50 protein-coding genes, 1 tRNA gene and 2 pseudogenes (1 of these 53 cut by a window edge) are annotated in these 55,423 nt (G+C 63.3%); 27 read left to right on the forward strand and 26 right to left on the reverse strand.

What is annotated here, in order from left to right; all coding sequences use genetic code 11:
• The first annotated feature begins 82 nt into the window (after positions 1-82).
• On the forward strand, positions 83-442 hold the full coding sequence (locus tag LOY51_RS01590; protein ID WP_125462244.1) for an SMR family transporter: 360 nt from the start codon (positions 83-85) through the stop codon (positions 440-442).
• The gene (gene mdtI / locus LOY51_RS01595) at positions 436-753 is read left to right on the forward strand and encodes a multidrug/spermidine efflux SMR transporter subunit MdtI (protein ID WP_232883281.1); all 318 of its coding nucleotides are present in this window, start codon (positions 436-438) and stop codon (positions 751-753) included. The genes LOY51_RS01590 and mdtI overlap by 7 nt, the downstream gene beginning before the upstream one ends.
• Before the next feature lie 234 nt (positions 754-987).
• Here the strand turns inward: mdtI and LOY51_RS01600 are convergent, their stop codons facing one another.
• Genes LOY51_RS01600 through LOY51_RS01620 form a run of 5 tightly spaced genes read right to left on the reverse strand, consistent with a single transcriptional unit; the run spans position 988 to position 5,260 of the window.
• Positions 988-2,223 (reverse strand): methyltransferase, encoded by a 1,236-nt coding sequence (locus LOY51_RS01600; protein WP_258644153.1) that lies wholly within the window; start codon positions 2,221-2,223, stop codon positions 988-990.
• Between the two features lie 57 nt (positions 2,224-2,280).
• A complete protein-coding gene (locus LOY51_RS01605; RefSeq protein WP_258644154.1) occupies positions 2,281-2,970 on the reverse strand; it encodes an ABC transporter permease in 690 nt (229 codons plus the stop codon).
• Positions 2,971-3,663, reverse strand: a complete 693-nt coding sequence (locus LOY51_RS01610) for an ABC transporter permease (protein WP_125462248.1) — start codon at positions 3,661-3,663, stop codon at positions 2,971-2,973.
• A 56-nt stretch (positions 3,664-3,719) separates the two neighbouring features.
• Positions 3,720-4,475, reverse strand: a complete 756-nt coding sequence (locus LOY51_RS01615; protein WP_125462249.1) for an ABC transporter substrate-binding protein — start codon at positions 4,473-4,475, stop codon at positions 3,720-3,722.
• 11 nt (positions 4,476-4,486) lie between these two features.
• Complete coding sequence (locus LOY51_RS01620; RefSeq protein ID WP_046853793.1) at positions 4,487-5,260, reverse strand: ABC transporter ATP-binding protein; 774 nt, start codon at positions 5,258-5,260, stop codon at positions 4,487-4,489.
• 736 nt (positions 5,261-5,996) lie between these two features.
• Here LOY51_RS01620 and gabP point away from each other — a divergent pair.
• Positions 5,997-7,382, forward strand: a complete 1,386-nt coding sequence (gene gabP / locus LOY51_RS01625; RefSeq protein ID WP_258644155.1) for a GABA permease — start codon at positions 5,997-5,999, stop codon at positions 7,380-7,382.
• Between the two features lie 163 nt (positions 7,383-7,545).
• On the opposite strand, the gene LOY51_RS01630 is transcribed toward gabP, so the two are convergent.
• Positions 7,546-7,989 (reverse strand): hypothetical protein, encoded by a 444-nt coding sequence (locus LOY51_RS01630; protein ID WP_125857134.1) that lies wholly within the window; start codon positions 7,987-7,989, stop codon positions 7,546-7,548.
• Positions 7,990-8,096: 107 nt separating this feature from the next.
• Complete coding sequence (gene ppk2 / locus LOY51_RS01635; RefSeq protein WP_125857135.1) at positions 8,097-9,110, reverse strand: polyphosphate kinase 2; 1,014 nt, start codon at positions 9,108-9,110, stop codon at positions 8,097-8,099.
• 254 nt (positions 9,111-9,364) lie between these two features.
• On the opposite strand from ppk2, the gene LOY51_RS27030 reads away from it, so the two are divergent.
• On the forward strand, positions 9,365-9,856 hold the full coding sequence (locus tag LOY51_RS27030; RefSeq protein WP_374046940.1) for a sce7726 family protein: 492 nt from the start codon (positions 9,365-9,367) through the stop codon (positions 9,854-9,856).
• On the opposite strand, the gene LOY51_RS01645 is transcribed toward LOY51_RS27030, so the two are convergent.
• The 5 genes from LOY51_RS01645 to LOY51_RS01665 all read right to left on the reverse strand — a co-directional run bounded on the left by LOY51_RS01645 (position 9,853) and on the right by LOY51_RS01665 (position 15,106).
• Positions 9,853-10,932 (reverse strand): beta family protein, encoded by a 1,080-nt coding sequence (locus tag LOY51_RS01645; RefSeq protein WP_258644156.1) that lies wholly within the window; start codon positions 10,930-10,932, stop codon positions 9,853-9,855. The two genes, LOY51_RS27030 and LOY51_RS01645, sit on opposite strands and share 4 nt — an antisense overlap.
• 425 nt (positions 10,933-11,357) lie before the next feature.
• Positions 11,358-11,433: transfer RNA gene (locus LOY51_RS01650), tRNA-Phe, on the reverse strand.
• Positions 11,434-11,523: 90 nt separating this feature from the next.
• A complete protein-coding gene (locus tag LOY51_RS01655) occupies positions 11,524-11,796 on the reverse strand; it encodes an oxidative damage protection protein (protein ID WP_110992242.1) in 273 nt (90 codons plus the stop codon).
• Positions 11,793-12,860, reverse strand: a complete 1,068-nt coding sequence (gene mutY / locus LOY51_RS01660; protein ID WP_258644157.1) for an A/G-specific adenine glycosylase — start codon at positions 12,858-12,860, stop codon at positions 11,793-11,795. Before mutY ends, LOY51_RS01655 begins: the two co-directional genes overlap by 4 nt.
• A complete protein-coding gene (locus LOY51_RS01665; protein ID WP_125857140.1) occupies positions 12,857-15,106 on the reverse strand; it encodes an AsmA family protein in 2,250 nt (749 codons plus the stop codon). The genes mutY and LOY51_RS01665 overlap by 4 nt, the downstream gene beginning before the upstream one ends.
• Positions 15,107-15,533: 427 nt before the next feature.
• Here LOY51_RS01665 and LOY51_RS01670 point away from each other — a divergent pair, with 427 nt between their 5' ends.
• From LOY51_RS01670 to hisF, 6 genes are all read left to right on the forward strand, one after another.
• A complete protein-coding gene (locus LOY51_RS01670) occupies positions 15,534-17,192 on the forward strand; it encodes an OFA family MFS transporter (protein ID WP_125462255.1) in 1,659 nt (552 codons plus the stop codon).
• A 255-nt stretch (positions 17,193-17,447) separates the two neighbouring features.
• Complete coding sequence (hisB, locus tag LOY51_RS01675) at positions 17,448-18,041, forward strand: imidazoleglycerol-phosphate dehydratase HisB (RefSeq protein ID WP_110992314.1); 594 nt, start codon at positions 17,448-17,450, stop codon at positions 18,039-18,041.
• Positions 18,042-18,680, forward strand: coding sequence for an imidazole glycerol phosphate synthase subunit HisH (hisH, locus tag LOY51_RS01680; protein ID WP_125462256.1), 639 nt, complete (start codon positions 18,042-18,044; stop codon positions 18,678-18,680).
• Complete coding sequence (locus LOY51_RS01685) at positions 18,681-18,941, forward strand: DUF2164 domain-containing protein (protein WP_125462257.1); 261 nt, start codon at positions 18,681-18,683, stop codon at positions 18,939-18,941.
• Between the two features lie 107 nt (positions 18,942-19,048).
• Positions 19,049-19,780: a 1-(5-phosphoribosyl)-5-[(5-phosphoribosylamino)methylideneamino]imidazole-4-carboxamide isomerase gene (hisA, locus tag LOY51_RS01690; protein WP_125462258.1), complete on the forward strand. Its 732-nt coding sequence runs from the start codon at positions 19,049-19,051 to the stop codon at positions 19,778-19,780.
• A gap of 110 nt (positions 19,781-19,890) precedes the next feature.
• Positions 19,891-20,661, forward strand: a complete 771-nt coding sequence (gene hisF / locus LOY51_RS01695) for an imidazole glycerol phosphate synthase subunit HisF (protein WP_023629858.1) — start codon at positions 19,891-19,893, stop codon at positions 20,659-20,661.
• A 121-nt stretch (positions 20,662-20,782) separates the two neighbouring features.
• On the opposite strand, the gene choV is transcribed toward hisF, so the two are convergent.
• The 3 genes from choV to LOY51_RS01710 form a co-directional block, all read right to left on the reverse strand.
• A complete protein-coding gene (gene choV, locus LOY51_RS01700) occupies positions 20,783-21,961 on the reverse strand; it encodes a choline ABC transporter ATP-binding protein (RefSeq protein ID WP_125462259.1) in 1,179 nt (392 codons plus the stop codon).
• The gene (choW, locus tag LOY51_RS01705; RefSeq protein WP_178125776.1) at positions 21,958-22,806 is read right to left on the reverse strand and encodes a choline ABC transporter permease subunit; all 849 of its coding nucleotides are present in this window, start codon (positions 22,804-22,806) and stop codon (positions 21,958-21,960) included. Before choW ends, choV begins: the two co-directional genes overlap by 4 nt.
• Before the next feature lie 81 nt (positions 22,807-22,887).
• Entirely contained in the window at positions 22,888-23,835 is a 948-nt protein-coding gene (locus LOY51_RS01710) for a choline ABC transporter substrate-binding protein (protein ID WP_110992252.1), read from the reverse strand.
• A gap of 443 nt (positions 23,836-24,278) precedes the next feature.
• Here LOY51_RS01710 and LOY51_RS01715 point away from each other — a divergent pair, with 443 nt between their 5' ends.
• Both LOY51_RS01715 and gbdR read left to right on the forward strand, forming a co-directional pair.
• Positions 24,279-25,655 (forward strand): L-serine ammonia-lyase, encoded by a 1,377-nt coding sequence (locus LOY51_RS01715; RefSeq protein ID WP_125857141.1) that lies wholly within the window; start codon positions 24,279-24,281, stop codon positions 25,653-25,655.
• Positions 25,656-26,044: 389 nt separating this feature from the next.
• Positions 26,045-27,151, forward strand: a complete 1,107-nt coding sequence (gene gbdR, locus LOY51_RS01720) for a choline metabolism transcriptional regulator GbdR (protein WP_110992254.1) — start codon at positions 26,045-26,047, stop codon at positions 27,149-27,151.
• Positions 27,152-27,269: 118 nt separating this feature from the next.
• Here gbdR and LOY51_RS01725 read toward each other — a convergent pair whose 3' ends face one another.
• The 5 genes from LOY51_RS01725 to choX all read right to left on the reverse strand — a co-directional run bounded on the left by LOY51_RS01725 (position 27,270) and on the right by choX (position 31,385).
• Positions 27,270-27,527, reverse strand: coding sequence for a hypothetical protein (locus tag LOY51_RS01725; protein ID WP_125462261.1), 258 nt, complete (start codon positions 27,525-27,527; stop codon positions 27,270-27,272).
• Positions 27,528-27,821: 294 nt separating this feature from the next.
• Positions 27,822-28,292, reverse strand: coding sequence for a thioesterase family protein (locus LOY51_RS01730; RefSeq protein ID WP_125462262.1), 471 nt, complete (start codon positions 28,290-28,292; stop codon positions 27,822-27,824).
• Between the two features lie 10 nt (positions 28,293-28,302).
• Entirely contained in the window at positions 28,303-29,268 is a 966-nt protein-coding gene (locus LOY51_RS01735) for an L-carnitine dehydrogenase (protein WP_258644158.1), read from the reverse strand.
• Between the two features lie 161 nt (positions 29,269-29,429).
• Complete coding sequence (gene cdhC, locus LOY51_RS01740; protein ID WP_110992258.1) at positions 29,430-30,317, reverse strand: 3-dehydrocarnitine:acetyl-CoA trimethylamine transferase CdhC; 888 nt, start codon at positions 30,315-30,317, stop codon at positions 29,430-29,432.
• Positions 30,318-30,440: 123 nt separating this feature from the next.
• On the reverse strand, positions 30,441-31,385 hold the full coding sequence (gene choX / locus LOY51_RS01745) for a choline ABC transporter substrate-binding protein (RefSeq protein ID WP_125462265.1): 945 nt from the start codon (positions 31,383-31,385) through the stop codon (positions 30,441-30,443).
• A 146-nt stretch (positions 31,386-31,531) separates the two neighbouring features.
• On the opposite strand from choX, the gene LOY51_RS01750 reads away from it, so the two are divergent.
• Entirely contained in the window at positions 31,532-32,497 is a 966-nt protein-coding gene (locus LOY51_RS01750) for a GlxA family transcriptional regulator (RefSeq protein ID WP_125462266.1), read from the forward strand.
• A 76-nt stretch (positions 32,498-32,573) separates the two neighbouring features.
• Positions 32,574-33,662 (forward strand): metallophosphoesterase, encoded by a 1,089-nt coding sequence (locus LOY51_RS01755; protein ID WP_258644159.1) that lies wholly within the window; start codon positions 32,574-32,576, stop codon positions 33,660-33,662.
• Positions 33,663-33,846: 184 nt separating this feature from the next.
• Here LOY51_RS01755 and LOY51_RS01760 read toward each other — a convergent pair whose 3' ends face one another.
• Entirely contained in the window at positions 33,847-34,248 is a 402-nt protein-coding gene (locus LOY51_RS01760; RefSeq protein ID WP_125462268.1) for a lysozyme inhibitor LprI family protein, read from the reverse strand.
• A gap of 285 nt (positions 34,249-34,533) precedes the next feature.
• On the opposite strand from LOY51_RS01760, the gene LOY51_RS01765 reads away from it, so the two are divergent.
• The 6 genes from LOY51_RS01765 to etfB all read left to right on the forward strand — a co-directional run bounded on the left by LOY51_RS01765 (position 34,534) and on the right by etfB (position 42,495).
• The gene (locus tag LOY51_RS01765) at positions 34,534-35,511 is read left to right on the forward strand and encodes a dipeptidase (RefSeq protein WP_258644160.1); all 978 of its coding nucleotides are present in this window, start codon (positions 34,534-34,536) and stop codon (positions 35,509-35,511) included.
• Positions 35,512-35,725: 214 nt separating this feature from the next.
• The gene (locus tag LOY51_RS01770; protein WP_110992263.1) at positions 35,726-36,256 is read left to right on the forward strand and encodes a DUF5943 domain-containing protein; all 531 of its coding nucleotides are present in this window, start codon (positions 35,726-35,728) and stop codon (positions 36,254-36,256) included.
• Between the two features lie 15 nt (positions 36,257-36,271).
• Positions 36,272-38,332, forward strand: a complete 2,061-nt coding sequence (gene dgcA / locus LOY51_RS01775; RefSeq protein ID WP_125462269.1) for a dimethylglycine demethylation protein DgcA — start codon at positions 36,272-36,274, stop codon at positions 38,330-38,332.
• Between the two features lie 197 nt (positions 38,333-38,529).
• On the forward strand, positions 38,530-40,482 hold the full coding sequence (gene dgcB, locus LOY51_RS01780) for a dimethylglycine demethylation protein DgcB (protein ID WP_125857145.1): 1,953 nt from the start codon (positions 38,530-38,532) through the stop codon (positions 40,480-40,482).
• A complete protein-coding gene (etfA, locus tag LOY51_RS01785) occupies positions 40,482-41,714 on the forward strand; it encodes an electron transfer flavoprotein subunit alpha (RefSeq protein WP_125857146.1) in 1,233 nt (410 codons plus the stop codon). The genes dgcB and etfA overlap by 1 nt, the downstream gene beginning before the upstream one ends.
• A gap of 10 nt (positions 41,715-41,724) precedes the next feature.
• Positions 41,725-42,495, forward strand: a complete 771-nt coding sequence (gene etfB / locus LOY51_RS01790) for an electron transfer flavoprotein subunit beta (protein WP_125462272.1) — start codon at positions 41,725-41,727, stop codon at positions 42,493-42,495.
• A 1,002-nt stretch (positions 42,496-43,497) separates the two neighbouring features.
• Here the strand turns inward: etfB and gbca are convergent.
• Positions 43,498-44,790 (reverse strand): glycine betaine monooxygenase oxygenase subunit, encoded by a 1,293-nt coding sequence (gene gbca / locus LOY51_RS01795; protein ID WP_125857147.1) that lies wholly within the window; start codon positions 44,788-44,790, stop codon positions 43,498-43,500.
• Positions 44,791-45,086: 296 nt separating this feature from the next.
• Between gbca and gbcB the strand changes: the two genes are divergently transcribed.
• The gene (gene gbcB, locus LOY51_RS01800; RefSeq protein ID WP_031314933.1) at positions 45,087-46,187 is read left to right on the forward strand and encodes a glycine betaine monooxygenase reductase subunit; all 1,101 of its coding nucleotides are present in this window, start codon (positions 45,087-45,089) and stop codon (positions 46,185-46,187) included.
• A 93-nt stretch (positions 46,188-46,280) separates the two neighbouring features.
• Here the strand turns inward: gbcB and LOY51_RS27035 are convergent, their stop codons facing one another.
• Positions 46,281-47,153, reverse strand: a complete 873-nt coding sequence (locus LOY51_RS27035; RefSeq protein WP_369992088.1) for a methyl-accepting chemotaxis protein — start codon at positions 47,151-47,153, stop codon at positions 46,281-46,283.
• Positions 47,136-47,945: pseudogene (locus LOY51_RS27040) on the reverse strand (MCP four helix bundle domain-containing protein); the annotation flags it as partial. The pseudogene LOY51_RS27040 and the gene LOY51_RS27035, both read right to left, overlap by 18 nt.
• Before the next feature lie 237 nt (positions 47,946-48,182).
• Here LOY51_RS27040 and LOY51_RS01810 point away from each other — a divergent pair.
• From LOY51_RS01810 to LOY51_RS27050, 4 genes and pseudogenes are all read left to right on the forward strand, one after another.
• Positions 48,183-48,413 (forward strand): hypothetical protein, encoded by a 231-nt coding sequence (locus tag LOY51_RS01810; protein WP_125857149.1) that lies wholly within the window; start codon positions 48,183-48,185, stop codon positions 48,411-48,413.
• Positions 48,410-48,712 carry a cell division protein ZapA gene (locus LOY51_RS01815; RefSeq protein ID WP_110992273.1) on the forward strand — a complete coding sequence of 101 codons (303 nt, stop codon included), beginning with the start codon at positions 48,410-48,412 and terminating at the stop codon, positions 48,710-48,712. Before LOY51_RS01810 ends, LOY51_RS01815 begins: the two co-directional genes overlap by 4 nt.
• A gap of 225 nt (positions 48,713-48,937) precedes the next feature.
• Positions 48,938-49,966: pseudogene (locus LOY51_RS27045) on the forward strand (cache domain-containing protein); the annotation flags it as partial.
• A gap of 135 nt (positions 49,967-50,101) precedes the next feature.
• Positions 50,102-50,830, forward strand: a complete 729-nt coding sequence (locus LOY51_RS27050) for a methyl-accepting chemotaxis protein (RefSeq protein WP_374045876.1) — start codon at positions 50,102-50,104, stop codon at positions 50,828-50,830.
• An 83-nt stretch (positions 50,831-50,913) separates the two neighbouring features.
• Here the strand turns inward: LOY51_RS27050 and LOY51_RS01825 are convergent, their stop codons facing one another.
• Positions 50,914-51,363 (reverse strand): hypothetical protein, encoded by a 450-nt coding sequence (locus tag LOY51_RS01825; RefSeq protein ID WP_125857152.1) that lies wholly within the window; start codon positions 51,361-51,363, stop codon positions 50,914-50,916.
• A gap of 315 nt (positions 51,364-51,678) precedes the next feature.
• Positions 51,679-52,719, reverse strand: coding sequence for a threonine aldolase family protein (locus LOY51_RS01830; RefSeq protein ID WP_125857153.1), 1,041 nt, complete (start codon positions 52,717-52,719; stop codon positions 51,679-51,681).
• A gap of 317 nt (positions 52,720-53,036) precedes the next feature.
• Between LOY51_RS01830 and LOY51_RS01835 the strand changes: the two genes are divergently transcribed.
• Together LOY51_RS01835 and LOY51_RS01840 are read left to right on the forward strand one after the other, a co-directional pair.
• Complete coding sequence (locus LOY51_RS01835; protein ID WP_125861225.1) at positions 53,037-54,290, forward strand: serine hydroxymethyltransferase; 1,254 nt, start codon at positions 53,037-53,039, stop codon at positions 54,288-54,290.
• 15 nt (positions 54,291-54,305) lie between these two features.
• Positions 54,306-55,423, forward strand: the 5' portion of a protein-coding gene (locus LOY51_RS01840) for a sarcosine oxidase subunit beta family protein (protein ID WP_110992277.1). It continues 133 nt past the right edge of the window; the window shows 1,118 of its 1,251 coding nt (coding positions 1-1,118); its start codon is at positions 54,306-54,308; its stop codon lies beyond the right edge, outside the window.

The following is a 55,423-nucleotide window of genomic DNA, read 5'->3' on the forward strand; positions in this document are numbered from 1 at the left end:
CCCTCCCACTACAGCCTTAAACCTTTCTGTATTGCGCCGACGCCTGTTCGTTCGGCTGCTGTGTCGCCCATGGGAGGGCACCATGCGTTCCTGGATCTACCTGATCGTCGCCATCACCGCCGAGGTGATCGGCACGGCGTCGATGAAACTCGCCGCCACTCATTTCCCCGTGGCTGGGCATGCCGTGATGTACGTCATGATTTGCCTTTCGTATTTCTTCCTGGCCCTGGCGGTCAAGCGTGTACCGGTCGGCGTGGCTTATGCGCTGTGGGAGGGGATCGGCATCGTCCTGATCACCCTGGTCAGCGTGCTCTGGCTGGGCGAAAGCCTGGGCTGGGCCAAGGCCCTGGGGCTGGCGGTGATGATTGCCGGCATCCTGCTGATCAAGGCGGGTACCCGCAGCAAGCCCGTCGTGGTTGAAGGGGAGGCATTGCCATGCTGATTCCGTTTGCCTGGCTGGGCCTGGCCATCGTGCTGGAAGTGCTGGCCAACCTGCTGCTCAAGTATTCCGACGGTTTTCGTCGCAAGGGCCTGGGCGTGGCCTCGATCCTCTGCGTGCTGGCGGCCTTCACCGCGTTGGCGCAGGCGGTGCAGGACATCGAGTTGTCGCTGGCCTACGCCATCTGGGGCGGCTTCGGCATCCTGGCCACTGTCGCCATGGGTTGGGCGCTGTTCGGTCAGCGTCTGGCTGGCCGTGGCTGGCTGGGGCTGGCGCTGCTTCTGGTCGGCATGGGCCTGTTGAAACTGGCTTGAAATGCCCTGTTTCAGGCGGTTTCTGGCTTACGGCTGAAATGCTTATGCACAAGCGGCATTTTCCGCTTGCGCGAAAGGCATGCCGACTGGCCCTGCCACCGGTCTTTGCGCAAAGCCCTGTTTTTGCTGGTTTTCAGCTGGTAAGCGGAATAAGCAAAGCGGCGCAAATAGCGCTTGGATCCAAGCCTTGGACATTTTCATCACAAGCTTGTGCACAGACTTATCCACAGGTTGTCAGCTGCGCTGCGGCGATCCGTCACGTTCGGCCAGCAGCAACAGGTTGCGCGGCGTCAGCGGGTATTCGCAGAACAGTCCTACGCGCACGGCATAACCTTGCTCTTGGAGGTACAAGGCTCTGTCGAGCACCAGCCACAGTTCCAATGGGCGGCGGAACAGGTTGCGCACCAGCTCCAGGTTGCGCACCTGAGCCAGCCGTTGCCAGCCTTGCGACTCAAGGGCGGCCCAGTCTGTCGTGCCGCTCAGTTCCACCTGGCGCAGCGCGGCAAGGTCACGGCAGTACTGTTCGAAGGGCTTCTTCAGCCAATCGACCGGCAGTGACGGTGTTGGCAGGTAAGCATCGATACCCCGCTGTTGGCGCTGCAGCAGGTCGAAACCCAGGCGCCTGGCCATCGAGCTGTCGCGCTGGCGGCGTACCCGGGCGCTGGAGGTGACGGCCTCGCTCAGCGGCAGGCCCAGATCGCCGATCGACAACTGCAGGGCCGATGCCTGTGCGGCTGTGGATATCGCGATGTACTGCTCACCCTGGATGCGGTTGTAGCAGCACGGCGCCACGGCCAGTTGCGGGCAGCCTTGCTGGCTGGCCAGGTGCAGCAGGCGCACATGCAGATCGCCACAGGCATGCAGGGCAATCACGCTTTTGTCGCCATCCAGCTGCTGCATGCTGTCTGCGGCCATCACATCCTGCTGCACATGGTGGGCGGGCAGTTGATGGTGATCGCTCAGCGCCTGGCCGGCGTTGACCAGCTCGGCGTCGTACTCCAGGCAGGTCAATTGCTGGCCGGCTTGCAGCAGGCGGCGGCCCAGGTGGCCCTTGCCCGAACACCAGTCCAGCCAGTGCCGGGTGGGCTGGCTGAAGCTCAGGCGGCGGCTGAAGGCCTCGATCTGCTGCCATTTGCGCCCAGGGACGTTAGCGTCAAGGCGGTGGCCGGCCGGGTGCAGGCCCGCGTCGGGCAATTCACCCACGGCAGACAACTGCCGGGCCAGGCTGGCCAGTTGCGGAAAGGGGGCTGGGGCCGGAAGCTGTTCCGGGTGTTGCTGGACGGCTTCGGCTTGTTCCAGGGTGCGATTGCGCAGCCATGCGGACAGCTCTGGGTACTGGCTTTCCCAGCCCAGCTGCAGCTCGGTGAACGGCCGTGGCCGCCACAGCGGCTGGTGCTGAAGCAGAAAATGGTCAAGGGCCTGGAAGCGCTCGAGGAGCTGGCTGCCTTGAAGGGGGAGTGTTGTGTTCATTCAAGCACCGAGGCGCAATTGAAAGGGGCCGCAAAGCGGCCCCGAGCGTGTTGCAGGTTAGCGCCCCTGGCAGGCATCCACGCGCAACCAGCGTTCCAGCAGCTTGAAGCCCTGCACCAGGAAGAACGAGATCACCAGGTAGAACACCCCGGCGGCAAAGAAGATCTCCACCGGCAGGTAGGTACGGGCGATGATGGTCCGTGCCATGCCGGTCAGCTCCAGTAGCGTCACGGTGCTGGCCAGGGCGCTGGCCTTGAGCATCAGGATCACTTCGTTGCTGTAGGCCGGCAGGCCGATGCGTGTGGCGCGCGGCAGCATGATGTAGAACAGCGCCTTGCCCCGCGACATGCCCAGTGCCCGGGCGGCTTCGATCTCGCCCTTGGGGATCGCCTGCAGTGCGCCGCGCAGGATCTCAGCGATGTAGGCGGCGGTGTGCAGGGTCATGGTCAGTACCGTGCACCAGAACGGGTCGCGCAGGTACGGCCACAGCGCGCTGTCACGCACCGCGTCGAACTGAGCCAGGCCGTAGTAGACCAGGAACAGCTGCACCAGCAGTGGCGTGCCGCGGAAGAAGAAGATGTAGCCGTAGGGTAGGGCGCGCACGTACCAGTGCCGCGAGGAACGGGCGATGCCCAGCGGGATGGCCAGGATCAGCCCGGCGATGACCGCGATGGCCACCAGCTCCAGGGTCAGGATCGCGCCTTCGGCCAGTCGTGGCAGCCACTTGATGATGACTTCCCAGTTCATTTATTCGGCCCTCATGAAGCCGCGGGCGGCGCGTTTTTCCAGGAAGTACATGCCGATCATGGCGACGATGGTCAGGCTCAGGTAGATGCAGGCGGCCACCGCGTAGAAGGTGAACGGTGCCTTGGTCACGGTCACGCCGATCTGCGCGTGGCGCATGATTTCTTCCAGGCCGATCACCGACACCAGCGCGGTGTCCTTCATCAGGATCATGAACAGGTTGCCCAGGCCCGGCAGTGCGATGCGCCACATCTGCGGCAGGATGATCCGCGACAGGATGCGGCCTTTCGACAGGCCCAGGGCCAGGCCCGCTTCACGGTGGCCCTTGGGGATGGCCAGGATCGCGCCGCGGAACACTTCCGTGGCGTAGGCGCCAAAGCACAGGCCCAGGGCAATCACACCGGCGGCGAATGCGCTGAGTTCGAGCCCGGGCATGTTGAGCGCGTCGCCGAGGCTGTTCATCAGGCCGACGGTGCCGAAATAGATGAGCAAGACCCACAGCAGCTCGGGCACGCCGCGCACCAGGGTCGAGTAGAAGCCGCCAAGCCATTGCAATGACTTGATCGAGGAAGTCTTGGCCAGGGCGCCAAGCAGGCCCAGGGCCAGCCCCAGCAGCAAGGCGCAAAGCGCCAGTTTTACGGTCATCAGGGTGCCGGCCATCATGGCCGGACCGAATCCGTGCAGGTCGATATTCATGGGCAGCTTTGTTCAAGGGACCCGCACCGCGCAGGGCGGTACGGGTCGGGAGGGCATCACTCGATGCTGAACGGGAAGTACTTGTCGTTGATCTTCTTGTACGTGCCGTCAGCTTTGATCTCGGCCAGGGCCTTGTTCAGCTTCTCGCGCAGCGGGTCACCCTTGCGCACGGCGATGCCGATCTTGTCGCTGTCTACTACAGGTTCGCCTTTGAACTCGTAGTCTTTGCCCGCGTCGGACTTCAGCCACTCGTACTGCACGTACTTGTCGGCCAGGATGCCGTCAACGCGACCGGAGGTCAGGTCGAGGTAGGCGTTTTCCTGGGTGTCGTATAGCTGAATGGACTTCAGCACGTCCTTGTAGTTGTCTTCAAGCCAAGTGCCGGCCAGGGTGGCGCGCTGGGTGCCGATGGTCTTGCCCTTGAGGTATTCCTTGTCGGTCTTGAAGTCGACTTTCTTCGGCGCGATGAACTGCAGCTTGTTGGAGTAGTAGGGGTCGGTGAAATCCACTGCCTGCTTGCGCTCGTCGGTGATCGACAGCGACGACACCAGGAAGTCGAACTTCTTGGCGTTCAGGGCTGGGATGATGCCGTCCCAGTCGGAAGTCACGACCGTGCACTCGACCTTCATCTTGGCGCACAGGGCGTCGCCGATGTCCTTGTCGAAGCCGACGACCTGGCCGCTGGCGTCCTTGTTGTTGAACGGTGGGTAGGCTGCCTCGATACCCATGCGCAGTTTTTCTGCGGCCATGGCGTTGGCCGACATCACCAGGGTGGCAGCAGCGGCCAGGAGGAACTTCTTGTAAGTCTGCATGTATTGCTCCGTTAGCGGTGGCTGGACATGAATTGCTTGCAACGCGCCGAGGTCGGGTTTTCGAAGACCTGCTGTGGCGATCCCTGCTCTTCGACCAGGCCCTGGTGCAGGAAGACCACTTCACTGGACACCTGGCGGGCAAAGTTCATCTCGTGCGTCACCAGCAGCATGGTACGGCCTTCTTCGGCCAGGGCGCGGATGACGTTAAGCACTTCCTGGACCATTTCCGGATCGAGCGCCGAAGTCGGCTCGTCGAACAGGATGACCTTGGGCTTCATGGCCAGGGTACGGGCGATGGCGGCACGCTGTTGCTGGCCACCGGAAAGCTGGGCGGGGTAGCTGTGGCGCTTGTCGAAGATGCCGACCTTGTTCAGCAGCGCCTCGGCGTGCTCGATGGCCTCGGCCTTGCTCTGGCCAAGTACGCGGCGCGGCGCCTCGATGATGTTGTCGAGGATCGACATGTGTGGCCACAGGTTGAAGTTCTGGAAGACAAAGCCGATCTCGCTGCGCAGGCGGTTGATCTGGCGGTTGTCGGCGGCGATCAGGTCGCCGTTTTTCTGCGCCTTGAGCTTGAGGGCTTCGCCGGCGACCAGGATTTCGCCCTGGTGCGGGTTCTCGAGCAGGTTGATGCAGCGCAGCAGGGTGGACTTGCCGGAGCCGGACGAGCCGAGGATGGAGATCACGTCACCGTCGCGCGCGGTCAGCGAAATGCCCTTGAGAATTTCCTGCTCGCCGTAGCGTTTGTGCAGGTTACGGATTTCCAGCGCGGGCGTGGCCTGGGCCATGTGCGGTCCTCATGTGTTCGGGTGCGTTCCCAGCTGTTGGCGGCCTTCCTGGCGAGCGCCACGCTAGCATAGCGGCGCAACAGCGGCCAACCGGGTCGCAAGGGGCTTCGGTCATTGATGGGGCAGTTTGTCGCATCGTTGCAGTGGACTGTCGCGAGGATGTCCGCAATGGCGTTTTGCCCAGCACCGGAGCCTTGATGAAAAAAGGCGCGATGGTGCCAGCTTTGGTCAAAGCATGGAAGCGGTTTTGGCCCTTTTGCCGCGAAAGCAGGTGCAACCGCCCATGTGACCGGCACAGGGTGGCGTGGGAGCGGGCTTGCCCCGCGATGGCTTCGGCAGGACTGAAGGTGTTGGGGCGACAATCGCTATCGCGGGGCTAGCCCGCTCCCACGCAGATCGCATCATGGCTGAAACAATGGTTGTACCTTTGGTTGCACTATTTTGCCTTGCCCTGGTGCGCGGGTGTTACCGGGGAGCACCTTTGGTGCGTTTGTAAGTGGGTATTTCAGTAATCCGGACTTGGCATGGAGATTTGGCGGGCTTTCGGTCAAAGCCTGGCAGAAAGGCCGCAAAGCCAGAGAATTTGCTGCCGTCAGCCATTCCAGATAAATGGCATTTAAAAATGGCGCGCTTATTGCCAGTGGGAAAAGACCGAATGCGGCGACGCCTAAATCACCCCTTGGTGCGCTTCGTATTCCCTTCATTCGGGTGGTCCACTCCTTACAAAGGTAGTTTTATGAGCGGTAACAATTCCAATGACCTCGCTCAGGGGCTCAAACAACGGCATGTGACCATGCTGTCCATCGCAGGCGTGATCGGCGCCGGCTTGTTCGTCGGCTCCGGCCATGCCATCGCCGCCGCCGGCCCTGCCGTGCTGCTGGCCTACGCCGCTGCCGGCACCCTGGTTGTACTGGTGATGCGCATGCTCGGTGAAATGGCGGTTGCCTCGCCCGACACCGGTTCTTTCTCGACCTACGCCGACCGCGCCATTGGGCGCTGGGCCGGTTTCACCATCGGCTGGCTGTACTGGTGGTTCTGGGTGCTGGTGATTCCGCTGGAGGCCAACGCCGCCGCAGCCATCCTGCATGCCTGGTTCCCGGCCGTGGACCTGTGGGCGTTCTCGCTGATCATTACCCTGGTGCTGACCGTCACCAACCTGTTCAGCGTGAAGAACTACGGTGAGTTCGAGTTCTGGTTCGCCCTGCTCAAGGTGCTGGCGATCATCGGCTTCATCGTCGTCGGTTGCGCGGCCATGTTCGGCATGGTCCCGAGCAGCCAGATCAGCGGCGTCAGCCACCTGTTCGATACCCAAGGCTTCATGCCCAACGGCCTGGGCGCCGTGCTGGCCGCCATGCTGACCACCATGTTCTCCTTCATGGGGACCGAGATCGTCACCATCGCCGCCGCCGAGTCGAAAGACCCGGGCAAGCAGATCAGCCGTGCCACCAACTCGGTGATCTGGCGTATCTGCCTGTTCTACCTGGTATCGATCTTCCTGGTCGTGGCCATGGTGCCGTGGAACGATCCGAGCTTGGCCGAGAAAGGCTCCTACCAGACCGTCCTCAGCCTGATCGGCGTGCCGAATGCCAAGCTGATCGTCGACATCGTCGTGCTGATTGCCGTGACCAGCTGCCTGAACTCGGCGCTGTACACCTCCTCGCGCATGCTCTTCTCCCTGAGCAAGCGTGGCGATGCCCCGGCAGTCGCCCAGCGCACCACCAAGGCGGGCACCCCGCACTGGGCCGTGCTGCTGTCCACCGCTGCGGCCTTCCTGTGCGTGTTCGCCAACTTCCTGGCCCCGGCCGCGGTGTTCGAGTTCCTGCTGGCCAGCTCTGGCGCCATCGCCCTGCTGGTGTACCTGGTGATCGCCGTGTCGCAACTGCGCATGCGTGCCCAGCGTGAAGCCAGCGGCGAGAAGATCTCGTTCAAGATGTGGATGTTCCCGGGCCTGACCTGGGCCACCATCGCCTTCATCGTCGCCATTTTGGTGGTGATGGGGCTGCGTGAGGATCACCGCGTCGAGATCATCGCTACCGCGCTGCTGAGCATCGCAGTTGTGGCGGCAGGCTTGCTGGTGCACCGCAAGCGCGGCGCTGCCGGGCGCGTGGCGCTGGATAGCTGATTCGCAGCCGGTGAAATGAAAAGGCCGCGCCCTGTGAAGGGCGCGGCCTTTTTGTTTGCCTGGGAGGGCCCCATCGCCGGCAAGCCGGCTCCCACAAGGACTGCACGCTACTCTGTGGGAGCCGGCTTGCCGGCGATGAGGCCGGAGCAGGCGATACAGCTGTTCAGCCGAACTGCTTCTGCTGTTGCTGCCCCTTGGCCACCACCTCGGAGGCTGTGACATAAGCCGCCTGGAACTCATCGCTCTCAAGCCAGGCCATGGTCGCGTCCTCGTCGGTGCCGTCGAGCCATTTGCGGTAGGCGGTGAACACCATGACGATGTAATCGGTGGCGTGCTCTTCCTTGTGACCCTTGAGCACCAGTGCCAGCAGTGGGTCAACCAGGAACACCGAGATCATCGGCACCAGGCCGTTTTCCTGGGCTTCTTTCATCTTGTCGAACAAGCTGTTGTAGCTGCCCGACTCCATGGCCTTGTTGAACACCTGCTCGACGCTGGCGCTTTCGCCGGTGCTGGCCTTGACCGCCTGGCCGCTGCGCACCATGCGGTTCTGCTTGGCCTTGGTGGCGGCGCGCTTGGCGCGTTTCTGTTGCTTGGTGTTGGTGGCCATGAGGCGGTCCTTGGAGGTATCTGGTAAAGGCGCGTATTGAAGCGCAGTTGCCCTGAAAACCCAAGGGCGAGGCGCCGCGTGGGAGCGGGCTGGCCCCGCGATGGCCGTTACAGAGGGCTCGGCGCCGCCGGCTCATCCTCCTCGAACCCCCGCGAAGCCCGCCCGACCAGCAGCGGATCCGGCGCATGCGCCACGCTGTGGTCCTTGCCCGGATAGTCCAACGAATGCAGGAAATGCCGGATGCAGTTGATCCGCGCGCGCTTCTTGTCGTCGGACTTGATCACCGTCCACGGCGCATCGGCAGTATCGGTGTGGAAGAACATGGCTTCCTTGGCGGCAGTGTAATCCTCCCACTTGTCCAGCGACTTGATGTCGATGGGCGACAGCTTCCAGTGCTTGAGTGGGTCGTCGCGCCGCGAGATGAAGCGGCGCAGTTGCTCCTCGCGGTTCACCGAGAACCAGAACTTGAACAGCAGGATGCCGCTGTTGCACAGCATCCGCTCCAGGTCAGGCGCCTGGCGCATGAACTCCAGGTATTGCAGCGGCGAGCAGAAGTCCATCACCCGCTCGACCCCGGCGCGGTTGTACCAGGAGCGGTCGAAGAACACCATTTCACCGGCGGTGGGCAGGTGCTGGATGTAGCGCTGGAAGTACCACTGGCCTTTCTCCTGTTCGGAGGGCTTCTCCAGCGCGACGATGCGAGCGCCACGCGGATTCAGGTGCTCCATGAAGCGCTTGATGGTGCCGCCCTTGCCCGCTGCGTCACGGCCCTCGAAGAGGATGACGATGCGCTGGCCGGTTTCCTTCACCCAGTTCTGTACCTTCAGTAGCTCGATCTGCAGCGCGTGCTTAGCCTTGTCGTAGTCCTGGCGGCGCATGCGCGTACGGTACGGGTAACTGGCCGGCAGGTGCGCCGAGGTACTGTCCTCGCTGCTGCCTTTGCGCGCGTTGGCCACTACCAGGGCGGCGGGTTGCTGGCTGACCTGGGTGATGGTCTCTGGCACGGGGGCGTTGGTGGCGGGCTTGCGCTGGCGTGGGCGGCGGGTGCGGGTGACGGGCTTGGTGCCGCTGCCGGTGTCGGTCGGCGACGGCAGGAGGAGGGTGGCGGATTCTTCGCTCATGGAGGTCCTTGCGGGGTCGGTCGAGTGTCCACCTTCCATCCTAAGGCCATAGGGAGGCTGGCTTTTTGATGCCGATCAATCCGGCAGAACGATGCTCGCTGAGGTGAGCGGTCGGATGTGGCTATAAATGGAAATATTTGCAGGGGGTGTTCTGTCGCGCGCGCTGTGAAGGGCTATGGCCGGGTGGCTATAATCGCCAGATGTTGAATCCAGACCAAATCCGCCCCCTCCTGAAGCAATGGGTCACCAAGGTGATGCCCCATGAGTCCGGTGACGTGTTCATCGAGGAGCTTTGCTTTATCGACAAAGCCCGGCGTGCGGATCTCGTGCATGCGAACGGAAAACTCAGTGCTTTCGAAATAAAATCGCACGCGGATACGCTGGTTCGGTGGGGTGGTCAGCAAGAGGCTTACCTGGCGTGTTTCGATGAAGTATGGCTTTGTTGCCACTCCCGTCACCTGATAAAGGCCCTGGAAGTGTCGGTAGCCAACGTCGGGATTCTGGTATTCGACGACTTCTCCGGAATGGTCATGGTGAGAAGCGCAAAAGCGAACAAGAGGCAGGAGAAATTCCATCTCACGGGGTTCCTCTGGCGGGAGGAGTTGGACAGGCTGGCCCGAGAGCATGGAGTTGCTGTGCGGAGCAAGGAACTCATAAAGACAGTGCGTCAACGGGTCAGCGACGCACTGCCGCTTGAAGTTATTCGTACGTTTGTTCTGGCAGTGCTGAAGCAGCGCTACGCTTAGATCAGATCGTCCAGGTCATCAATGTCGATGGGTTCAAGTGCTGTGCGTTGGCGATCCATGATGGACTTCAACATGGCGCAGATGTGCTGATTTATCCGATATCCGTTCCAAGTGCCATTGTTTCCATAGTTAGTTGAAGTCGCGATAATTCTTGCGTACTCTCTGGTCGCCCAACAGAAATCATCACCATGGTATCCCGGTAGGTTGCGGATCTCTTTGGCTATCTCGATGTAGTTACCAAACTCTTTGTCTCCCCCTTTGCGACGTTGCCACCATTCGGTTGGCGTGTAGTAGCAGCCGAAGGGAAGTACGGGCATGCCCACCACATATTCCATCGGAGCGGTAGGGTTGGTGGCGGCGTAGTCTCCGTACACCAGTTCGATACCTGGCTGATTTCTGTTCACGGTCGCCTGCCAGGCGGTATCGAAGCAGGTGGCTGAACGTGAGCTGTTCGATGCGGGTTTGTCGATGGGGAATGATGTGCTGAGCAGGATTACCGTAGCGGGCATGTAGGCGCCGATATCCTTGAGCAAGTGGTCGAAGTCTGATCCGCTGGCGGTGCTGGACGGGGCAGAGGCGATGAAGTCCAGAATGATATGCGCACAGCGTGGGGCTGACAGTGAGTCGAGTGTCGCAAGCAGGCGGTTGCGAGAGGTTTGGGTCGGTTTCTCCGGGCAGGTGACTCGGATGGCGATATTGTCGAAGTCACGCTCAAGTGAAAGAGCTAACTGGATGACGTCTCGTTGCGTATCGTCGTCAGTCCAGGAGATGACAGGAATAATGTTCGGGTTTTTATTGCGAACTTGATAGATGAACCTTCTTTTTTGTTCAAATGCATTGGCAGGGCTGTGCAGATTATTGGCAGATATGAAGGCCTCCCGTATATCCTTCTTGCCTCTGGATACATCAAGAAAAAAGGGATGTTCAGTCCAGTTGTTCAAGAAGGTCTGTAGATGCCGGTCATCATCGCCGCGCATGTCAAGCAATGGTGTGAATGAGTTTCTTCTTTCGGGCTCGAGATTTATCAATGCCTTGATGTCGTTCTGGCCTACTCGTAAACAGGCGGAATACTGCATGTTCAACTCCCTGTAAGTCCTGGATGTGGTGCAAGTGTCCGGTCAAGGTAGACCACTTGCCGCGATCTGCCTAAACATCCAAGTGTGTATGGATGTTGCGAGTTTGTTGGGTGTTTTGAACGTGATGATTAAACTCGGGATGTTACCTAGGAAGGTTCCTATAGCCTGCCCATGTCTTTTGGGGTCAGATCGAGACGTTTGATGCTAGTGGCCGCTGCTTGGCTCAGGGGCGTGCGAATACAGCCGCATACAATTGCGGGGCGGCGTGCGAAGCGAAGGAGGGGTGAAGCGCTGTCATGGGGCGCTTGCTGGTGAGCGCTGACGAAAGCTGCCTGTCAGGCAAAAATCTCAGGCAACAAAAAACCCGCACTAGGCGGGTTTCTTGTGTCGCTTCGGGTAACTTTGCAACCACCAGAAGCTGAAGGTGGTGCCCAGAGACGGAGTCGAACCGCCGACACGAGGATTTTCAATCCTCTGCTCTACCGACTGAGCTATCTGGGCGACGAGGTGAATTAAATAGATTTCCAGACCGCTCGTCAACGACTTTTTTGAAAAAATTTAAATTAATTCCGTCGCTTACGATTTTTGGGGTCATTCCGACGGCGGAACGTAGCCTTCAGCCTTGGCGTAATCCTCGCCGGCGAAGAACTTGTCCATCTCGGCCTGGATGAACTTGCGGTCCTCGGCGTTCATCATGTTCAGGCGCTTCTCGTTGATCAGCAGGGTCTGGTGCTTCTGCCAGTCGGCCCAGGCCTTCTGCGAGACGTGTTCGAAGATGTCCTGGCCCTTGGGGCCGGGGTAGGGCGCGCGTTCCAGGCCTGGCAACTCTTCTTTGTATTTGCGGCACATCACGGTGCGGGTCATGGGTTCTCTCCTGCAATCAGTTCGTCGGCCGCGCGTTGCAGCAGCTTCTTGACCGGGGCGGCGAGGCCCAGGCGCGGCGGGGTGGCGAGGTTATACCAGAGCCAGTCGGGCTCGGCCACGTGCGCGCCGACGGGGTCGACACGCACCAGCCACGGCTCGATGGCCAGCTGGAAATGGCTGAAGGTGTGGGTCAGGCCTTGCAAGGCCAGGCTGCCGGCCAGGCGCAGGCCGTGCTGGTAGGCGAGGTCGTCGAGCTGCTCGAGGTTGTCCAGCTCCGGCAGGCTCCACAGGCCCCCCCACAGCCCAGTGGAGGGCCGGCGGTAAAGCAGGATCGCGCCTTCGTGGTTGGCCAGCAGCGGCATCAGGGTCTTGCGCTGGGGCAAGGCTTTGCGCGGCTTGGGTTCCGGGTAGCGGGTCTCTTCACCGTGCAGATGGGCTTCGCAACCACGCTGCAGCGGGCAGATCAGGCAACTGGGCTTGCTGCGGGTGCACAGCGTCGCGCCCATGTCCATCATCGCCTGGGTGAAGTGGTTGACCCGCGTCATCGGTGTGAAGCGTTCGGCGGTGGCCCACAGCTGGTTGGCCACTTTCGGCTCGCCCGGGTAACCCGCCTGGGCAGTGAAGCGGGCCAGCACGCGCTTGACGTTGCCATCGAGGATCGGCGCGCGGATGCCCATGCTGATACTGGCGATGGCCCCGGCGGTGGAGAGGCCGATGCCGGGCAGTTCGGTGAGCTGCTCGACACTGCGCGGGAACTCGCCGCCATGTTGCGCGACGACGATCTTCGCGGCCTTTTGCAGGTTGCGTGCGCGGGTGTAGTAGCCCAGGCCCGTCCAAAGGTGCAGCACTTCGTCTTCTGGTGCTTCAGCCAGCGCCTGCACGGTCGGCAGCGCCTGCATGAAGCGGTCGAAGTAGTTGAGCACGGTGCTCACCTGGGTCTGCTGCAGCATGATTTCCGAGACCCACACCCGGTATGGGGTGATGCCCTGTTGCCAGGGCAGGTCGTGACGACCGTGCTGGTCGTACCATTCCAGCACGGCGCTGGAGAACTGCTGGGGGCTCATCGCTTGAACAGCCCCTTGAGCGCATCTTTGAGTTCCGGGCTCACTTTGTCTCCGAGTTTTTCTTCGAGCTTTTCATCGATCTTGTCCTTCAGGCGGTTGCCGGCCAGTTTCGCCGCCACCTTGCCCAGGCCGTCCTGGTCCAGGCGGCAGGCCTTGGCACCCAGCTCCAGCGGGCCACGGCAGCGCAGCGGCACTTCGATGCCGGCAAAGCGCTCGTTGACCTGGCAGGCCGGGTCGGGCATCGCGCGCTGGTCGCCTTCGACCACCACGCCGACGTTGTAGTCCATGCCCAGCACCCGCAGGTCGAGGTCGCCATGGCCGTTGACGGTCAGGCCGGGAATGCGCGCCTTGAGGTCCGGGTTGCTGGCCACGCCATTGCGGATCACCAGGCTGCCGCGCAGCTCTTCGAACGGCGTGTCCTTGCCGCGCGGTTCGCTGCCGAGCTGTTTGCGGTTGAGGGTGGCGATGGCCTGGCACAGTTGCTGTTCCAGGTTGGCGTTGACCAGCACGCCATCGTTGATGGTGAAGCTGGCGTTGCCGTTGAGGGTGTCGACCAGCGCTTTCTGGCTGTTGCCGGTGGCGGTGAGGTCGCTGGCGAGGGTCAGCAGGCCCTTGACCGGTGGCGCCTGGTCGGGGCTTTCGCGCTTGATGAAATGCTCCACCGGCACGCGGTTGATCTTGGTGTTCACCCCCAGTTGCGGCACGGCGGGGCGCACGTCGACCGTGCCCTTGGCTTCGAAGCTGCCGTTGTACAGGCCACCGCGCAGGGTTTCGAGGGTGATCAGGCCACCCTGGCCGTTGGCCTTGAGCCGGGCGTCGCTGATCGGCAGCTTGTCCAGGGTCAGGGCGCCGAACGCCAGGTCGGCCTGCAGGTCGAGGGCGCGCAGGCGGTCCACCGGCAGCAGCTTGTCGTTGCTCCAGGCCACTTGCGTGGGGGCGTTGGGCAGCGGGGTGGTGCCGGCACCGGCAGTGGCGCTGGCTTCCTGCTGTTTCACCTCGGCCTGGCGCGCCGCGGTGGTGCCCTTGGCCTCCTCGCTCTTGGCTGGCAGATAGCGGTCAGCGTCGAAGGTGTCTGCCTTGAGGTTTACCCGCAGGGCCTGCTTGGCGAAATCTTCGACGGCCACGCGGCCGGTGAAGGTGCTGTCGTCCAGCTTCACCGCCAGGTCTTCCAGGGCCAGGCTGTTCGGGGTGCCTTGCAGGCGGGTGACCAGCTCCAGCTTGTTGAAGGCGGCCGCATCGGCGGTGGCCGGCAACGGGTGGCCGATGCCGTCGAGGAAGGTGCGCAGGTTGAACTGGGCGATGGACAGCCCGCCACTCACCTGCGGCGCCTTGTCCAGGTCGCGCACATTCAGCTCGCCCAGGGCGCGCAGCTGATTGGCCGAGACTTTCAGGCTGCTCCACGAGGCGACATTGGCGGCCAGGTCGACCAGCACCTGGCCTTGCGCGGCGAAGGTCATGGTCTTGCCCGCCAGCGGCTCGCCCGAGGTTTCGCCGGACAGGCGCATGTCTTCAAGGTTGTAGCGCTTGAGCTTGCGGTCGAAGCGCAGTTCGCCGGTCAGCTCGGTGCGCGCCTTGATGTTCGGCTGGCTGGCGCTGAGGAAGGCGCTGGCCTTGAGCGGGATGTTCACGCCTTCGTGCACGGGGCCCGTGCTCAGCTGGATGCTTTCGGCACCGTAGCTTTGGCCGGCCTTCTCGTCGGTGAACTGCACCCGGGCGTTGTTGACGGTCAGGCTGTCGATGTCGAGCTTGACCGAACGCTCGCTGGTTTCGGGCTTGGACGGCTCGCTGGCCGGCGCTTCGCCTGGCGCGGTGGCCGGGGCGTTGGCAACGGCAGGGTCAGGCAGCGGCTTGCCGATGTCTTCCCAGTTGCCGTGGCCATTGGCATCGCGGGTGAGGGTGAGGTTCAGGCCCTCGACCCGCACGTCGCTCATCTGCACTTCGCGGCGCAGCAATGGCAGCACGCGCACGGACAAACCCAGCATCTGCAGGTCGGCGAACGGCACCTTGGGGTTGTTCAGCGTGGCGATGCTCGCCTCGTGCAGCTCCAGGCCCAGCCAGGGGAACAGGCTCCAGCCGATGTCGCCGTTGAGCGTCAGCTCGACATGGGCCTTGTCGCGGGCCAGTTGGCGGATTTCGTCTTTGTAGTCGTTGGGATCGAAGAGGTGCGTCAGGGCGAAGCCCAGCGCCACGATGATCAGCAACAACCCGAGAAGCGACAGCCCCAGGATTTTGCCGAACGCTTTCATGGGCGAGTCCTTGTAGTCCGATTGTGAAATTCAGCGGCGAGTATAGCGCTGTGGCACTTGGCTCTGCGTATCCGACATTTCGACAGTGGGAATGACGGCAGTTCATTTATCACCTGCTCGGCCCTCATCGCGGGGCAAGCCCGCTCCCACGCAGCCATCGTGGGAGCGGGCTTGCCCCGCGATAAGGCCAGAACAGGCGACACAACCTCACCTGAGCATGCGAAGTACCGATTCAGCTGGCAAAAAAAACGCGATATCAGATTGCTTTCATGCCACTGGCTGCTGGTAATCTTGCGCCGCTTTCGCAGCCTCCGCGACCCATTGTCGCGGGGCAATGCCGCAAACGGCCGGCGTCATCCCGGGGGAGACGCCACAGCAGAGCCGGGCCGGCAGCCCGTAAGCAGCCCACCTACAAAAGGAACGACCCATGAGCAGCAGTATCACGACGGAGATGCCGGTAAGCGTGCCCGGTTTCCTGTCGAAGGAGCGCATCATCGCCCGCCCGGGCTTCAACCGCTGGCTGGTACCACCGGCGGCCCTGGCCATCCACCTGTGCATCGGCATGGCCTACGGTTTCTCGGTGTTCTGGCTGCCGTTGTCTCAGGCCCTGGGCGTCAGCGCGCCAGTGGCGTGCGCGGCAGACATGGGCTTCGTCGCCCGCCTGTTCAGCGCCGAGTGCGACTGGCCGATCTCCATGCTCAGCTGGATCTACACCCTGTTCTTCGTCTTCCTCGGTTGCTCGGCCGCAGTGCTCGGCGGCTGGCTGGAACACGCAGGTCCGCGCAAGGCCGGCCTGGTGTCGGCACTGTGCTGGTGCGGCGGCCTGCTGATCTCGGCGATCGGCGTAAAGACCCATCAGCTGTGGCTGATGTGGCTCGGTTCGGGGGTAATCGGCGGCATCGGCCTGGGCCTGGGTTACATCTCGCCGGTGTCGACCCTGATCAAGTGGTTCCCGGACAAGCGCGGCATGGCCACCGGCATGGCGATCATGGGCTTTGGTGGTGGTGCCATGGTTGGCGCGCCGCTGGCGACCGCATTGATGGGCCACTTCGGCAGTGCGACTGAAGTCGGCGTATGGCAGAGCTTCGTTGCCATGGCCGCGATCTACTTCGTGTTCATGACTGCCGGCGCCCTGGCTTACCGCGTACCGCCCACCGGCTGGAAGCCAGAAGGCTGGACCCCACCGGCGAAGAAGGCCAACGCCATGGTCACCGACCGCCACGTGCACGTGAGCGTGGCCTGGAAGACCCCACAGTTCGCCCTGGTGTGGCTGGTGCTGTGCCTGAACGTCTCGGCCGGTATCGGCATTCTCGGCATGGCCTCGCCACTGCTGCAGGAAGTGTTCGCCGGCAAGCTGCTGGGCAACGAGCTGACCTTCAGCGAGTTGAACGCCGCGCAACTGGCGCAGATCGCCGCCATCGCCGCCGGCTTCACCGGCCTGCTCAGCCTGTTCAACATCGGCGGGCGCTTCTTCTGGGCGTCGTTCTCCGACTACATTGGCCGCAAGAACACCTACTTCGCCTTCTTCGCCCTGGGCGTGGGCCTCTACAGCCTGGTGCCGAACATGGGGCACATCGGTAACGTGGCGCTGTTCGTGGCGGCGTTCTGCATCATCCTGTCGATGTACGGTGGCGGCTTCGCCACGGTGCCGGCCTACCTGGCCGACCTGTTCGGCACGCAGATGGTCGGTGCCATCCACGGCCGCCTGCTGACCGCCTGGGCCGCCGCTGGCGTGCTTGGCCCGGTGCTGATCACCTACCTGCGTGAAGCGCAGCTGGCGGCAGGTGTGGAGCGGGCCGCGGCCTACGACATGACCCTGTACATCCTCGCCGGGCTGCTGGTGCTGGGCTTTGTCTGCAACATGCTGGTACGTCCGGTGGCCGACAAGTACTTCATGACCGAGGCCGAGCTGGCCGCGGAGCGTGCCCTGAGCCATGACAAGGGCGCCGACAGCGCGCGTTCGCTGGAGTGGCACGCTGCGCCGGGCAGCCTGCCACTGGTGCTGCTGGCCTGGGCCGTGGTGGTGATTCCGCTGGCCTGGGGGGTGTGGATTACCCTGCAGAAGACGGCGGTGCTGTTTCACTGATTGAGATTGCCGGGGGCGCTTTGCGCCCCTATCGCGACGCAAGGCCGCTCCTACAGGCGACCGCAATCCCTTGTAGGAGCGGCCTTGTGTCGCGATAGGGCTGCAAAGCAGCCCCAGTTACACGGTTGTATAGACCTGTAAGCCCGTTATCCCCCCGCAATTGCTAGCCCTGCCATATGTCATCCGCGTTTCAAGCTGGCGCGTTCTGGGCCTATAATGTTGCCCTTTTCGCCCAATGATTTTGCGGAGCTGGTGATGGTCGAACGTAAGGCTTCCGTCGAGCGCAATACCCTGGAAACCCAGGTCAAGTGCTCGATCAACCTCGATGGCACTGGTAAGGCCCGATTCGATATCGGTGTGCCTTTCCTTGAACACATGCTCGACCAGATCGCCCGGCACGGGCTGATCGATCTGGACATCGAATGCAAGGGCGACCTGCATATCGATGACCATCACACCGTCGAAGACGTCGGCATCACCCTCGGCCAGGCGTTTGCCCAGGCCATCGGTGACAAGAAAGGCATCTTCCGCTACGGCCACGCCTACGTGCCGTTGGACGAAGCGCTGTCGCGTGTGGTCATCGACTTCTCCGGCCGCCCTGGCCTGCAGATGCATGTCCCCTACACCCGCGCCAGCGTCGGTGGCTTCGACGTCGACCTGTTCCAGGAGTTCTTCCAGGGCTTCGTCAACCACGCCCTGGTGACCCTGCACATCGACAACCTGCGTGGCCACAACACCCACCACCAGATTGAGACCGTGTTCAAGGCCTTCGGCCGCGCGCTGCGCATGGCCGTGGAGCAGGACGAGCGCATGGCCGGGCAGATGCCATCGACCAAAGGGTGCCTGTAAATGCAGACCGTAGCCGTAATCGACTATGGCATGGGCAACCTGCACTCGGTGGCCAAGGCCCTCGAGCACGTGGGTGCCGGCAAGGTGCTGGTCACCAGCGACGCCGCGGTCATTCGTGAAGCCGACCGCGTGGTGTTCCCCGGCGTTGGCGCGATCCGCGACTGCATGGCCGAAATCCGCCGCCTGGGCTTCGACAGCCTGGTCCGCGAAGTCAGCCAGGATCGCCCGTTCCTCGGCATCTGCGTGGGCATGCAAGCCCTGCTCGAGCACAGCGAAGAGAACGAGGGTGTCGACTGCATCGGCCTGTTCCCCGGCCAGGTGCGCTTCTTCGGCAAAGACCTCAAAGAAGACGGCGAGCACCTGAAAGTGCCGCACATGGGTTGGAACGAAGTCGGCCAGACCAACGACCACCCCCTGTGGCATGACATTCCCGACCGCGCGCGCTTTTACTTCGTGCACAGCTACTACATCAATGCCGGCAAGCCGGGCCAGGTCGTCGGCCGCGGCCACTACGGCGTCGATTTCGCCGCCGCGCTGGCCGAGGGCTCGCGCTTCGCCGTGCAGTTCCACCCGGAGAAGAGCCATACCCATGGCCTGCAACTGCTGCAGAACTTCGTCGCCTGGGACGGGCGCTGGTAAATGAGCAGGTCGCGGACCAAGGCGCCGATCCTCACGCTGGCCCCCGAGCAGGAGCGCGAAGCGCTCGACAAGCTCAAGCGCTTCCTCGAAGACCGTTTCGAGCTGGAGCTGGGGTCGTTCGAGGTGGCCGAGGTCCTCGAGCTGTTTTCCAGAGAAGTTGCTCCGTATTACTACAACAGGGCGATTGCCGATGTTCAGCTGCACCTCAAGGAGCGGTTCGAGAGCATCGAAAGCGACCTGTGGGCTTTAGAAAAGAGCTGAAAGCTTCAAGCTCCAAGCTTCAAGCCAAAGCTTGATCGCCGATCCGACACATAACGCGCATTGCTTGCAGCTTGTCGCTTGCAGCTTGCAGCTTGAAAGGAAAGAGCATGCTGATTATCCCCGCTATCGATCTGAAGGACGGCGCTTGCGTGCGTCTGCGCCAAGGCCGCATGGAAGACTCCACGGTATTCTCCGACGACCCGGTGAGCATGGCCGCCAAATGGGTCGAAGGTGGCTGCCGCCGCCTGCACCTGGTCGACCTCAACGGCGCCTTCGAAGGCCAGCCGGTCAACGGTGAAGTGGTCACCGCCATCGCCAAGCGTTACCCGAACCTGCCGATCCAGATCGGCGGCGGCATCCGCTCGCTGGAAACCATCGAGCACTACGTCAAGGCCGGCGTCAGCCACGTGATCATCGGCACCAAGGCGGTCAAGCAGCCGGAGTTCGTCGCCGAGGCGTGCAAGGCCTTCCCGGGCCGGGTCATCGTCGGCCTGGACGCCAAGGACGGCTTCGTCGCCACCGACGGTTGGGCCGAAGTGAGCAGCGTGCAGGTCATCGACCTGGCCAAGCGTTTCGAGGCCGATGGCGTCTCGGCGATCGTCTACACCGACATCGCCAAGGACGGCATGATGCAGGGCTGCAACGTGCCCTTCACCAAGGCCCTGGCCGAAGCCACCTCGATTCCGGTGATCGCCTCGGGCGGCATCCACAACCTGGGTGACATCAAGGCCCTGCTGGATGCAAAAGCGCCGGGCATCATCGGTGCCATCACCGGCCGTGCCATCTACGAAGGCACCCTCGACGTCGCCGAGGCCCAGGCCTTCTGCGACAACTATTGACAGGAGCGGCAAGCGGCAAGCTGCAAGCTGCAAGAGCAAAGCCAGACCGAGTACTGCTTTTATCTTGTTGCTTGAAGCTTGCAGCTTGAAGCTGCTCCCCAGGAGCCCATATGGCACTAGCCAAGCGCATCATCCCTTGCCTGGACGTGGACAACGGCCGGGTGGTCAAGGGCGTCAAGTTCGAGAACATCCGCGATGCCGGTGACCCGGTGGAAATCGCCCGTCGCTACGACGAGCAGGGTGCTGACGAGATCACCTTCCTCGACATCACCGCCAGCGTCGATGGCCGGGACACCACCCTGCATACCGTCGAGCGCATGGCCAGCCAAGTGTTCATCCCGCTGACCGTGGGCGGTGGCGTGCGCACCGTGCAGGACATCCGCAACCTGCTCAACGCCGGTGCCGACAAGGTCTCGATCAACACCGCCGCGGTGTTCAACCCGGAGTTCGTGGGTGAGGCGGCCGACCGTTTCGGTTCGCAGTGCATCGTCGTCGCCATCGACGCCAAGAAGGTCTCCGGCCCGGGCGAAACGCCGCGCTGGGAGATCTTCACCCACGGCGGGCGCAAGCCTACCGGGCTGGATGCGGTGGAGTGGGCGAAGAAGATGGAAGGCCTGGGTGCCGGTGAAATCCTGCTGACCAGCATGGACCAGGACGGCATGAAGAACGGCTTCGACCTGGGCGTGACCCGCGCCATCAGCGATGCGCTGGGGATCCCGGTGATCGCCTCCGGTGGCGTGGGCAACCTGCAGCACCTGGCCGACGGGATTCTGGAAGGGCATGCCAGCGCGGTGCTGGCGGCGAGCATCTTCCACTTCGGCGAGTACACGGTGCCGGAGGCCAAGGCCTACATGGCTTCGCGCGGTATCGTCGTTCGCTGAAACATCGATTGGGGCTGCTTTGCAGCCCATCGCCAGCAAGCCGGCTCCCACAGGTCCAGCGTATGCCGACCCTGTGGGAGCCGGCTTGCCGGCGATGGGCCGCACAGCGGCCCCAATTGCATCACCCGTGGGTCTTGCCCAACAACGCGTGATACAGCTCCGTATCACCCAGAATCCCCACCAGCTTGTCGTTCTCCTGCAGCACCAGCTTGTTGCCGGTCTGGTAACGAATCTGCAGCGCTTCGCGCATGCCGATGTCGGCGTGCACCACGGTCGGCCGGCGATCCAGCCCTTCCACCGCTTGCCCCGGCACCCAGTTCTGCATGTCCAGCCCGTTCTGCCCCTGGCGAGCACGCTTGATCGAGTTGCCTTCACCCAGGTCCAGCCAAGAATCGCCGCCCGGGTCCAGGCACACCGAGCCATTGACCCGTTTGCACTTGTCCAGGGTGCGCATCAGGCTGCGGCCGCACAGCACGTTCAGCGGGTTGGTGTGGGCGACGAAGGTCCGCACGTATTCGTCGGCCGGGTTCAGCACGATCTCCTCGGGCTTGCTGTACTGGATGATCCGACCGTCCTTCATGATGGCGATGCGGCTGCCCAGCTTCAGGGCTTCGTCCAGGTCGTGGCTGACGAACACGATGGTCTTGCTGAGTTTGCTTTGCAGGGCCAGCAGCTCATCCTGCAAACCCTGGCGGATCAGCGGGTCGAGGGCCGAGAACGGTTCGTCCATCAGCAGGATGTCGGCGTCCATCGCCAGCGCCCGGGCCAGGCCCACGCGCTGCTGCATGCCGCCGGAGAGCTCGTCGGGCTTCTTGTTGCGCCATTGGGTCAGGCCCACCAGCTCCAGCTTCTCGTCCACCAGCTTGCGCCGTTCCTTCTCCGGGCGACCCTGCATTTCCAGGCCGAAGCTGATGTTTTCGCGTACCGTCAGCCAGGGCATCAGGGCGAACTTCTGGAACACCATGGCGATGCGCTTGGTGCGCATCATCTTCAGTTCCGCGGGGGTGCAGTGGGCGATGTCGATGTGCTTGCCTTCGTGCTCGACGAACAGCTTGCCGCGGCTGACGGTGTTCAGGCCGTTGATGCAGCGCAGCAGGCTCGACTTGCCCGAGCCGGACAGGCCCATGAGCACGCAGATCTCGCCCTTGTTGATGTCCAGGTTGGCCTTCTCGACACCGACCACCAGGCCGGTCTGCTTGAGGATCTGTTCGCGGGTCTTGCCTTCGTCCAGCAGCGACAGCGCCTCGCGCGGCTTGTTGGAGAAGATGACGTCGACGTCTTCGAAACGAATGATGCTCATGCCTCACCCCTTACCGGCAGTTCCGGTTGCTTGCAGATACGGTCCAGCATGATCGCCAGCAGCACGATCGCCAGGCCCGCTTCGAAGCCGAGCGAGATATCGGCGGTGTTCAGTGCGTTGACCACAGGTTTGCCCAGGCCGTCGGCGCCCACCAGGGCGGCGATCACCACCATCGACAGCGACAGCATGATGCATTGCGTCACGCCGGCTGCGATGCTCGGCATGGCGTGGGGCAGTTCGATGCGGGTCAGCAGCTGGCGGCGCGAGCAGCCGAAGGCCTTGCCGGCGTCGAGCAGCTCCTGCGGCACGTCGCAGATGCCCAGGTAAGTGAGGCGGATGGGGGCGGCGATGGCGAACACCACCGTCGAGATCAGCCCCGGCACCACGCCCAGGCCGAACAGGGTCAGCGTGGGGATCAGGTACACGAAGGTGGGTACGGTCTGCATCAGGTCCAGCACCGGGCGCATGCCGGTGTAGAACATCGGCTTGTGTGCGGCGACGATGCCCAGCGGCACGCCGATGGCCACGCACACCACGGTGGCGAAGCTCACTTGTGCCAGGGTTTCCATGGTTTCCTGCCAGTACCCCAGGTTGAGGATCAGCAGGAACGACAGGGCGACGAATACGGTAAGGGCCCATTTGCGCTGGATCAGGTGCGCGAGGGCGGCGAACAGGGCGATGAGCACGAACGGGTTGAACCAGGTCAGGGCGCCGGTGACCCCATGGATCATGAATTCCAGGCCCTTGGCGATGGCGTCGAAGTAATCGGCGCCATTCTGGGTCAACCATTCGACGAATGAGGCGATGTACTGCCCCAGAGGTATTTTCTGATCGATAAGCATGATAGCGAGCTTCCACCTGCAAAGATTGAAATCAGTTCGGGGTGGGCACGGTCCCACCCCGCGGTGTTGCCAAAGCGTCTTGCGTTATTGCGTCAGTTTGGCCTTGGCCGCCTCAAGGCCGGGTTTGCCATCCACGGTCGTCACCCCTGCCAGCCAGGTGTCGAGCACTTGCGGGTTGTTCTTCAGCCACGCCTTGGCGGCTGCGTCGGCTTTCATCTTGTCGTCCAGGACCTTGCCCATCAGCTCGCTTTCCATGTCGAGGGTGAACGACAGATTCTTCAACAGCTGGCCCACGTTGCTGCATTCCTGCGCGTAGCCTTTGCGGGTGTTGGTCAGCACGGTGGCCTTGCCGAAATCGGGGCCGAAGAACTCATCGCCGCCGGTGAGGTACTTCATGGCGAAGCGCTTGTTCATCGGGTGCGGCTCCCAGCCCAGGAACACCACCGCCTCACCCCGTTTCTGCGCCCGGTCGACCTGCGACAGCATGCCCGCCTCGCTGGACTGCACCAGCTTGAAACCGGCTGTCTTGAGGCCGAAGGCGTCCTTGTCGATCATGCTCTGGATGGTGCGGTTGCCGTCGTTGCCCGGCTCGATGCCGTAGATCTTGCCTTCGAGTTCCTTCTTGAACTTGGGGATGTCGCTGAAGTCCTTAAGGCCTTTGTCATACAGCGCCTGGGGCACCGCCAGGGTGTACTTGGCGTTCTCCAGGTTGGCGCGCACGGTCTCGACGGTACCGGCGTCGCGGTACTGCTTGATGTCGTTTTCCATGGTCGGCATCCAGTTGCCGAGGAACACGTCGAGGTCCTTGCCCCCGGCCAGCGACTTGTAGGTCACCGGTACCGAGATCATGTTGGTGTGGGTCTTGTACCCCAGGGCCTCGAGCACCACGCTGGTCATCGCGGTGGTCACGGTGATGTCGGTCCAGCCGACGTCGGAGAACCGTACCGTCTGGCACTGTTCGGGTTCTGCAGCCTGGGCCAGCAATGGAGCGGACAACATCGCAACCAGCAACAGCGAGGGTGAAGCTTTCATAGGTGGACTCCTGTGATTTTATCTTCGGGTTCGCGGGGGCCGTCGGCGCTTTCTAGGGTGCCGATCAGCCAGGCCTGCAGAGGGCAGGATGCGAGGCCGTGCAAAACGAGTCGCTTTCGATAATCCTCCAGCGTTCGGCAATCGCCTACTGGTGGCGTCGTATCCAGTACAGGACGGGTCGCATCCAGTACTGGCAATGTCGCAACTGGATTTTTCCACCCCCGTGCCCGGGTTTTTACGCCGTCCGAGCGCTGCAAAACGGCGCGAACCGGACCGGATCAGTGCGGCGCAGGCGGACAAAAGTACGTCGGTTGCAGACGGCGAGGGGGTGGGCAAAAGCCCGATGATGCGAGCATTCCAAGGCGGCTCGACGCTTCAGCCTAGCAGTTGTGCAAGGCGGCGTTTGGCGCGACCAGGCAAGCCCATCAAGAGGTGAAGCGACAATGGCCATCAGCGTGTTCGACCTGTTCAAGATCGGTGTCGGGCCTTCCAGCTCCCACACCGTCGGCCCCATGCGCGCCGGCGCCCTGTTCGTCCAGGGCCTGCGCCAGCGCGGCGAGCTGGATCAGGTGCGGCGCATCGAAGTGCGCCTGTATGGCTCGCTGTCGGCCACCGGTGTCGGGCACGGCACCGACAGCGCCACCATCATGGGCCTGATGGGCGAATGGCCCGACGCCATCGACCCGACCCAGATCACCCCACGCATCGCCGACCTGCGCGAAACCAACGTGCTCAAGCTCGACAACCGCCTGCCCATCGAATTCGTCTGGGCCCGCGACATGCTGCTGCTGGACGAGAACCTGCCGTACCACCCCAACGCCATGACCCTGGTGGCCGAAGGCGAGGGCGGCGAACTGCACCGTGACACCTACTACTCGGTGGGCGGTGGCTTTGTGGTCGATGCCGCCCAGGCCGCCAGCGGCGTGCTGGACGCCGACCAGACCGTGTTGCCCTACGATTTCAACAGCGCCGCCGAGCTGCTGCGCCTGTGCAAGCAAAACGACCTGCGCGTGTCGCAATTGATGCTGGCCAACGAAAAGGTCTGGCGCAGCGAAGAGGAGATTCGCGCCGGCCTGCTCAAGCTCTGGAGCGCCATGCAGGAATGCGTGAACAACGGCCTCAAGCACGAAGGAACCTTGCCCGGCGGGCTCAATGTGCGCCGCCGCGCCGCCAAGCTGCACCGCAGCTTGCAGGAGATCGGCAAACCCAACGTCATCGGTTCGACTATGAGTGCCATGGAGTGGGTCAACCTGTTCGCCCTGGCGGTCAACGAAGAGAACGCCGCCGGCGGGCGCATGGTGACCGCGCCCACCAACGGCGCGGCGGGGATCATCCCGGCCGTGCTGCACTACTACATGCGTTTTTCCGACGTGGTGGACGAGTCCAACGTTGTCGACTTCTTCCTCGGTGCGGCGGCTGTCGGCATCCTGTGCAAGAAGAACGCGTCGATTTCCGGCGCCGAAGTCGGCTGCCAGGGCGAGGTCGGCTCGGCCTGCGCCATGGCCGCCGCGGGCCTGGCCGAGGTGCTCGGTGCCACCCCGGCGCAGTTGGAGAACGCCGCCGAGATTGCCCTTGAACACAACCTCGGGCTGACCTGCGACCCGGTCGGTGGCCTGGTCCAGGTGCCCTGCATCGAGCGCAACGCCATCGCTGCGGTAAAGGCGATCAACGCCGTACAGATGGCCCTGCGCGGCGACGGCGAACACTTCATCTCCCTCGATCAGGTGATCCGCACCATGCGTGACACCGGCGCCGACATGCACGACAAGTACAAGGAAACCTCGCGCGGGGGCCTCGCGGTCAGCGCCATCGAATGCTGATGCGCCGTTTCTGCCCGCGCCTGAGCGCTGCGCCACATTTTGGCGCAGCACTTGTCATCTACCAGTTGTCGGCTGTCGTTACCGGTAGCGTCGTTGTCGGTGACACTTAAGTTTGTCGCATCTGGGCAACCTTCCCAGCAGTGCTACCGAACTGCTCAGTCGTTACACCCGAAGGCGCTGGCGCGCCGGTTTGCGATTAGGTCTACGCTCGGTCCAGAGCCCGCTGCACGTCGCCTGTCGACGTCGTTTTTGGGTTTTATTGGATACGTGTTCAATTTCAGGCATGCCATTTGCGTTGAGATTGGCAAAGCCCCTGCATACGAAACGGGGCCATTACAAGAACAGTGCTCGCCTGAGGCACACCCTGCATTGTGTGAGGAGAAATCGCGATGACGTCGTACACCTCCGGGACCCCAACCCAGAACCGCACAGCACCCCAGTCCATTGGTTTTCTCCTGTTGGACAACTTCACCCTCATTTCCCTGGCGTCGGCAGTCGAACCCCTGCGCATGGCCAACCAGCTGTCCGGCCGTGAGCTGTACCGCTGGCACACCCTGACCGCGGACGGCGGCCAGGTGTGGGCCAGCGATGGCCTGCAGATCACCCCCGACGCCGCCATGCACAGCGCCCCGCCGATCGACACCGTGATCGTCTGCGGCGGCGTGGGCATCCAGCGTACCGTCACCCGTGAGCACGTCACCTGGCTGCAGGCCCAGGCCCGCCAGTCGCGGCGCCTCGGCGCGGTGTGCACCGGCAGTTGGGCGCTGGCCTGTGCTGGCCTGCTCGACGGCTTCGATTGCAGCGTGCACTGGGAATGCCTGGCCGCGATGCAGGAGGCCTACCCGCGGGTGAACATGAGCACCCGCCTGTTCACCCTCGACCGCAACCGCTTCACCAGCTCCGGCGGCACCGCGCCGCTGGACATGATGCTGCACCTGATCAGCCGCGATCACGGCCGCGAACTGTCGGCGGCGATCTCCGAAATGTTCGTCTACGAGCGCATCCGCAACGAACAGGACCACCAGCGCGTGCCGCTCAAGCACATGCTCGGCACCAACCAGCCGAAGCTGCAGGAAATCGTCGCGCTGATGGAGGCCAACCTCGAAGAGCCGATCGACCTCGACGAACTGGCGGTGTACGTGGCGGTGTCGCGGCGCCAGCTCGAGCGCCTGTTCCAGAAGTACCTGCACTGCTCGCCGTCGCGCTACTACCTCAAGCTGCGCCTGATTCGCGCACGGCAACTGCTCAAGCAGACGCCGATGTCGATCATCGAGGTGGCCTCGGTGTGCGGCTTCGTTTCCACCCCGCACTTCTCCAAGTGCTACCGCGAGTACTTCGGCATTCCGCCGCGTGACGAGCGCGTGGGCTCCAACACCACCCAGCAGGTGGCGATGATGCCGATCCCGCAGGCCATGGCCTTGTCGCCGCACAGCGGCCCGCTGGCCGCCCTGAGCCAGGCGCGCAACGAGTCGACCTTCGCCAGCGTCAGGCTCTGACACCGCGTCGCTTTTTTCGCGGGTGAACCCGCTCCCACAGGTACTGCACCCTCTTCAAGAGCGATGCAGCACCTGTGGGAGCGGGTTTACCCGCGAAAAGGTCAATGGAAATTGGACGTCAGGCACGCTTGCTGTACTGCGCCAATGCCGGCAGCAACTGCTTGTCGATGGCCTGGCGCACCGCCGGGAGAATGGTCGCGCTGCCGGTGTACATCTGCTCCACCATGCCCTTGAGGGCGCGGGCATTGGGCTCGGTCAGCCCCCTTACCACCACCTCGCAGGCCTGCTCGGCGCTGGCGCCGGCCGGAATGTCGAAGCCCCGCGAGCGCAATTGGCCCAGCAGGTCATCCTGATCGATCAGATCCGCATGCATCATGGCTGTAATCCTTCTGCTGCTGTTGTTTGCGACCGATTCTGTGACCAAGCCGACAACCCGGCAAGGGCAGACTGTCGCGATGGCCGCTTTGGCTAAGAACAGGTCGTTTACGGCTAAATTGCCCAGGACAGAAGCCAGCAAACTGAAGTCATTCACGGCACCGAGGGTTTGGTCACCCTCACTTCTCGCACAGTGGATGTTGCTCGCTCTTGGCCCCGCAAGCTCACGGCTTTGCGGGGTTATTTTTTGGCCACGAACGCCATCGCGGGCTTGCCCCGCGATGGCTTGTTCCGGCTATCCAGGCAGTGCTATCACCCGGCCTGCGAATTCGGCGTCTGGCAGATCCTGCTGCCCAAGCGCAATCGCGCGTAGCAACTCGACACTGCGGTCCCCAAACGGCGCCGACTTCGGCCCCGCCAGGTCCACATGCAACAACATCTGCTCACTGGCTGCCAGCGCCTCGTCGAACCCTGCCCGGTGCAGGCTGTGGTACAGGTGCAGGCGCTTCTTGTCGAAGCCGATGATCTGCGTCTGCACCCACACCTCGGTATCCAGCTTTACCTCGTGCAGGTAGTTGATATGCGCCTCCAGGGTGAACAGCGAATGCCCGCTCTGCCCCCGCGCATCGGCATCCAGGCCGATGCGCTCCATCAGTGCGTCGGTGGCGTAACTGAAGATCAGCAGGTAATAGGCATCGCGCAGGTGGCCGTTGTAGTCGACCCACTCAGGCAGCACCTGGGTGCGGTAGGTGGTCAGTGCGGGCATCGTCGTCTCCTCAGTCGCCGAAGGCCATGCCGTGCTTGGCCTTGCTGTTCTTCACCGCTTCCAGCACCGCCAGCAGGGTGTCGTCACGGTAGCGTTCCAGGGCGGCGATGCTGCGCTCGCCCAACTGTTCAGAGGTGCCATCGACCACATCGTCGATCAGTTTGTCGGTCAGCTCCGGCGCCGGCAGGTAGGTCCAGGGCAGCTGCAGCGCCGGGCCGAACTGGGCCATGAAGTGGCGCATGCCGGCATCGCCCCCGGCCAGGGTGTAGGTCAGGAACGTGCCCATGAACGACCAGCGCAATCCGGCGCCAAACCGAATCGCGTCGTCGATCTCGCCGGTACTGGCAACGCCGTCGTTGACCAGGTGCAGGGCTTCGCGCCACAGCGCTTCGAGCAGGCGGTCGGCGATGAACCCTGGGACTTCCTTGCGCACATGCAGCGGGCGCATGCCCAGCGCGGTGTAGATGGTCTTGGCCGCCTCGATGGCCTCGGGGCTGGTGTTGCGCCCGCCAACGATCTCCACCAGCGGCAGCAGGTACACCGGGTTGAAGGGGTGGCCCACCACGCAGCGCTCGGGATGGGTGGCCGACTCGTAGAATTCGCTGGGCAACAGGCCCGAAGTGCTGGAGCCGATGATCGCGTTCGGCTTGGCGGCCGCGCTGATCCTGGCGTGCAGGTCGAGCTTGAGGTCCAGGCGTTCGGGCGCGCTTTCCTGGATGAAGTCGGCGTCGCGCACGCATTCTTCGATGGTGCTCACGAACTTCAGGCGGCCCTGTGCGGCGCCGGGGGCCAGGCCTTGTTTCTCCAGCGCCGGCCAGGCATTGGCGATGCGTTTGCGCAGGGCGGCTTCGGCGCCGGGCGCCGGGTCCCAGGCGACCACGTCCAGGCCGTGGGCCAGGGCACGGGCGACCCAGCCGCTGCCGATGACGCCGCTACCCAGGGCGGCGAATGTCTTGATGTCGGTGATAAAAGGCATATCTGACTCTCACTGAAAATTTCATGGCTGGGCGCAGGCCCTGTGGGAGCGGGTTTACCGGAGTGCCGGACCACCGCGAACACCGGCGCAGCCGGTGCCATCCACCGCGCCGCCTGCTTCGCGGGTAAACCCGCTCCCACAGGGATTGATGCGGGCTGGTTTTATCCGCGACGCTTGAGGTTCATTTTTTCGCGGCCTTCGGCCGGGGTCAGCACGCGGCCACCGAGGCGCGAGATGATCTCCACCGCGCGCTCCACCAACTGGCCGTTGCTGGCCAGCACACCGCGGTCCAGGTACAGGTTGTCTTCCAGCCCGACTCGCACGTTGCCGCCCAGCAGCACCGCCTGGGCGGCCATCGGCATCTGCATGCGGCCGATACCGAAGCCGGCCCAGGTGACGTCGGCGGGCAGGTTGTCGACCATGGCTTTCATCGTCGTGGTGTCGGCCGGTGCGCCCCACGGGATGCCCAGGCACAGCTGGAACAGCGGGTCGTGCAGCAGGCCTTCCTTGATCATCTGCTTGGCGAACCACAGGTGGCCGGTGTCGAAGATCTCAAGCTCCGCTTTGACGCCCAGCTCGGTGATGCGTTTGGCGCCGGCGCGCAGTTGCGCCGGGGTGGACACGTAGATGGCGTTGCCGTCGCCAAAGTTGAGGGTGCCGCAGTCCAGGGTGCAGATTTCCGGCAGCAGCGCCTCGACGTGGGCCAGGCGTTCCAGCGGGCCAATCAGGTCGGTGCCGGCGCCGAACTCCATGGGGGTTTCGCCCGGGCCGATCTCCAGGTCGCCACCCATGCCGGCTGTGAGGTTGACGATGATGTCCACGTCGGCTTCGCGGATGCGCTCCATCACTTCGCGGTACAGCGCCACGTCGCGGCTGAAGCGGCCGGTTTGTGGGTCGCGGACGTGGCAGTGGACCACGGTGGCGCCGGCCTTGGCGGCTTCCACGGCGGCTTCGGCGATCTGTTTCGGGGTGACCGGGACCAGGTGGCTCTTGGCGACCGTGTCGCCAGCGCCGGTGAGGGCGCAGGTGATGATGACGTCATGGTTCATGGTTGTGATCCTTGTAATGTCTGTGGTGGCCCGATCGCCGGCAAGCCGGCTCCCACAGGGTTCGAGGTGAACCCAGGCGAGCGGTACCCCTGTGGGAGCCGGCTTGCCGGCGATGAGGCCCTGTCAGTTGGCAGTGAGCTTGAGGTTGTCGGCGGCCGGCTTGCCGTCGAAGGTGGTCACACCTTGCAGCCAGCGGGCCTTGTCCTCGGGGTGGTCCTTGAGCCACTGGCGGGCCGATTCCAGCGCATCCTTGTGGTCGAGCAGCGGCTGCATCATGCGGCTCTCGTCCTCGGCGCTGAAACTGAGGTTGGTCAGCAGGCGATGGGCGTTGGGGCAACGTTCGGCGTAGTCCGGCGCGGTCACCGTCCACACCGTGGCGCGGCCTTCGTCCGGGCCGAGGGCGTCCTGGCTGTCGCCCAGGTAGACCATGTCGATGTTCACGTTCATCGGGTGCGGCGCCCAGCCGAAGAACACCACCGCTTCGTTGCGCCGCACGGCGCGGTCGACCGCGGCGAGCATGCCGGCTTCGCTGGACTCGACCAGCTGGAACTTGCCCAGGTCGAACTGGTTCTTGGCGATCATCGCCTTGATCTGGGTGTTGGCGCCGGACCCCGGCTCGATGCCGTAGATCTTGCCGCCCAGCTCTTTCTGGAACTTGTGGATGTCGGCGAACGTCTTCAAACCCTTGTCGGCGAGGTATTTCGGCACCGCCAGGGTGGCGCGGGCGTCCTCCAGGCTTGGCTTGTCGAGCACCTTGACCTGGCTGGCCGCCACGAACGGGGTGATGGTCTGGGTCATGATCGGGTTCCAGTAACCCAGGAACATGTCCAGGCGCTTGTCGCGGATGCCGGCGAAGATGATCTGCTGCGAGGCGCTGGTCTGCTTGGTCTGGTAGCCCAGGCCATCGAGCAGCACTTGAGCCATGGCGCTGGTGGCGATCACGTCGGTCCAGTTGACCACGCCCAGGCGCACGTCCTTGCAGGCGGCGGGTTCGGCGGCGAAGAGCGGGGATACCACGGTGGAACTGAGGGCGAGGGACAACAGGCTGCGGCGGATAAAGCGTTGCATGGTGGCTCTCCATCGGCAGTGCATATTGTTATGGGTTCCGGCCTCTGCGGGCCGTGAGAACACGCTACGCTGGTGACGGGGTGGGAAATCGCACCCTGGCGACCAACACTTGCACGCAGGCGACCACTTTTTGTGGGGAGCATGGGATGTCGGAAACGCTGCATTTCCTCTTGTTGCCGGGCTTCTCGGCCATGGGCTTCATCAGCGCCATCGAGCCGCTGCGGGTGGCCAACCGCTTTCGTGGCGCGCTGTACCAGTGGCGCGTGCTCAGCCTCGATGGCGGGGCGGTGCAGGCCAGCAACGGCATGTCGGTGAACGCCGATGGCGCGCTGGGTGAAGGTGAACAGGTACGCCTGCTGCTGGTGGTGGCAGGCTTCGAGCCGCTGGCCTGCTATGGGCCGGCACTGCAGCAGGCGCTGCGCCGTCTTGACCATGAAGGCGTGGTGCTGGGCGGCATCGACACGGGCGCCATGGTGCTGGCCGAGGCCGGCCTGCTCGATGGCTATCGCGCCACCCTGCACTGGGAGGCACTGGAGGCTTTCAAGGAGCGTTATCCGCGCCTGCAGGCGACCCAGGAGCTTTTCGAACTCGATCGCCGGCGCATCACCTGTGCCGGCGGCACCGCGTCCATTGACCTGATGCTCGACCTGATCGCCCAGGCCCATGGCAGCGAGCTGGCGGTGCAGGTGTCCGAGCAGTTCGTGCTCGGCCGCATCCGCCCGCGCCAGGATCACCAGCGTATGCAGATCGCCAGCCGCTATGGGTTGCGCAACAAGAAGCTGGTGAAGGTGATCGGCGAAATGGAGCGCAATACCGAGCTACCGCTCAACACCCAGGTACTGGCCGAGGCGATACAGGTCACCCGGCGCCAGTTGGAGCGGCTGTTCCGTCTGCACCTGGACGACACACCCAGTGGCTTCTACCTGCGCTTGCGCCTGGACAAGGCCCGGCAGCTGTTGCGCCAGACCGACATGAGTGTGCTGGAGGTGGCGGTTGCTTGCGGCTTCGAGTCGCCGTCGTACTTTACCCGCTGCTACCGGGCACGCTTCGAGCGGTGCCCGCGACAGGACCGCCAGGTGACGGGCGCCGATTACCGCCCGGTGAACGCATAGGGCGCACTTCCCGATTATTGTCAGACCGATAGTTCACTAGCGTAGGCAATCCATTAACGAACCAAGGATTGTCGCGATGTCTCCTACGCATGGATTCAGCAAATACCTGTTCAGCTCGCTGGCGCTTGCCTCGATGCTGGCGCCCTGGCAGGCCCATGCCGCTGTGCCTGGTTGTGACAGCACCAGCACCGATCTGTATCAGGACTACTACCAGCCCGGCTGGAACCAGATGGCCGACTACCCCGATGGCCGGCAGAAGATGATCATCGCCTCCGACCCCCAGGCGTTCCGCTACATGAGCCAACGTTTCGATGAGTACGTCGAGGAGATCGACTCGGCCGGCTGGCACAAGACCGCGCCGGTCTATGAGGCAATCGCCCGCGAGCGTGACGTTCCCTACCATGTACCGGTGGTGGTCAACGGCGACATCACCGAATACGGCCATGGCAACGAACGCTCGGCGATGCAGGCGATGTTCCGCAAGATGGCCAACGGTGTTGGCGGCCCGCTGCTGCTACCGGGGCTGGGCAACCATGACTACGAGAACAACGTCGACGACTGCAGCAACAATGGCTGCGCCCGTGATGCCGTGTGCGATCACATTGCCTGGGTTAAGGCCATGGATCCGGTCAACGATTTCGACTATCGCTATGAAAACGACACCCACGAAGGCTCGCTGTCCTACTCGGTGACCGTGGGCCGTGTGCGGATCATCCAGTTGAACAATGAACCGACCTATGAGCGCCAGTGGAGCACCGGCGGCGGATGGAGCATGAAACCCAAGCGTCATTTCAACATCACCCGCTCGCTGCAGTGGTTGAAAGGCCAGCTTGAGGACGCCACCGCCCGGGGCGAGGTGGTCATCGTCAACATGCATATTTCGGAATACTGGGTGGACGAGGAGCAACGTTACTGGGAAGTGCCGAAACTGCTGGAAGCCCACAACGTGGCCGCAGTGTTTTCCGGTCACCTGCACTCGAACGTAGGCAAGTACCACGCCGGCTTCGGCAAGGTGCCGCACTTCAAGTCCGGCGCCTTGAACGCGGGTACCTACCTGCGGCTGACCTTCGACTGGAACAGGCAGCAGTTGCAGGTCGATGTGGTGAGCATGGATGGGGCCTTCGACGAAAGCACGGTGATTGACCTGAACCGTCGCGGCGCCTGATCAAGCCTTCGCGGGGCAAGCCCGCTCCCACATGGATCGCGCTAACTTCGAGGCAGCATCGTACTTGTGGGAGCTGGCTTGCCAGCGATGAGGCCAGCACTGGAAACATAGGACAGTTGCTCCCACAGCGGACGTGCAAGTTCATTGTGGGGGCCGGCTCTCACAGAGGCTCTGCCTGCCTGGTTTATTGCTGACCGATGGTCTGCAGATACTCCGACCGCTCATCGCTACGCTGCGCCACGCAGGTGTTCCAGGAGGCTTCGAAGGCCTTGCTGCCGGGCTTCTCGGCATAGGTCTCGACCTTGCAGTCGGCATCGCGCAACTGTGTCCACAGTTTTTCGGCGGCCTCCATCTTCGCGCTCAGCGCCGCGGCCTTGTCGCTTTCATCCGCGTACTGGTCGCGGATGCGCTGGATCAGGTCGTCATAGGCGGCCTTCAACTCGCGTTCGGCGGTCTGCTTGTTGTAGGCCGCGCAGGCATAGCCCTGCTGGTCGGTCTCGACGTTGTCGCAGGGCGTGCTTTCTTCCTCGGCGGCCTGGGCGCCGCACGCGACGGCCAGCAGGACCAGCCATGCCATTGATTTCATCCGTTTTCTCCTGAACAGGCTGACGAATCGCAGGGATTCTCGCTCAGCCTCGGGCGCGGCGATAGCTCCCTGACGAAATGTTCATCAAAGCCCTACAAAAGCCGTTGTCGAGACTGGCTCTCATCTGCGAGGCGCAGGCCAGAGCGTGCCGTTTGGGCCTTTGACGCTTTCGGCAAACCCCCTGTCGTTTTTGCATCGGGGCGCCTCGGGCGGCAGGCATATGCTGGCCCCAAAGCGCCGACACAAGGTTTGGCGCCAGCAAACTCAATAAAAGGGGACAGCCTGATGAGCCCAGCCGAACTTCACGCCGACAGCATCGTCATCGACGGTTTGATCATTGCCAAGTGGAACCGCGAGCTGTTCGAAGACATGCGCAAGGGCGGGCTGACCGCGGCCAACTGCACCGTCTCGGTGTGGGAGGGCTTCAAGGCCACCGTCGACAACATCGCCGCCAGCCAGAAGCTGATTCGCGACAACAGCGACCTGGTGATGCCGGTGCGCACTACCGCCGACATCCGCAAGGCCAAGGAACTGGGCAAGACCGGCATCCTCTTCGGCTTCCAGAACGCCCATGCGTTCGAAGACCAGATCGCCTATGTAGACGTGTTCAAGCAGCTGGGCGTGGGCATCGTGCAGATGTGCTACAACACCCAGAACCTGGTCGGCACCGGCTGCTACGAGCGTGACGGCGGCCTGTCGGGCTTCGGTCGCGAGATCGTCGCCGAAATGAACCGCGTCGGCATCATGTGCGACCTGTCCCACGTCGGCTCCAAGACCAGCGAAGAAGTCATCCTCGAATCGAAAAAGCCGGTGTGCTACTCGCACTGCCTGCCGTCGGGGCTCAAGGAGCACCCGCGCAACAAGTCCGATGCAGAGCTCAAGTTCATCGCCGACCACGGCGGTTTCGTCGGCGTGACCATGTTCGCGCCGTTCCTGGCCAAGGGCATCGACTCGACCATCGACGATTACGCCGAAGCCATCGAGTACACCATGAACATCGTCGGTGAAGACGCCATCGGTATCGGCACCGACTTCACCCAGGGCCACGGCCAGGACTTCTTCGAGTACCTGACCCACGACAAGGGCTACGCCCGTCGCCTGACCAACTTCGGCAAGATCATCAACCCGCTCGGCATTCGTACTGTCGGCGAGTTCCCCAACCTCACCGAGACCCTGCTCAAACGCGGCCATTCCGAGCGCGTGGTACGCAAGATCATGGGTGAGAACTGGGTCAGTGTCCTCAAGGACGTCTGGGGCGAGTGAGCACTGCTGGGGCCTACTGCGCACGCCGATCGCTGCGTCAGGCCCTCACGAAAAGCTCGCCGTGCCTCGGCACTGTCTCGCTTTTCGCTTCGGCCCTTCCTTGCGCTCGACGCGCTCGCTACGGCCCCAACAGCACTCACTGCGGCTGTTTATAAAAAGCAAAAGCCAAAGCGGCTTTTGATCGCATCCAAAATTTGTATGGAGTTGAGTTTCCATGGCCAAGATCGCCCCGCAATTGCCAATCGAAGTCGACAGCGAGACCGGTGTCTGGACCAGCGACGCCCTGCCGATGCTCTACGTGCCACGGCATTTCTTCGTCAACAACCACATGGGCATCGAGGAAGTGCTGGGCGCCGACGCCTATGCCGAGATCCTCTACAAGGCCGGCTACAAGTCCGCCTGGCACTGGTGCGAAAAAGAAGCCGAGTGCCATGGCCTGGAAGGCGTGGCGGTGTTCGAGCACTACATGAAGCGCCTGAGCCAGCGTGGCTGGGGGCTGTTCAAGATCCAGGACATCGACCTGGACAAAGGCACCTGCAGCGTCAAGCTCGAGCACTCGGCGTTCGTCTACGTCTACGGCAAGGTTGGCCGCAAGGTCGACTACATGTTCACCGGTTGGTTCGCCGGCGCCATGGACCAGATTCTCGCTGCCCGCGGCAGCTCGATCCGCACCGTGGCCGAACAGGTCTATGGCGGGTCGGAAGAAGGCCACGAAGATGGCCTGTTCGTTACAAAGCCGTTGTAAGCCGGAGATAGCGTCATGGCCTTCGAAGCAATGTTCCAGCCGATCCAGATCGGCAAACTGACCATCCGCAACCGTGTGCTCAGCACCGCGCACGCCGAGGTGTATGCCACCGACGGCGGGATGACCACCGACCGCTATGTGAAGTACTACGAAGAGAAGGCCAAGGGCGGCATCGGCCTGGCGATCTGCGGCGGCTCGTCCGTGGTGGCCATCGACAGCCCGCAGGAGTGGTGGTCGTCGGTCAACCTGTCGACCGACCGCATCATTCCGCACTTCCAGAACCTGGCTGACGCCATGCACAAGCATGGCGCCAAGATCATGATCCAGATTACCCACATGGGCCGTCGCTCGCGCTGGGACGGTTTCAACTGGCCGACCCTGATGTCGCCGTCGGGCATCCGTGAACCGGTGCACCGCGCCACCTGCAAAACCATCGAAGTGGAAGAGATCTGGCGCGTCATCGGCAACTACGCGCAAGCTGCGCGCCGCGCCAAGGAAGGTGGCCTTGACGGCGTCGAACTGTCGGCGGTGCACCAGCACATGATCGACCAGTTCTGGAGCCCACGGGTCAACAAGCGTACCGACGAGTGGGGCGGCACCTTCGAAGGCCGCATGAAGTTCGGCCTGGAAGTGCTCAAGGCCGTGCGCAAGGAAGTCGGTGACGACTTCTGCGTGGGCATGCGCATCTGCGGCGACGAATTCCACCCCGATGGCCTCAGCCACGAGGACATGAAGCAGATCGCCGCCTACTACGACGCCACCGGCATGCTCGATTTCATCGGCGTGGTCGGCTCGGGCTGCGATACCCACAACACCCTGGCCAACGTCATCCCCAACATGAGCTACCCGCCGGAGCCATTCCTGCACCTGGCGGCCGGCATCAAGGAAGTGGTCAAGGTCCCGGTGCTGCACGCGCAGAACATCAAGGACCCGAACCAGGCCACGCGTATCCTGGAAGGCGGCTACGTGGACATGGTGGGCATGACCCGCGCCCACATCGCCGATCCGCACCTGATCGCCAAGATCAAGATGGGCCAGGTGGACCAGATCAAGCAGTGCGTCGGCGCCAACTACTGCATCGACCGCCAGTACCAGGGCCTGGACGTGCTGTGCATCCAGAACGCCGCCACCTCCCGTGAATACATGGGCGTGCCGCACATCATCGAGAAGACCACCGGCGCCAAGCGCAAGGTGGTGATCGTCGGCGCAGGCCCTGCCGGCATGGAGGCCGCCCGCGTGGCCGCCGAGCGTGGCCACGATGTCACCGTGTTCGAGAAGAAAGAGCAGATCGGCGGGCAGATCACCATCGCCGCCAAGGCCCCGCAGCGCGACCAGATCGCCGGCATCACCCGCTGGTACCAGCTGGAGTTCGCCCGCCTGAAGATCGACCTGCGCCTGGGTACCGCCGCTGACGTGGCGACCATCCAGGACCTGCGCCCGGACATCATCGTGCTGGCGGTGGGCGGCCATCCGTTCGTCGAGCAGAACGAGCACTGGGGCGCTGCCGAAGGGCTGGTGGTGAGCAGTTGGGACGTGCTCGACGGCAAGGTCGCACCGGGCAAGAACGTGCTGGTGTACGACACCATCTGCGAGTTCACCGGCATGTCGACGGCGGACTTCATCGCCGACAAGGGCAGCCAGGTCGAGATCGTCACCGACGACATCAAGCCGGGCGTGGCCATGGGCGGCACCAGCTTCCCCACCTACTACCGCAGCATGTACCCCAAAGAAGTGATCATGACCGGCGACATGATGCTGGAGAAGGTCTACCGCGAAGGCGACAAGCTGGTGGCGGTGCTCGAGAACGAGTACACCGGCGCCAAGGAAGAGCGGGTGGTGGACCAGGTGGTGGTGGAGAACGGCGTGCGTCCCGACGAGCAGCTGTACTACGCGCTCAAGGACGGTTCGCGCAACAAGGGCCAGATCGACGTCGAGGCGCTGTTCGCCATCAAGCCGCAGCCGATCCTCAGCCAGCCGGGCGAGGGCTACCTGCTGTACCGCATCGGCGACTGCGTGGCCCAGCGCAACGTGCATGCGGCGATCTACGACGCCTTGCGCCTGTGCAAGGATTTCTGAAGCAGCGGCAAGCTTCAAGCTGCAAGCTGCAAGACAAAGCGATCAGTACCGCTTTCGCTTGCAGCTTAGGTCTTGAGAGTTGCTTGGGAATGATTCTGTAAAGCAGCGGTGAGCTGCAAGGTTCAAGCAAGGAGCGGGGCTAAGTGGCTTCTTCTTGCAGCTTGTAGCTTGCAGCTTGCAGCTCAAAGGTGCCTGCCATGTTGAACACCCTTCTACCCATCTTGCTGTTCACCGCGCTGGCCCTGGCGGTGCTCGGCGCCCTGCGCCGGGTGCGCATGTGGCGGCGCGGGCGGCCGAGCCAGGTCGACCTGATCAAAGGCCTGCTGGCCATGCCACGGCGCTACCTGGTGGACCTGCACCACGTGGTCGAGCGCGACAAGTACATGTCCAAGACCCACGTGGCCACTGCCGGCGGCTTCGTGCTCTCGGCCGTGCTGGCGATCCTGGTGCACGGCTTCGGCCTGCAGAGCAAGATACTCGGCTATGCCCTGCTGGTGGCCACGGTGATCATGTTCACCGGTGCCCTGTTCGTCTTCAAACGCCGCCTCAACCCGCCTTCGCGCCTGTCCAAGGGCCCGTGGATGCGCCTGCCCAAGAGCCTGCTGATGTTCGCGGCGAGCTTCTTCATCGCCACGCTGCCGGTGGCCGGCATCCTGCCGCAAGGCACCGGTGGCTGGGTGCTGGTGGCGGTGCTGGGCGTCGGAGTGCTGTGGGGCGTGTCCGAGCTGTTCTTCGGCATGACCTGGGGCGGGCCGATGAAGCACGCCTTCGCCGGCGCCCTGCACCTGGCCTGGCACCGCCGCGCCGAGCGCTTCGGCGGCGGCCGTTCCACCGGCCTCAAGCCGCTGGACCTGGAAGACCCGAACGCGCCGCTGGGCGTGGAAAAACCGGTGGACTTCACCTGGAACCAGCTGCTCGGTTTCGACGCCTGCGTGCAATGCGGCAAGTGCGAAGCCATGTGCCCGGCGTTCGCCGCCGGCCAGCCGCTGAACCCGAAAAAGCTCATTCAGGACATGGTCATCGGCCTGGCCGGTGGCACCGACGCCACCTTCGCCGGCAGCCCCTATCCGGGCAAGCCGATCGGTGAGCATGGCGGCCATCCGCACCAGCCGATCGTCAACGGCCTGGTCGATGCCGAAACCCTGTGGTCGTGCACGACCTGCCGCGCTTGCGTGGAGGAGTGCCCGATGATGATCGAGCACGTCGATGCCATCGTCGACATGCGCCGCCACCTCACCCTGGAAAAGGGCGCCACCCCGAACAAGGGCGCCGAGGTACTGGACAACCTGATCGCCACCGACAACCCCGGCGGTTTCGCCCCCGGCGGGCGGATGAACTGGGCGGCCGACCTCAACCTGCAACTGCTCAGTGATGTGAAGCGCACCGAAGTGCTGTTCTGGGTGGGCGATGGCGCCTTCGACATGCGCAACCAGCGCACGCTGCGCGCCTTCGTCAAAGTGCTCAAGGCCTCCGGCGTGGACTTCGCCGTGCTTGGCCTGGAAGAGCGCGACAGCGGTGACGTGGCCCGTCGCCTGGGCGATGAAGCGACCTTCCAGCACCTGGCCAAACGCAATATCCAGACCCTGGCCAAGTACCAGTTCCAGCGCATCGTCACTTGCGATCCGCACAGCTTCCATGTGCTGAAGAATGAATACGGCGCCCTTGGCGGCGACTACCAGGTGCAGCACCACAGCACCTACATCGCCGAACTGATCGCCGCCGGCAAGCTCAACCTTGGCCAGCACAAGGGTGGCAGCGTCACCTACCACGACCCGTGCTACCTGGGCCGTTACAACGGCGAGTACGAGGCTCCGCGCGACGTGCTCAAGGCCCTGGGTATCGAAGTGCGCGAGATGCAGCGTTCGGGCTTCCGTTCCCGTTGCTGCGGCGGTGGCGGCGGCGCGCCGATCACCGACATTCCGGGCAAGCAACGTATCCCCGACATGCGCATGGACGATATCCGCGAGACCGAGGCCGAGCTGGTGGCCGTGGGTTGCCCACAGTGCACGGCGATGCTCGAAGGCGTGGTCGAACCACGGCCACAGATCAAGGACCTGGCCGAGTTGGTCGCCGATGTGCTGATCGAAGACGAAGCCCCGGCGAGCGCCAAGTCGCCAGCCAGCAAACGTGAACCTGCGGAGGTGCACTGATGAGCGACATCATCCGCCGCGACCCACGCGCCGAGTGGATCGCCCGTAACCGCCTGCACCCGCTGCATGCAGCGATGCAGACGCAACAAACCAGCTGGATGGGCCCCAACGGGCTGATGCGCAAGAACCCCCATGCGATCGCTGCCGGCTTCATCGGCCCCAGCGGCCTCAAGCGCATCGACCGCAGCGGCGCCCAGCAGGGCACCGGTGTCGGCGGGCGGCGCACGGCCGCCGCCGAGGTGCAGCTGCCGCTGCATCAGGTGGCCGAGCCTGGGTTCTACATCGCCGTGGTGCCGGACATGGTCGGCGGTCGCCTCGGCAGCCACGACCGCGACCTGCTCGGCCTGGCCCACAGCCTGGCGGGCAGTGACGGTGCGGTGCTGGCCGTGGTGTTCGGCGAGCACAAGGAAAGCAACTTTTCCACAGCCGGCGTTGATCGACTGCTGGTTATCGAGGGCGAAGCCTTCGAAGGTTATGCACCGGAGCAACTGGTCCAGGGCCTGCGGGCTGTGGATAACCAGTTCGCGCCGCGCCACTGGCTGTTGCCCGATAGCCGCACCGGTGGCGGGGAACTCGGCCGACGCTTCGGCGCGGCCCTGGGCGAACGCCCGGCGACGCGGGTATGGCAGGTCAAGGACGGCCAGTGCATCGGCCGTGCCGGCGCCGGCCAGCAGGATATCCAGCGCGATGTGCCACGCTTGATCCTGGCCGCTGCCGAATGCGCAGAGCCCGTGAGCGAAACCCGCCACGAAGCCCTGCCCGTGGAGTTGTCCACAGGCGTGGCGCGCAGCCTGTCGCGCATCGAGGACCTCGGCTCGGTGGCCGTGGACCCGGCCGCCATTGCCATGGCCGAGGCTGAGTTCATCGTCTCCGGCGGCAACGGCGTCAAGGACTGGGACCTGTACCACCAGGCCACCAAGGCCCTCGGCGCCACCGAAGGCGCCTCGCGGGTGGCGGTGGACGACGGCTTCATGCCGCGCAACCGCCAGGTGGGGGCCACCGGCACCTGGGTCACGGCACGGGTCTACGTGGCTGTGGGTATCTCCGGCGCGATCCAGCACCTGCAGGGCATCGGCGCCTGCGACAAGGTGGTGGCGATCAACATGGACCCGGGCTGCGACATGATCAAACGAGCCGACCTGTCGGTAATTGGCGACAGCTCGGCGATTCTCAAGGCACTGATCGAGGCTGTGGATAACTACCGCAGCGGCGGCCAGCGCGACGCGGCATAAGGGCATGAGCATGAGTACGAAAGTGATCAGCCTGGTATCCATAGGTGCCCACCCAAGCTCGGGCCGCGCCCGCCGCGCCGAGCAGGATGCGCGTGCCGTGGAACTGGGCTTGCAGTTGGCTGGGGATAACTTGCAGGTGGTGCATGCCGGTGATCCCCACGAAGAGGCCCTGCGTGCCTACCTGGGCATGGGGCTTGAACACCTGGACGTATTGGAGCAGCCCGCTGGCGCCGATGTGCTGGGCGTGCTGGGCGACTACCTGCGTGATGCCGGCGCCCAGTTGGTGCTGGCTGGCAGCCAGGCGGAAACCGGGGAAGGCTCGGGCATGTTGCCGTTCCTGTTGGCCGAGAAGCTCGGTTGGCCGCTGGTGGTCGGGCTGGCCGAGGTGGAATCGATCGAGAACGGTACCGCCCAGGTGCTGCAAGCCCTGCCACGGGGTCAGCGGCGTCGCTTGAAAGTGCGCCTGCCCTTGTTGGCAACTGTGGATAACGCGGCGCCCAAGCCGCGCCAGAGCGCCTTCGGCCCGGCGCGGCGCGGGGTGCTGGCCCCATTTGATGTGGCGGTGGTGGACGACCCGGTACTGGGTGATGACGCCCTGCAGCCAGCGCGGCCACGGCCCAAGCGGCTCAAGGTGATCAAGGCCAAGAGCGGTGCCGACCGCATGAAGGCCGCCACGGCCAAGGCCAGTGGCGGCGGGGGCAAGGTGCTGAAGGATGTGTCGCCGCAGGAAGGCGCCGAGGCGATCCTCAAGCTGCTGGTGGAGGAGGGGGTTCTGCGCTGAAACCACTGGCACCCTCGCGGGGCAAGCCCGCTCCCACAATGCCGCCCATTGATACAAGGACGGACACTGTGGGAGCGGGCTTGCCCCGCGATGCTTTTGTCCACAGCACTTTTGCCCACGGAATCTGTTCGCCAAGCTGTGGACAAAGTGTTTGCGCAATGCTGTAGCCCTTTGAAATCAGTGGGTTCAAGGGTTTGATCAATTTGTGATCAGTCGTTGATTTCATCTTTGAGACCCAATCCCGTAAAACTGCCCACAATCGCTGTTGGCCGGTGTGTGGATAACGTGTTCGCCCATCGCTGCAGGCCTTGAATTTACTGGCTTACATAGAATTGATCGTTTTTTGATCTGTTGCCGATAAAGTCAGGTAAACCCGCTGATTATCTGGGCTTTACGGACTTTTCCACAGCCAGTTTTAGGCCAGCCCGGTTTTCCCACATTCTTTGTTGGTGGCTCTGTGGACAATGTGTTTGCAGAGGGCTGTGAGCCTTTGTACACGGGGGCTGTAGAGATTTGATCAAAAAATAGCCAATTCACCAGGGGTGTGACGACGCTGACCTGTCAGCCGTTGTGCACAGCGTGAGCCTGCTGGTCTGTGGATAACCAATTCAACGTACCTGTCCTTTTTGCCAGTATCCACTTGCGTTCCAGGCGATCAGCCGTGACAAGCGCAATGCGGAACACGCTAAGAGCCGCTCGGAACGGCTTTGCTTGGGCGGCCTCTAGGCATCAAGTGGTGGAGTGATGCGCGCAGCCACGGCATATCGCATGCACGTGTACTTGGGAAAGGGGTGTTTGAGGTCACAGGTCTGGGCCTGGCCTGCGTGCTGCTGGCAGGGGGATCAACTCCGGCGTCTGCAGCGTCGGTAGCTGGCTTGTCTCCTGGCGAACGCCAGTAAAAATGCAGGCCAGTGATCCTGAAAGCGTCGGTTCGGGTATTCGTAAGGTTCTTGAGGTTGAGCCCCGCGCCTTGGCAGGCGTTGCCAAAGCGCGGGGAAGCAGTTACTGCGCTTTGACTTCCTTCAGATAAGGCGCCGGCTCCGCCCCCAGGTTCTCCAGCATGCGCTGGCTGTACCAGTCGATGAAGTTCACCACACCAAACTCGTAAGTCTTCGAGTACGGCCCCGGTTGATAGGCGGTGGAGTTGATCCCGCGCTGGTTCTCTTCGGCCAGGCGACGGTCCTGGTCGTTGGTGGCATCCCACACCTTGCGCATTTCTTCAGGGTTGTAATCCACCCCCTCCACCGCATCCTTGTGCACCAGCCATTTGGTGGTGACCATGGTCTCCTGCGCGCTGATCGGCCACACGGTGAACACGATCATGTGGTCGCCCATGCAGTGGTTCCACGAGTGCGGCAGGTGCAGGATGCGCATCGAGCCCAGGTCGGGGTTCTTGATGCGGCCCATCAGCTTCTTGCAGGCCACCTTGCCGTCCATGGTCATCGACACGGTGCCCTTGAGCAGCGGCATGCGCACGATGCGGTTACGCAGGCCGTGGCTCTTGTGCAGGTAAGGGATCTTCTCGGCTTCCCAGGCGGCGGCCGAGGCGGCCACGTGGTCCTTGAATTCCTGGCTGGCGCGCGGGTCGTTGGTGTCGTCCCACTCCAGCAGCGTCTTCAAAAGCTCCGGGTGCGAACCGCTGCAGTGGTAGCACTCGCGGTTGTTCTCCAGCACCAGCTTCCAGTTGGCCTTCTCCATCAAGGTGGTCTGCACCGCCACCTTGGTGTTCTCCATGTCGTACGGTTCCATGTAGTGGTCGAGGGTGGCCAGGAACTCGTCGATGGCCGGCGGGTTCTCGGCCAGGCTGATGAAGATGTAGCCACCGGCCACCTTCACGTTCACAGGCTTGAGGCCGTACTGGTTCATGTCGAAGTCGGCGCCCATCTCGGTGCCGGCGAACAGCAGGCGGCCATCGAGTTCGTAGGTCCACTGGTGGTAATGGCAGACCAGCTTGGCCACCTTGCCTTTGTCGCTGACGCACAAGCGCGAACCGCGGTGGCGGCAGACGTTGTGGAAGGCATGCACCTTACCTTCGGCACCGCGAATCACGATGATCGGGTTCTTGCCGATCTGCAGGGTGATGTAGTTGCCCTTGGTCGGGATCTCGCAAACCATGCCGGCGATCAGCCATTCCTTGTGGAAGATCTCCTGCATGTCGATCTGGAACAGGCGCTCGTCGCTGTAGAACGGTTGCGGCAGCGAGTAGGTGCGCTCGCGGGTCTGCAGCATCTCGGCGGTGGCCTTGCGTGCGGGTTCCAGTGGGTCGCCCAGGCTCAGGGTTGCGGTGACGTCCATCGTGTGGTCCTCGGGGCCGCGTGCGGCCGACAGAAGTGGCTAATCGTTGTTGTTTGCCGCAGGGCTGCTGCTTTGGATAAACAGCGTGTTGTTTTGCCGAGGAGTGTGCGTTCGAAGGCGTCGGGAACCATATCCATGGGCGACATGGCCGCATCGAATTCCGACGCGCCAACCCTTGTAGCGTGGGGCTGGTCGCGATAAGCACGCCGATGTCGCGGATGGGAATGTACGCAGCCCTCGCGTTGCGCATTATCGGAGCCATAAGAAAGGCCGACAGTCGGCTGCTGGAGATGAACATGTCCGATACCTTCCTCAACCCGGTCACCACCCAGACCTGGGCCAATGGCCGCCACATCGTGCGCTGCGTCAAGGTCATCCAGGAAACCTGGGATGTGCGCACGTTCTGCTTCATGGCGGACCAGCCGATCATGTTCTTCTTCAAGCCCGGGCAGTTCGTCACCCTGGAGCTGGAAATCGAAGGCAAGCCGGTGATGCGTTCGTACACCATCTCCAGCTCGCCGTCGGTGCCCTACAGTTTCTCGATCACCGTCAAGCGCGTACCGGGCGGGTTGGTCTCGAACTTCCTCCACGACACCATGCATGAAGGCGCCGAGCTGCCGGTGCACGGGCCGGTGGGGCTGTTCAACGCCATCGACTTCCCGGCGGGCAAGACGCTGTACCTGTCCGGTGGTGTCGGTATCACCCCGGTGATGTCCATGGCCCGCTGGTTCTACGACACCAACGCCAATGTCGACATGGTCTTCGTGCACAGCGCCCGTTCACCGAAGGACATCATCTACCACCGCGAGCTGGAGCAGATGGCCTCGCGCATCCCCAACTTCAGCCTGCACATCATTTGCGAGAAGCACGGCCTGGGTGAGCCGTGGGCCGGTTATCGCGGTTACCTCAATCAGCGCCTGATGGAGCTGATTGCCCCGGACTATCTGGAGCGCACCATCTTCTGCTGCGGCCCGACGCCCTACATGAGCGCGGTCAAGCGCATGCTCGAGGCGGTCGGCTTCGACATGAAGAACTATCACGAGGAGTCGTTCGGCGCGACGCCGCCCGAGGCCAAGGCCGATGCGGTGGAGCACGCGGAAGCGGCGGCCGATGCGCCGGAAGTGGACGCGGCCGATCTCAACCTGGTGGAGTTCGTCGGCAGCGACAAGAGCATTCGCGTGGCCCCTGGCGAGACCGTGCATGCGGCGGCGGCCAAGGTCGGGCTGATGATCCCCAAGGCCTGCGGCATGGGCATCTGCGGCACCTGCAAGGTGCTCAAGCTGGGCGGCGAGGTGGAGATGGAGCACAACGGCGGGATCACCGAAGAGGACGAGGCCGAGGGCTACATCCTGTCGTGCTGCAGTGTGCCGAAGGGGGATGTGCGGATCGAGTATTGATCCGACGCCAGAAACCATCGCGGGGCAAGCCCGCTCCCACGCCATGCTGTGATCTGGCGTGGGAGCGGGCTTGCCCCGCGATCATTTTCAAGGTCAGGTGCGGAAGCGAGCCACCAGACCATTGAGGTCCACCGCCAACCGCGACAACTCGGCACTCGCCGCGCTGGTCTGATGGGCGCCGGTGGCGCTCTGCACCGACAGGTCGTTGATGTTTACCAGGTTGCGGTCCACCTCGCGGGCCACCTGGGCCTGCTCCTCGGCGGCGCTGGCGATCACCAGGTTGCGCTCGTTGATCTGCCCCACCGCCGAGGCGATGGTGTCCAACGCCAGGCCTGCGCCCTTGGCGATGTTCAGGGTCGACTCGGCGCGCTCGGTGCTGGTGCGCATCGAGTCCACGGCCTGCTCGGTGCCGCCCTGGATGCTGCCGATCATCCGCTCGATCTCGCTGGTGGACTGCTGGGTGCGGTGTGCAAGCGCCCGGACTTCGTCGGCCACCACGGCAAAGCCACGGCCCGCCTCGCCGGCACGCGCCGCCTCGATGGCGGCGTTGAGCGCCAGCAGGTTGGTCTGGTCGGCCAGGCCGCGGATCACGTCCAGCACCTTGCCGATGTCGCGGGACTGCTCGGCCAGGTGGGTGATCAGCTTGGCGGTGGCTTGCACGTCGCCGCTCATGCGCTCGATGGCGCCCACGGTTTCCATGACCAGGTCGCGGCCATCGCCGGCCGAACGGCTGGCTTCGCTGGAGGCTTCCGAGGTGCTTACCGCGTTACGTGCCACTTCCTCGACCGCGCTGGTCATTTCGGTGACGGCGGTGGCGGCCTGCTCGATTTCGTTGTTCTGCTGCTGCAAGCCCCGGGCGCTTTCGTCGGTGACGCTGTTCAGCTCTTCGGCGGCCGAGGCCAGCTGGGTGGCGGAGCCGGCAATCAGCTGCAGGGTGTCGCGCAGCTTGTCCTGCATCTTGGCCATGGCCTGCAGCAGGCGCGCGGCCTCGTCGGTGCCTTCGGGGCGGATGCTGTGGGTGAGGTCGCCCTCGGCGATCTGCTCGGCGGCCTTGAGCGCTTCGTCGATGGGTTTGACGATGCTGCGGGTGAGCAGGAAGGCGAACAGCAAGGTCAACGCGGTGGCCGCCACCAGCAGGCCGACCACCAGGGCGAAGGTGCTGGCGTACTGGCTGGCGGCTTTGGCGTTGGTGTCGGCGGTCTGGTCGGTGTTGATCTTCACCAGTTGGTCCATGACCTTGTTGATCTGCTCTGAATTGCTCAGCAGCTCGCTGTTGAGCAGGTCGCGCAGCTCATCCACCTTGCCGGCCTGGCTCAGGCTGCGCATGCGCGACTCGAGCTGGCGGTACTGGCTGAGCAACATGCCGTACTGCTCGAAGGCGGCCTTTTCATCAGCGGCGGCGATCAGCGGCTCGTAGGTACGACGGGCCTTGTCGATCTGCGCGTTGCGCTCGTCGAGCAGGCGCAGGGTGTCCTGCTGGGTGGCCGGCTCGCGGTTGAGCAGCAGGCGGTAGGACAGGGTGCGCAGGCGCAGGTTGAGCGCGGTCAGCTCGTCGAGGGTCTTGATGCTGGGCACGCTGACTTGCTCGATGGTCACGCCGGCCTGGCGGATGTTGCCCATCTGGATCAGCGAGAAGACACCCAGGCCAAGCATCAGCAGGCCGATCACGGAGAAGCCCAGCAGCGCACGCGGGGCGATGTTCATGTTGCGTAAGGACATGGAGGCGGTATCCAGGGCAGAAAGGGGGCCGCAGTCCATGCGACGAAATAAGACCTGCCGGCGTATCGGTCGTGACCGGGCAGTCTTGATAGTGGCACGGTGGATTTGTGAGGCAGCTAACGAAATTCCTGACAGGCGGTTGACCCAGGCCGGAACAAGGGCGGTCGACACCGGTCAACCTGAGCAGGTAAAAACCTTTTGAATCCGATATTTAATGGCGAGGGCGCAGGTTTTTCCTTATCGTGTGCGCCCTTTGCAACAACCCGAGATAGACGCATGTTGGAAACTTCCCTGAATCAACTCGAGCAACTGGTCAGCGACCTGATGCACAAGAACGCTCAACTCACCGAGCAGAACACCGCCCTCAGCCAGGAACTGGCCCAGGCCAAGGAAGAGAACGAGACCCTGCAGCTGTCGCTGATGGAGCAGGAAGAGAAGCACGGCGCCACCGCTGCCCGCATCCAGGCCCTGGTCGACCGCGCCAGCGCGGGTGTCGTGAACGCATGAGGCTGCACGCGCAGCCGGTCAATGTCGTATCGATCCTCGGCAACGACTATTCGCTCAAGGCGCCGGAAGGCCAGGAAGAAACCCTGGCCCAGGCCGTGCGCATGCTCAACGTCGCCCTGGCCGAGACCAAGCGCAGCTACCCGACCCTGATCGGTGACAAATTGCTGGTGCTGGCGGCCCTGAACCTGTGCTCGAAACAGATCGAGTTGCAGCGCGAACACGCCAAGACCCTGGAGCGCACCCAGGCGCAGATCGACGCCACCGTCGATGCCATCAGCCGGACCATCGGCGACCAGTAAAGCGCTCAAGCATCCCCTGTGGGAGCGGGTTTACCCGCGAAGACGATGGTGGTTTCACCGACGTTTTCGCGGGCAAACCCGCTCCCACAGTCTTTTTGTGCTGTCTCAGATCTCTGGAATAACTGGATACTTGAGTGTATACACTTCTCGCAAAACAATAATTAGCGGGAGTAGCAGGGCATGCGTATCTGGCGGCGGAGTATCCAGTGGCAATTGATCGCAAGCATGGGCGCGGCCCTGCTGGCGAGCATCCTGGTGGTGGTGGCGATCTACACCGTGGCGGTCAACCGCCTCACCGAGCGGTACCTGGTCGACACGGCGCTGCCGGCCAGCATCGAGGCGATCCGCAACGACATCGAGCGCATGCTCGGCCGACCGCTGGTGGCCGCGGCGGACATCGCCGGTAATACCCTGCTGCGCGACTGGCTGGCCGCCGGTGAGGATCCAGCGCAAGCACCGCGTTTCATCGAGTACCTGGAGGGCGCCAGGCAGCGCAACAAGGCCTTCACCACGATGTTCGCCGCCACTGCGAGCAACCACTACTACAACGAGAAAGGCCTGGATCGCACCCTCAGCCGCGCCAACCCCAAGGACAGCTGGTTCTACGGCTATATCGACAGCGGCGCCGAGCGCTTGGTCAATATCGATATCGACGGGGCCACCGGTGAGCTGGCGCTGTTCATCGACTATCGGGTGGAAAAGGATGGCCAGTTGGTGGGCGTGGCGGGCATGGGCCTGCGCATGAGCGAACTGTCCAAGCTGATCCACGACTTCAGCTTCGGTGAGCACGGCAAGGTGTTCCTGGTGCGCAACGACGGCCTGATCCAGGTGCACCCCGACCAGCAGTTCAGCGGCAAGCGCCAGCTCGCCGAGCAGCTTGATGCCGATGCCGCCAAGGCGGTGATGAGCGGCGACCAGGGCCTGCGCAGCAGCCGTTTCAGCCGCGACGGCGAAACCTACCTGGCCCTGGGCCTGCCCCTGCGGGACCTGAACTGGACCCTGGTGGCCGAAGTGCCGGAGGCCGAGATCTATGCCCAGATGCGTCAGGCCGTATGGCTCACCAGCCTGATTGGCGGTGGCGTGGCGCTGGTGTCGCTGTTGCTGGTGGTACTGCTGGCGCGCGGGCTGGTACGGCCGATCCGCCAGGTCACCGCGGCATTGGTGCAGATTGGCAGTGGTGCCGGTGACCTCAGCCACCGCCTCGACGATTCGCGCCAGGACGAGCTGGGCGACCTGGCCCGGGGCTTCAACCGCTTCCTCGACAGCCAGCGCGGCTTGATCGGTGAAGTGTTGCGCACCACCGAACGCCTGCACCGCTCGGTTGAGCAGGTAACGCAAGTGGTGGACAACACCGCCGAACGCTCCGGGCGCCAGCAGGAAATGACCGAGATGGTCGCCACCGCCGTCCATGAGATGGGTTTGACCGTACAGGACATTGCCCAGAATGCCGGCTCCGCCGCCGTGGCTTCGCAGTCGGCACGCGACGAGGCGCTGCAGGCGCGCGAAGTGGTGCGTCGGTCCATTCACAACATCGAAGGCATGTCTGGCGAGATTGGCAAGGCGGCCGATGCGGTCAGCCAGTTGGCCGACGAAGTCGCCTCTATCGACGAAGTTTTAGCAGTGATCCGCAGTATTTCCGAACAGACCAACCTGCTGGCACTGAACGCCGCCATCGAAGCGGCGCGGGCCGGTGAGATGGGCCGTGGCTTTGCCGTGGTGGCCGACGAGGTGCGCACCTTGGCCCGGCGTACCCAAGTGTCCACCGACGAAGTCCAGCAGATGATCCAGCGCCTCAAGCAGGGCGCGGGCACGGCGGTGTCATCGATGCAGGCGGGGCAGCAGGCGACCGGCAATGGGGTCGAGTCCAGCCAGCGCACGGGCACGTCGCTGGGGGCGATCACCGATCAGGTGGAGCAGATCAGCGACATGAACCACCAGGTGGCCACGGCGACCGAGGAGCAGTCGGCGGTGACCGAGGAAATCAACCGCACGGTGCAGGGCATTTCCGACCTGGCGCGGCAGACAGCGGCCGAGGTGCAAGGGTGCCGGGAGGAGTGCCAGGCGCTGCGCGGGTTGGCCGATGACCTGGCGCGACAGATGGGTGGGTTCAGGCTTTAGCAGGTCACGAAGTCAATTGGATCGCCACGCTTCTGTCATTGATGCAAACGTGAGTGTGGCGATCCAATCGTGTCATAAATAGTTCAAACGCTTGTGAACTTTCTATATTTGACCTGTATCTCGATATACCCAGAAGGAATCACGGGATTGGGCGTCTCATAATGGTAATGTTTATTGATGATCTCAATCCAGTCGCCGTTATATTTAATGATGTCCCCTACGATTAGACTCGATATGAAAGTTTTGAGCTTCTCCGGAACTTCAGCAAGCCCGTCTCCATCCCTGTCGCCGAAGGCCACAGATACAAAGTCCGCGGGGTTTTGACGAGTCTTGGTAGACGAGGATGATTTGCCAGCGCTCTCAGGATCCCTAGGCATTATATCCAGCCTTGGCTCCTCGTCTGGACTATATGTCAACGATACTTCAGCACTGCCGAGTCGAGTCTCATTGCCTTCGCGATACGTCATCAGAACTTTTTTGAATTCAGGATCTTGGACTGGGAGTCCAAACCACGACAGATCTAAGTCTTCCATCACTGTAGCCTCGCCATAATGTTAATGGGAGGTTCAAGACTGCTGCGAGATTTCAATCTCAACAACTGTCATATTTATCAGTTGACACCAGTATTAGCTCGGTACTGGTCGGGCCAATCGTGTAGACATTTTTAGCCATTGGACAGATGCGATTGCTATTTCCCGCACTTCCCGCTGTCACACGAGGTATGAAAAATCAGCCTTGGCATGGGTAGCATCATTCTTCGCGGGCAAGCCCGCTCCCACAGGTTAGCGCGCAGGCCCGCAGCTTGGCGCTGACCCTGTGGGAGCCGGCTTGTCGGCGATGGCGGTCTGTCAGGCGCCGACGATGCTGCGGATATCCGCCGCCAACTCGCGCACCCGCGCCTCTTGGGTATCCCACGAACACATGAACCGCGCCCCACCGCTGCCAATGAAGGTATAGAAGCGCCAGCCTTTATTGCGCAGCGCTTCGATGGCAGGTTCCGGCATCTGCAGGAACACCCCGTTGGCCTCCACCGGGAACATCAGCTCCACGCCCGGCAAGTCGCTGACCAGCGATGCCAGCAGTTGCGCACACTGGTTGGCGTGGCGGCCATGGCGCATCCAGGCGCCGTCTTCCAGCAGCCCGACCCACGGCGCCGACAAAAAGCGCATCTTCGAGGCCAGTTGCCCGGCCTGCTTGCAGCGGTAGTCGAAGTCTTCGGCCAGGGCGCGGTTGAAGAACAGGATCGCCTCGCCCACTGCCATGCCGTTCTTGGTGCCGCCAAAGCACAGCACATCGACGCCGGCCTTCCAGGTCAGCTCGGCTGGCGAACAACCCAGGAACGCGCAGGCATTGGTGAAGCGCGCGCCGTCCATGTGCAGGTTCAGGCCCAGCTCTTTACAGGTGGCGCTGATCGCCTTGAGCTCGTCGGGGCGGTACACCGTGCCCACTTCGGTGGCCTGGGTGAGGGTCACCACGCGGGGCTTGGGGTAGTGGATGTCCTGGCGCTTGAGCGCCACTTCACGGATCGACTCGGGGGTGAGCTTGCCGTTGACGCTGGGCGCGGTCAGCAGCTTGGAGCCGTTGGAGAAGAACTCCGGCGCGCCGCATTCGTCGGTCTCGACGTGGGCGGTCTCGGAGCAGATCACGCTGTGGTAGCTCTGGCACAGCGAGGCCAGGGCCAGGGAGTTGGCGGCGGTGCCGTTGAAGGCGAAGAACACTTCGCAGTCGGTTTCGAACAAGTTGCGAAAGTACTCCGAGGCGCGCTCGGTCCACTGGTCGTCGCCATAGGCGCGTTCGTGGCCGTGGTTGGCCTTTGCCATCGCGGCCCAGGCTTCTGGGCAGATGCCGGAATAGTTGTCGCTGGCGAATTGTTGGTTGTTATCGGTCATGACGCCTGTCCTTTTTTACGACGCAGGCACGCACTCTAAACCATCGATTTGGCGGTTGCCTATACAAGCCCAGGCCTGCGTCGCCTGTACCGGCTGCTTCGCGGGTAAACCCGTTCCCACAGGCACAGCGGCGCACCCTGTGGGAGCGGGTTCACCCGCGAAGAGGCCGGCACAGACAAACCCTGCAGCCAATGTCGTAAACGCGCCATTGCAAGGCGCGCGCAGGCATCTGTGCCCACCGGCCCGGTCATACCATCGCTGCAAAGGGTGACAAGTCCCTCTACAGACAAGAAACGATCGCTGCCGGGAGATACATGATGTTCAGCAAGCAAGACCAGATCCAGGGTTACGACGACGCACTGCTGGCGGCGATGAATGCCGAGGAACAGCGCCAGGAAGATCATATCGAGCTGATCGCCTCGGAGAACTACACCAGCAAGCGCGTGATGCAGGCCCAAGGCAGCGGCCTCACCAACAAGTACGCCGAAGGCTACCCGGGCAAGCGCTATTACGGCGGCTGCGAGCACGTCGACAAGGTCGAGGCGCTGGCCATCGAGCGCGCCAAGCAGCTGTTCGGCGCCGACTACGCCAACGTGCAGCCGCACTCCGGCTCGTCGGCCAACGGCGCCGTGTACCTGGCCCTGCTGCAGGCCGGCGACACCATCCTGGGCATGAGCCTGGCCCATGGCGGCCACCTGACCCACGGCGCCAAGGTGTCGTCCTCCGGCAAGCTGTACAACGCCGTGCAGTACGGCATCGACACCACTACCGGCCTGATCGACTACGACGAAGTCGAGCGCCTGGCCGTCGAGCACAAGCCGAAGATGATCGTCGCCGGCTTCTCGGCCTACTCCAAGACCCTCGACTTCCCACGCTTCCGCGCCATCGCCGACAAGGTCGGTGCCCTGCTGTTCGTCGACATGGCCCACGTCGCCGGCCTGGTCGCCGCCGGCCTGTACCCGAACCCGATCCCCTTCGCCGATGTGGTCACCACCACCACCCACAAGACCCTGCGCGGCCCCCGTGGCGGCCTGATCCTGGCCAAGAGCAACGAAGAGATCGAGAAGAAGCTCAACGCCGCGGTCTTCCCCGGCGCCCAGGGCGGCCCGCTGATGCACGTGATCGCCGCCAAGGCCGTGTGCTTCAAGGAAGCGCTGGAGCCTGGCTTCAAGGCCTACCAGAAGCAGGTCATCGAAAACGCCCAGGCCATGGCCCAGGTGTTCATCGACCGCGGCTTCGATGTGGTCTCGGGCGGTACCGACAACCACCTGTTCCTGGTCAGCCTGATTCGCCAGGGCCTTACCGGTAAAGATGCTGACGCCGCCCTGGGCCGCGCGCACATCACCGTCAACAAGAACGCCGTGCCGAACGACCCGCAGTCGCCGTTCGTCACCTCGGGCCTGCGCATCGGCACCCCGGCCGTCACCACCCGTGGCTTCAAGGTGGCCCAATGCGTGGCCCTGGCCGGCTGGATCTGCGACATCCTCGACAACCTCGGCGACGCTGACGTCGAAGCCGATGTGGCCAAGAACGTCGCCGCCCTGTGCGCAGACTTCCCTGTTTACCGCTGAGTGGAGTAAACGACCATGCAACGCTACTCGGGCTTCGGCCTCTTCAAACACTCCCTCAGCCACCACGAGAACTGGCAGCGCATGTGGCGCACGCCAACCCCTAAAAAGGTCTACGACGTGGTCATCGTCGGCGGTGGCGGCCATGGCCTGGCCACTGCCTACTACCTGGCCAAAGAGCACGGCATCACCAACGTTGCCGTGATCGAAAAAGGCTACCTGGGCGGCGGCAACACCGCCCGTAACACCACCATCGTGCGTTCCAACTACCTGTGGGACGAGTCGGCGCACCTGTACGAGCACGCCATGAAGCTGTGGGAGGGCCTGTCCCAGGACCTCAACTACAACGTGATGTTCTCCCAGCGCGGCGTGTACAACCTGTGCCACACCCTGCAGGACATCCGCGATTCCGAGCGCCGGGTCAACGCCAACCGCCTCAACGGCGTCGATGGCGAGCTGCTCAACACCGCCCAGGTCGCGGCCGAGATCCCCTACCTGGACTGCTCGAAGAACACCCGCTACCCGATCCTCGGTGCCACCGTGCAGCGCCGTGGCGGCGTGGCCCGTCACGATGCCGTGGCCTGGGGCTTCGCCCGTGCCGCCGACGCCCTGGGCGTGGACCTGATCCAGCAGACCGAAGTGATTGGCTTCCGTAAAGAGAACGGCGCCGTGATCGGCGTGGAAACCAACAAAGGCTTCATCGGCGCCAAGCGCGTCGGCGTGGTCACCGCCGGTAACTCCGGGCACATGGCCAGGCTCGCCGGCTTCCGCCTGCCGCTGGAATCGCACCCGCTGCAAGCCCTGGTATCGGAGCCGATCAAGCCGATCATCGACAGCGTGATCATGTCCAACGCCGTGCACGGCTACATCAGCCAGTCCGACAAGGGCGACCTGGTGATCGGTGCCGGTATCGACGGCTGGGTCGGCTACGGCCAGCGCGGCTCGTACCCGGTGATCGAACACACCCTGCAGGCCATCGTCGAGATGTTCCCCAACCTCTCGCGCGTGCGCATGAACCGCCAGTGGGGCGGCATCGTCGACACCTCGCCGGACGCCTGCCCGATCATCTCCAAGACCCCGGTCAAGAACATGTTCTTCAACTGCGGCTGGGGCACCGGCGGCTTCAAGGCCACCCC

It is taken from the genome of Pseudomonas sichuanensis (assembly GCF_024749065.1).
Taxonomy (GTDB): Bacteria; Pseudomonadota; Gammaproteobacteria; order Pseudomonadales; family Pseudomonadaceae; genus Aquipseudomonas; species Aquipseudomonas sichuanensis.

Excerpts from the sequence above, each read along its gene's own strand:
- LOY51_RS27050 (WP_374045876.1), top strand. The coding sequence starts at position 50,102 with ATGGTCGCCACCGCCGTCCATGAGATGGGTTTGACCGTACAGGACATT.
- LOY51_RS01630 (WP_125857134.1), bottom strand. The coding sequence starts at position 7,989 with ATGGCCACCAACACCAAGCAACAGAAACGCGCCAAGCGCGCCGCCACC.
- LOY51_RS01770 (WP_110992263.1), top strand. The coding sequence starts at position 35,726 with ATGGCCAAGATCGCCCCGCAATTGCCAATCGAAGTCGACAGCGAGACC.
- LOY51_RS01715 (WP_125857141.1), top strand. The coding sequence starts at position 24,279 with ATGGCCATCAGCGTGTTCGACCTGTTCAAGATCGGTGTCGGGCCTTCC.
- LOY51_RS01600 (WP_258644153.1), bottom strand. The coding sequence starts at position 2,223 with ATGAACACAACACTCCCCCTTCAAGGCAGCCAGCTCCTCGAGCGCTTC.
- LOY51_RS01645 (WP_258644156.1), bottom strand. The coding sequence starts at position 10,932 with ATGCAGTATTCCGCCTGTTTACGAGTAGGCCAGAACGACATCAAGGCA.
- choX (WP_125462265.1), bottom strand. The coding sequence starts at position 31,385 with ATGCAACGCTTTATCCGCCGCAGCCTGTTGTCCCTCGCCCTCAGTTCC.
- LOY51_RS01760 (WP_125462268.1), bottom strand. The coding sequence starts at position 34,248 with ATGAAATCAATGGCATGGCTGGTCCTGCTGGCCGTCGCGTGCGGCGCC.
- hisH (WP_125462256.1), top strand. The coding sequence starts at position 18,042 with ATGCAGACCGTAGCCGTAATCGACTATGGCATGGGCAACCTGCACTCG.
- LOY51_RS01725 (WP_125462261.1), bottom strand. The coding sequence starts at position 27,527 with ATGATGCATGCGGATCTGATCGATCAGGATGACCTGCTGGGCCAATTG.
- mdtI (WP_232883281.1), top strand. The coding sequence starts at position 436 with ATGCTGATTCCGTTTGCCTGGCTGGGCCTGGCCATCGTGCTGGAAGTG.
- LOY51_RS01730 (WP_125462262.1), bottom strand. The coding sequence starts at position 28,292 with ATGCCCGCACTGACCACCTACCGCACCCAGGTGCTGCCTGAGTGGGTC.
- choV (WP_125462259.1), bottom strand. The coding sequence starts at position 21,961 with ATGAGCATCATTCGTTTCGAAGACGTCGACGTCATCTTCTCCAACAAG.
- mutY (WP_258644157.1), bottom strand. The coding sequence starts at position 12,860 with ATGAGCCCCCAGCAGTTCTCCAGCGCCGTGCTGGAATGGTACGACCAG.
- LOY51_RS01605 (WP_258644154.1), bottom strand. The coding sequence starts at position 2,970 with ATGAACTGGGAAGTCATCATCAAGTGGCTGCCACGACTGGCCGAAGGC.
- LOY51_RS01610 (WP_125462248.1), bottom strand. The coding sequence starts at position 3,663 with ATGAATATCGACCTGCACGGATTCGGTCCGGCCATGATGGCCGGCACC.
- LOY51_RS01685 (WP_125462257.1), top strand. The coding sequence starts at position 18,681 with ATGAGCAGGTCGCGGACCAAGGCGCCGATCCTCACGCTGGCCCCCGAG.
- dgcB (WP_125857145.1), top strand. The coding sequence starts at position 38,530 with ATGTTGAACACCCTTCTACCCATCTTGCTGTTCACCGCGCTGGCCCTG.
- hisA (WP_125462258.1), top strand. The coding sequence starts at position 19,049 with ATGCTGATTATCCCCGCTATCGATCTGAAGGACGGCGCTTGCGTGCGT.
- hisB (WP_110992314.1), top strand. The coding sequence starts at position 17,448 with ATGGTCGAACGTAAGGCTTCCGTCGAGCGCAATACCCTGGAAACCCAG.
- gbcB (WP_031314933.1), top strand. The coding sequence starts at position 45,087 with ATGTCCGATACCTTCCTCAACCCGGTCACCACCCAGACCTGGGCCAAT.
- LOY51_RS01735 (WP_258644158.1), bottom strand. The coding sequence starts at position 29,268 with ATGCCTTTTATCACCGACATCAAGACATTCGCCGCCCTGGGTAGCGGC.
- LOY51_RS01815 (WP_110992273.1), top strand. The coding sequence starts at position 48,410 with ATGAGGCTGCACGCGCAGCCGGTCAATGTCGTATCGATCCTCGGCAAC.
- LOY51_RS27035 (WP_369992088.1), bottom strand. The coding sequence starts at position 47,153 with ATGGCCAAGATGCAGGACAAGCTGCGCGACACCCTGCAGCTGATTGCC.
- ppk2 (WP_125857135.1), bottom strand. The coding sequence starts at position 9,110 with ATGAGCGAAGAATCCGCCACCCTCCTCCTGCCGTCGCCGACCGACACC.
- LOY51_RS01835 (WP_125861225.1), top strand. The coding sequence starts at position 53,037 with ATGTTCAGCAAGCAAGACCAGATCCAGGGTTACGACGACGCACTGCTG.
- LOY51_RS01615 (WP_125462249.1), bottom strand. The coding sequence starts at position 4,475 with ATGCAGACTTACAAGAAGTTCCTCCTGGCCGCTGCTGCCACCCTGGTG.
- gbdR (WP_110992254.1), top strand. The coding sequence starts at position 26,045 with ATGACGTCGTACACCTCCGGGACCCCAACCCAGAACCGCACAGCACCC.
- gabP (WP_258644155.1), top strand. The coding sequence starts at position 5,997 with ATGAGCGGTAACAATTCCAATGACCTCGCTCAGGGGCTCAAACAACGG.
- LOY51_RS01710 (WP_110992252.1), bottom strand. The coding sequence starts at position 23,835 with ATGAAAGCTTCACCCTCGCTGTTGCTGGTTGCGATGTTGTCCGCTCCA.
- etfA (WP_125857146.1), top strand. The coding sequence starts at position 40,482 with ATGAGCGACATCATCCGCCGCGACCCACGCGCCGAGTGGATCGCCCGT.
- LOY51_RS01590 (WP_125462244.1), top strand. The coding sequence starts at position 83 with ATGCGTTCCTGGATCTACCTGATCGTCGCCATCACCGCCGAGGTGATC.
- LOY51_RS01620 (WP_046853793.1), bottom strand. The coding sequence starts at position 5,260 with ATGGCCCAGGCCACGCCCGCGCTGGAAATCCGTAACCTGCACAAACGC.
- LOY51_RS01825 (WP_125857152.1), bottom strand. The coding sequence starts at position 51,363 with ATGGAAGACTTAGATCTGTCGTGGTTTGGACTCCCAGTCCAAGATCCT.
- gbca (WP_125857147.1), bottom strand. The coding sequence starts at position 44,790 with ATGGACGTCACCGCAACCCTGAGCCTGGGCGACCCACTGGAACCCGCA.
- LOY51_RS27030 (WP_374046940.1), top strand. The coding sequence starts at position 9,365 with ATGCCCCATGAGTCCGGTGACGTGTTCATCGAGGAGCTTTGCTTTATC.
- hisF (WP_023629858.1), top strand. The coding sequence starts at position 19,891 with ATGGCACTAGCCAAGCGCATCATCCCTTGCCTGGACGTGGACAACGGC.
- LOY51_RS01755 (WP_258644159.1), top strand. The coding sequence starts at position 32,574 with ATGTCTCCTACGCATGGATTCAGCAAATACCTGTTCAGCTCGCTGGCG.
- LOY51_RS01750 (WP_125462266.1), top strand. The coding sequence starts at position 31,532 with ATGTCGGAAACGCTGCATTTCCTCTTGTTGCCGGGCTTCTCGGCCATG.
- LOY51_RS01665 (WP_125857140.1), bottom strand. The coding sequence starts at position 15,106 with ATGAAAGCGTTCGGCAAAATCCTGGGGCTGTCGCTTCTCGGGTTGTTG.
- etfB (WP_125462272.1), top strand. The coding sequence starts at position 41,725 with ATGAGTACGAAAGTGATCAGCCTGGTATCCATAGGTGCCCACCCAAGC.
- cdhC (WP_110992258.1), bottom strand. The coding sequence starts at position 30,317 with ATGAACCATGACGTCATCATCACCTGCGCCCTCACCGGCGCTGGCGAC.
- dgcA (WP_125462269.1), top strand. The coding sequence starts at position 36,272 with ATGGCCTTCGAAGCAATGTTCCAGCCGATCCAGATCGGCAAACTGACC.
- LOY51_RS01810 (WP_125857149.1), top strand. The coding sequence starts at position 48,183 with ATGTTGGAAACTTCCCTGAATCAACTCGAGCAACTGGTCAGCGACCTG.
- LOY51_RS01765 (WP_258644160.1), top strand. The coding sequence starts at position 34,534 with ATGAGCCCAGCCGAACTTCACGCCGACAGCATCGTCATCGACGGTTTG.
- LOY51_RS01655 (WP_110992242.1), bottom strand. The coding sequence starts at position 11,796 with ATGACCCGCACCGTGATGTGCCGCAAATACAAAGAAGAGTTGCCAGGC.
- LOY51_RS01830 (WP_125857153.1), bottom strand. The coding sequence starts at position 52,719 with ATGACCGATAACAACCAACAATTCGCCAGCGACAACTATTCCGGCATC.
- LOY51_RS01670 (WP_125462255.1), top strand. The coding sequence starts at position 15,534 with ATGAGCAGCAGTATCACGACGGAGATGCCGGTAAGCGTGCCCGGTTTC.